This window comes from Chryseobacterium luteum (genome assembly GCF_000737785.1).
Classification (GTDB): domain Bacteria; phylum Bacteroidota; class Bacteroidia; order Flavobacteriales; family Weeksellaceae; genus Chryseobacterium; species Chryseobacterium luteum.
Genome location: NZ_JPRO01000012.1, coordinates 57,672 through 115,342 on the forward strand (window position 1 = coordinate 57,672; position 57,671 = coordinate 115,342).

Genomic DNA, 57,671 nt, shown 5'->3' on the forward strand with positions numbered 1-57,671 from the left:
GCATTTTGGGAAAATATCACGGAAAGTTCAGTTTTGAAAACTTCAGCCACAGCAGATCTGTATTTCAGTAAAATAATTTATCCTTTTTTAAGCTAAAAGAGCCCCTTCATCTTTATGGACGGTCCTTTTTAGCAAAACACAGCTGCTGTTTTTATCATTTAAATTTGCATTTTTCTTGTAAGGAAAGGCCCTTAACAAACTTTAACCACATATAATTTTTACAATTCATTAATATTTAAGATATTTGCGCATTGTTTTAAAAATAAAGAATGAAAAAAATCTTTGCCGTATCATTCATATCAGTTGGATACTTCCTAAATGCACAGAGTATAAGCAACTCTCCGTATGCAACTTATGGAATTGGAGATGTAAAATATGATAATACGATTGAAACTGCCTCTATGGGTGGTATATCCACTGCTTATATCAGTGATTTCACGAGCAGCTTCAATTTCGCAAACCCTGCGAATAACTCTAATTTCGAGCTTACAAGCATAAGGCTGGAGGCTACCAACGAAAACAATTATTTCAAAACCGATTATAACGATACGAAATCTACCAAGCATTCTACGTATCTTTCTAATATTGCACTGGCATTTCCACTGTCTCCAAAGGTGAAGATGGGACTATCTTACCAGCCTTACAGCTCCAAGAGCTACGACATTGTAAATACTATTGAAAGATACGATCTTATAAATAATGTTCGAACATTAAACGGATATTATACGAACCGTTTTAAAGGAAGCGGAACTCTGAACACGGCACAGGCAGCAATTTCCTATAAAATCGACCAGAATTTTGCTGTAGGTTTGAGAGCTAACCTTTACTTTGGTAATCTTTATGACCTGAATGAGCTTAGATCTTTTGATAAAGACGGAGTTTCCAATGCTGAATACATCAACGGTTACGAAACTAAAAACAATATCAAAAACTTTAACTTCACTCTTGGTGGAAGCTACCAGAGCCTGAATACACGTACAGACAAAAAATTAACCATCGGAGCCACAGCTACGTTCGGAAACACTGGCAATATGACTACTGAGTATACCAACAGTACTTATGTATATTCGGATGTAGGACAAACTGTTAAAGCTATGGAAACCAATATAGAGCAGAAAAGTACAAGCTCTAAAAATCTTCTTCCGCTACAGGCATCCTTAGGGGTGGGTTACGGAAGTGAAAACCACTGGTTCTTTTCAGGACAGCTTGATTATAAAAAAGGAGAAGATATTTCTTATTTCGGAAAAAGCTTTGACTTCCAGGATACATACAGAATTTCTGCCGGAGGATGGTATCTGCCGAATTATAACAACTTCAGAAACTATTTCTCAAGAGTAACTTACCGATACGGGGCGTTCTATGAAAGAGGAAATCTTAAAATAAACGGTACCAGCATCAATAAGTTTGGGATCTCCGGAGGAGTATTGCTTCCATTCAAAACCAGCAGCATCACAAGAATGAGCGGTCTGGAACTGGGTCTGGAACTTGGAAAAAGAGGTACTCTTAAGAATAACCTGATCAACCAGAATTTCATCAACTTAAAAGTCGGCTTCAACTTTGCTGACAGATGGTTCAGAAAGACTCTGTACAACTAAAATGAATTTTTCACAAAAAATATCATATAAAAATATAGCATGCCTTTTTAGTTGTGCTATATTTTTTATACTGACATCCTGTGAAGAAGATCTTACCAAAGCCAACGGAAACAAAAGCAAGAACTTTCCGTCACAGATCATCAATAATGCCAATATTATACAGCGGGATTCAGGATTTATATCTTTAAAAGCCAAGGCTCCGATTATTGAAAAATACGAACTGATCGACAGTCCCTATATAGTAGCCAAAAGAGGTATCAACATAGAGTTTTTCGACAAGAAAAAACCTAAAGTACCCGGTAAGATCACTGCTAAATATGCCCGTATTTTTGAATATAAAAGATTTTACGAAGCAAAAGGCAATGTAAGAATTACCACCAACGAAGGACAGCGGTTCGCAATGCAGAGTGTTTACTGGGATCAGAAAAAAAACAGGATTTACACCAAAGATACGGTATATGTTACCATGGAAGATGGCTCTACCCTGGTTGGTGCCAATGGTATGACCGCTAAAGATGATTTCTCTGAATATACTTTCTTCAACAATTCGGGAGATTTCAGTACAAAAAGACTCGAAGAAAAAAAAACACCGCAGTAATATGAGAGTTCAGGCTATCGGGCTCATGTCCGGAACCAGTCTGGATGGTCTGGATATATGTTTTGCCGCTTTTGAAAAAAAGGAGAGCTGGAGTTTTCAGATCTTAAAGGCTGAAACCCTTCCCTATCCTAAAAACTGGGAGGAAAGGCTTAGAAACTCAATCCATTTATCTTCGGAAGAATTACTCGAACTTCATTCGGAATATGGCTTTTATCTCGGCCGGAAGGTCAGGGAATTTATTGACCGTCATCATCTTGAAAATATTGACCTGATCGCCTCTCATGGCCACACGGTTTTTCACCAGCCTGAAAAGAAATTCACCCTCCAGATCGGAGACGGCAGAGCAGTCAAAATAGAAACAGGATTGCCTGTTATTTACGATTTCAGAAGTCAGGATGTCCTGATGGATGGAAACGGAGCCCCTTTAGTTCCCATAGGTGACGAACTGCTTTTTCCCGAATATGATGCATGCCTGAATCTGGGCGGATTTTCCAATATTTCTTTGAAAAAGAACGGCAGAAGAATAGCTTTTGATATTGCACCCGTGAATATCGTTCTGAACAGGCTTGCACAAAAATTCAATAAAAATTTTGACGAAAACGGTGATCTGGCAAGGAAAGGCAGAATCCACAATGAACTTTTAGCAAAGCTTAATTCTTTAGATTTTTACAGCCGGCCTCATCCTAAATCATTAGGAATTGAATGGTGCAATGAATCTGTTTTTCCACTTTTGGAAGAAATTAAAACAGAAGATGCCATAGCTACTTTTACGGAGCATGTGGCCCAACAGATCTCAAATGTTATTAATCTAAACCATTTACAGAATGTTCTCTGCACCGGCGGCGGCAGTTACAACACTTGTCTTATCGAAAAAATCAGAGAAAAAACAGAATTCGGGATCATAATTCCGGAAAGGGGGATCATTGATTATAAAGAAGCGCTGATCTTTGCTTTTATGGGAGTTTTAAGGATGAATAACGAGATCAATGTTTTGGCCTCTGCAACCGGCAGTACAGCTGATCACAGCTCCGGAATTATTGCCTGAGAACTTATTTACCACTGTTTTTTGATGCTGAAATAATAAGATCTGAGACTTCTTTGGGATGTGTCATAAAAACACAATGGCTTGCACCTGCAACTTCTATCGTCGTACTTTTTGCTCGTTTGGCATACATTCTTTCAAGATCCGGATTGATAATTTTGTCAGATTTGGCTACTACATACCAGCTTGGTTTCGTTTTCCATGCCGGATTTTTGATTACAGCATGAAATGCTGCATCGGCCGTCGGCGTTTGGGAAACAGCCATAAAATGAGCTTTTTCCTTTTCTACCCCTCCGGCAAAATCATCTGCAAAATTATTTACATTAATATAGTCGAACCCGTCATCTCCTTTTATAAGAGATTGATAAGCCGGCGGAAATTTTTTACCGTTATCTGCTTCCGATTCACCTTCATCCGGCGCGTGGGCAGCTACATACACTAAGCCTGCAACTTTTGGATTGTTCCCGGCAGTGGTAATAATGGCGCCTCCGTAGCTGTGCCCTACCAATATGCAGGGACCATCCTGCTGATCAATAATGCGGCTGACAGCCTTTACATCATCATCAAAAGATAATAACGGATGCTGCGTTACAGAAACATGATACCCCTTTTTCACTAAAGCATTATATACCCCTTCCCAGCCGGAACCGTCTACAAATGCACCGTGCACAAGCACAACATTTTTTACGGTCTTACTTTCCTGAGAATAAAAGTTGGAAGTCAAAAACAGAGACAGCAGCAGTAATACTGCATTAATTTTTTTAAAAATCAATATTTTTTTCATAGCAATCAGTTTAAAGTAAATAAACATAGTTTACTATGAAGTTAATAAATATTTGAAGACAAAAGTGAAAGAACTGAAAAAAAATACTGCCCTTTTGAGGCAGTATCTTTATTTGTAAGCTTCGATTTTATCGGTTAAGGTATTGATAAAGTTCTGCAGTGGTTTTTCTACCATCATTTTGATAAAAGGATTAAATTTCCCTTCAAAAAGCATCTGAACTTCAGTTTGGGTATCGTTAACAGCGTTTAAGGCAGCTGTTAATGTAAAATCCAGACTTGAGCTCGCAGACTTCAAAACTGCTTTCTCCTCATTCACTTCATCTATTTTCAAAGCAATTTCAGGCATTCCCTGAAGACCAAATTTGAACCCGTTATCTCTGGTTTCAAATTTCTGAAGACCGTCCGGCATAAAATCTTTATAGTTTTCAGGCGATTTCAATATTTCAGACAAGTCTTTAGATGATTTATTGACAATAATCTTTCGTCCTTCTAAATTCATTTTTTATTTTTGTATTTAAATTCTTAATTCTTACAAATATATGTATAAAGTTTTTGTGAACGAAAAAAAATTATTAGTGTCTCAGCATCCCGAGCATCTTGAAAAAGAGCTTAGGTACGAAAGTTTCACAACTTTAGAGATTGCATTGGATATTTTGGAAAATACTTCTGTGAAAGAACTCAATGTTTTCGGTGAGAATATTGAAGAAATCTGGGGCGAATTCCAGAAGCTTTTCAGAATCATAGAAGCTGCGGGCGGCCTTGTCAACAACCCTGAGGGAGATCTGCTTTTTATTAAAAGATTGGGCAAATGGGATCTTCCCAAGGGAAAGATGGAAAAAGGAGAATCCCGTGAGGAATCTGCGGTAAGGGAAATTGAAGAAGAAACCGGGCTGAGAGACGTGGAACTGGTAAAATTCATCAATACGACATACCATATCTATATTGAAAGAAACGGTGAAAAAATCCTAAAATGCACGCACTGGTTTGAAATGGACTTCAATGGTGAGGACACTTCAAAACCACAGATAGAAGAAGGGATTACGGAAGTTGCCTGGAAAAACACCACTCAGATTGAAGATGAAGTTTTCCCAAGCACTTTTCAAAATATTAAACTAATTGTGAAAGAATTCTGGAAATCAAAGCTTAAATAAATTCGATAGACTTTTCAAGCGCAATGCCGCGTGAACCTTTTAACAGGATATTTTCAGAATGAATCTTATTCTGTCTGAGGTATTCTATCAGTTCAGCGGTATTTTCAAAAGATAATGATGAAGGATTGACAGCTTTAAAATACTTTCCTACAGTAATGATCTGGTCAAAAGCCAATTCACGGGCAAGCTTTAAGATATTCTGATGTTCTTTTTCACTTTCCTCTCCCAATTCAAGCATATCACCGATAATAACGGTTTTACTGCCCTCAAAAGTCACAAAATTATGCAGTGAGGCCGTCATGGAGCTTGGATTGGCATTGTAGGTATCCAGAACCAATGTTGTATTTTCTTTTTTCACGACCTGCGAGCGCATATTGGTTGGAGTATAGTGTTCAACAGCATGCTTTATTTTTTCAAAGCCGATTCCGAAGTAAAGACCAAGGCTGGCTGCTGCGCATAAATTAGTAAAGTTATATTCTCCCGTCAGCTTAGAAACGGCTTTTATCCCATGATATTCTAATCCTACAAAGTGTTCTTCGGAAAACAGTCCGAACTGATAATCGGAAGTATCTTTTCCAAAGGTAATTTTTGGGGTATAGTTTTCTGTTTTTTCTGTCTGTACAGGATCATTCTCATTCACAACAATCGTTTGATGGTGGCTTTTCAGATAATCATAAAGTTCAGATTTTCCTTTGATCACGCCTTCAAATCCACCAAAACCTTCCAGATGCGCTTTTCCAAAGTTGGTAATATATCCAAAATCCGGCTGAGAAATGGTGCATAAAAGCTCAATCTCCTTCTGATGATTGGCCCCCATTTCTACCACAGCCATTTCATGCTCCGGTTTAATGGAAAGAATAGTTAACGGAACTCCGATATGGTTATTTAAATTTCCCGAGGTATACTGCACATTGAATTTCTCCGAAAGGACTGCATGTATGATTTCTTTGGTAGTTGTTTTCCCGTTACTTCCGGTAAGCCCGATAACAGGGATCTTAAGCTGATTTCTGTGGTAAACTGCAAGCTGCTGAAGAAATTCCAGCGTGGAAGGAACATAGAAGATATTTCTGTCCTTATTTTCAAATTCCTGCTCCTCCACAATTACGGCCAAAGCTCCGTTATCAGCAGCTTTTTCTGCCAGGGTTGCAGCGTTGAAATTTTCGCCGGAAAAGGCAAAGAAAATATCATTTCTTCCGACTTTTCTGCTGTCAATCGTTACTTTATCTGACTGTAAAAACAAAGGATAAAACTGTTCTATATTCATAGTTCAAAAATAAAAAAACCTTCCGGAAATCCGGAAGGTTTTTTATAAGTATTTTTTGATAAATATTATCTTCTAGTTCTGCCTTTATCGCTAGCTCTAGCATCTTGTGCAACACGGAAGCCAATCCATCCGAAAGCTTTGCCTTCGTTTTTGTATCTTCTTTGTCCCGGATCCAACCAATAGGCTGTATCCTGCCAAGATCCTCCTTTTACAACTCTTACATCATTGGATACTGCAGATGTTCTGTCTCTGGTATCTTTCTGAAGTTTCAATCTTCCTGCCGCATCTACTACAAACCTTCTCTGAGGAGCGTTGTACATGTCAAATGAAGAAGCTGAATCTGAAGCTCTGTAATATTCTAAAGAAGACTGTCTGTCACCATCTCTGTAGTTTCTGTGATCTGCAATGGTTTCTCTTTCAAACTGTCCCGGAAGACCTTTGTAAACTAATCTTCCGTCTGCTAAAGTATCATATTTAATAGTCCCCTCATCGATCATTTTGTAAGTTCCGTCACCGTTTCTTACAATAGCCTGAGGCATATTTCCTCTGTAGTAGTTGAAGTCGTTAAAATCTTCATCAATGATGGGTCTGTATACGTCAGCGGTCCATTCAGAAACGTTTCCGTACATACCGTAAATTCCAAGGTCATTAGATGGATATTGTCTTACGTCAGCTGTTTGTGCAGCTCCGTCGTTTTTCCATCCTGCAATACCGGAATAGTCACCTCTTCCCATTTTGAAGTTTTCAAGGAACATTCCTTTATCTCTTCCTTTGGTACCTCTTAATCTTTCGATTTCAGGTTTCTTACCTAAGTATTGGTTATACTCTCTGTTTTTGGCCATACCAAGAGCTGCATATTCCCATTCAACTTCGGTAGGAAGTCTGAACTTCTGAACCATTGAAGCATTTGGAGCTCTGTTTGCAGCAAGAAGTCTCTGGTTGGTTGTTTTCATACCAGCTTTCTGTTGCATTCTTTTCTCGTTGATATATCCCTGCATTTCCGGATCATTCGATTTGAATTTATCCATGTTAAATGCCGTTCCGCCCTGGTTATTGGATTCGTTGATATACAAATCTTTAGCAATAACTCCGGCCTGCATCAAAGCTTTTTCATTCGCTCTGTCTGTAAGCCATTCACAATATCTGTTCGCCTGAGTCCAGGAAACTCCTACTACCGGGTAGTAATCGAATTCCGGAGAACGAAGATACGTTTCATTATAATCGTTTCTAGCTAGTTTGTTGTCCCATAAAAGAGTATCTGGCAAAGCGCCGTTATAGATCTCCTTGAAACTAGGGTCACTTGGTGGAAATACATACTTCAACCATGTAAGGTATTCGCGGTATTCGTAGTTAGTAATTTCTGTTTCTCCGATAAAGAATGAACTTACCTGCATCCTGCGCGGTGTGTTATTCCAATCGTGCATAACATCATCTTTCACTAATCCCATTGTAAAAGTTCCACCTTCTACATATACCATTCCTGGCCACCCCTTCTGTTTTTGTTGCTTTCCTGCAAAAAACCAACCTTGTTTTTCGTTTGGTTTCCAACCTGTCTTGCTGACAAACTTTTTAGTACCGCCCCCTTTGCTGGTCCCGGATCCGCCACAGCTGGTTAATGCAAGTGTAGAACTTAATGCTATTAATGAAAACAACTTTAGTTTTTTCATAGTCGATATAAATATTTTCAAAGTACAAAGAAAAAATAAATTATTCAATAAATCAAGTAAACATTTGATTTTTTTGAAAAACGTTAACAAATTAATTTTATTGTATCACAATTTAATTCTAAAATTTTCATTTTATTTGTAATTCAGAAATTTCAATAATAAACATGAAACAAAAAATCGCCTTTTTATTACTATTCTCTTTTGTATCAACACTTTGGGCCCAGAGAAAAGCCATAGAATGGGATGGCTCTAAAATTCAGGATTTTGGTGACACAAAATTAAATCTTCCAAATTTCAAAAATGAAGGTTTTTCGTTCAGCCAAAATAATGTTTTTATCATAACTAAACAAAAAATAGGGGAAAAGCAGCTGAAAGTTTCGGATCTTGCCTGGGAAAGTGTTTCCGGTAAGGATCTGTATGATCTTGACAAGGGCAGGCTCCCGGACTACGACATTGCAGATGTTGCCTATTATACGCTGGAGGGAGAAAGGTATGCCAGCATCAGTGTGTCTTTATTTAAGAATGTAAAAGGACGTGTCCAAAGACTTTCTTCTTTTACTATTTCTGAAACGGCAACTCCCAACAATTTCAGCTCCGGCAATGCCAACAAAGTGGGAAGTACCGGAAACCCTCTTGGGAGCGGTGGTTTTTATAAGATTAAGGTAGACAGATCCGGGGTCTTCAAGATTACATCACAATTTTTAAAAGATAACGGTATTAACCCGGCCTCTGTAAATCCGAAAAATTTCAGAATTTATGGAAATGGCGGCGTAATGCTTCCTGAGTACAATCAGGATACGAAATACAGTGCCCTTCAGGAAAATGCCATTCAGGTAGTGGGTGAAGAAGACGGCGTATGGAATGACGGGGATTATGCCCTGTTCTATGCTCAGGGGCCGAACGGATACAATCTGTATGATGCTTCCAACGGAAATGGCTTCAAAAGGATGGACACAAGAATGGACAGAAGCAATAATGTCAAAAATATATACGAAGATTTTTCTTACTACTTCATTAATTTTGACAAGGGTGCCGGAAAAAGAGTGCAGCCGGTTGACATTAATCTTCCGGCAGGTAATCTGATAACAAGGTATGATAATTATCAGGTGATCAACAATGATCAGAAGAATCTCTTAAAAGTGGGAAGAATTTGGGTAGAAGAAGCTCCGTTCACTACAGATAAAGCAGTTACCTTCACTACCAATTCACCTATACAGGCCGGTGATGTTATCCGATACAGAACACAGGTAGTAGGTTACAGATCACAGCAGAATACTGTTGAATTCAAGATCAACAACCAAAACCCGATCATGCAGAGTGTTCCTGCAAATACCAATAGTTATGTATTTGATTTTTACCAGATGAGGTATGACGGAACGATATCCAACCTGAGCGGAAACCAGATCACCCTTAATTACGCTCCCAATATTTCTGTAAATCCCAACGGAGTTTTCCATTTTGATTATGCTGAAGTACAGTATAAGGAAAATCTTGCTTTCAACGGAGCACAGATGAGTTTCAGGGATTTTTCCCTTACCAGCGGAACCAATACCAGTTATGGGTTCAGTATTTCCAATGCTGCCAATCTTGAGCAGGTATGGGATGTAACTGATATTACCAATGCCAACAGAAGAGTCAACAAAGCAGGTGCGGGCAGTTTTAATTTCGGTTATCTTACTTCCGATCCAAATTTCAATAATGAATTTGTGGCTTTCCGTGCTGATGCAGCCTATAACCCGCAGTTTGTGGAAAGGGTTGCCAACCAGGATCTTTCCGGACTGCAGAATTTGGATTACCTGATTATCACAGTTCCTGAAATGATGGGACAGGCACAGAGACTGGCCACCTATCACCAGACTAAAAACAATTATACCGTAGAGATCGTGGATGCTTCTAAAATTTATAATGAATTCGGAAGCGGAAGCAGGGATCTTACTGCAATAAGGGATTTTGTGACAAAACTTAATAACAGTGGAAGACTTAAGTATGTGTTCATTCTTGGAGATGCTTCTTATGATTATAAAAACAGAATCTCCGGCAATTCCAATATCGTTTCCAGCTACCAGGGCGAAAATTCAGCAGACTTTGTGGGCTCTTTTGTAACGGATGACTATATTGTAATGACGCAGCCGCAGACTGCATCTACGATTGAAAATAACCTGCCGGACCTTCCTGTAGGCAGAATTCCTGCGGCCAATGTGACTGAAGCAGGAAATATGATAAGTAAAACCCTTGCATATTATAATGCCCTTCCCGGGCAGTCCACTCCTTTTGGAGAATGGCGAATGAAGCTTGACTTTGTGGTGGATGATGATAAGGACGGCGGAAGCCCTTTCCATGAGGTAATGAATAATACATTATCCAGTATTTTTGAACAGCCGGGACAGCAGGACCTGAAAGAGTATAATGTACGAAAATTGTATCTGGATGCTTTCCAGGCCCAGAGCACCGCAGCAGGACAAAGATTTCCTCAGGTAACCCAAGCCATTTCAAATGATATAGGAAACAGCCTTTATCTGTTCTATTTCGGGCATGGAGGTATCAATGGATGGGCTCAGGAAAGAGTACTGACGAGCACTGAGATTCAGAATTCCAATAATTTCTCCAATGTGTACAGCAGATTTCCGTTTGTCTCTACCATTACCTGCGAATTTACATTATGGGATGAACCGGGTACTTCTTCTGCGGGTGAACAGTTCATTAAACTTAAGCAAGGAGGTGCTGCGGCTATGATCACCTCAAGCCGTGCCATTGGGGTAGATTACGGGCGTAACTTTACTGATCTTTATACCAAAAATATTTTCAAGCTGGTCAGCGATGATTTTGAAACTTTAGGATATGCCCATTTAAATGCTAAAAAACAAAAAGGAGCCAATATTGACCACCTGAAAGTAAATTTACTTGGAGATCCGGCCATGAAACTGAGCAGACCTCAAAGACAGCTTGTGATAGACAATATTGAATCACCGGTTCCGGGACTGATCAGAGGACTGGACTTTATTAAAGTGAAAGGCCATATCAACAATCCTAACGGAACAGTTAACACAACATTCAACGGTAGAGTTTCTATCAATATTTTTGATAAAAGATTAAACAAAAAGACTTTGAATAATGACGGAGTGCTGTCACCTGTTATGGATTATACAGAAGAAGGAAGCGCTATTGTTAAAGCTTCAGGGATGGCAGTAAACGGGGTATTCAATGTAGAATTCTATGTTCCGAAAGACATCAACTATGCTGTGGGACAAGGAAGAATACTGGGATATGCAGACAATAAATCAATAGATGTATTCAATAACCAGGCTGTACAGGTGGGAGATATCAACCCGAACGGGATCAATGATAATGAACCTCCAAAAATAAAGCTGTATATGAATAATACGAACTTTGCTAACGGGGGAATCACTAATCAGAACCCTATGCTTCTGGCTTGTGTTACGGATGACACGGGAATCAACTCTACCGGATCCGGTGTAGGCCATGACATTACAGTTTATCTTGACGGCCAGATCATCAATACCATTGTTCTGAACGACTTTTTTGCTTCCGGTGAAGGAAACGGATGTCTGAACCCGGGTCTTGCCGACTACCAGAAAGGAAATGTAACCTACCCTTTCAGAAACCTTGCCATAGGACAGCATCAATTAACATTTAAAGTTTGGGATATAAACAATAATTCCACAACTGCTACGTTAAACTTTGAAGTTAAGGATGAATCCGACCAACATCTGGTGATCAACAGACCGCTGAACTGGCCGAATCCGTTTACGAATAAAACCTACATCCAGTTTGAGCATAACTGCGATGATATTTTAGATGTAAATGTTCAGATTTATACCATAACAGGAAAATTAGTAAGAACATTATCTCAGCCGGTAGTTGCAGAACCTTTCCTACAGGGCTTTAGAACGCCACGTCAGGCAATAGAATGGGACGGAAGAGATGATTTTGGGGCAACTGTTGCAAAAGGTACGTATATTTTTAAGATATTTGCAAAAAGTCAAAATCAAGAAAAATGCAAAGGAAGTGCTACAGCTGTAGAAAAAATGGTACTTTTGAAATAAATTAGATAATACATAGATAATAATTATTATAAAAAACTGATAATATATAAAAGACAACATATGAATTTAACTACTAAACTGCTTTTGGGATTTGGTTTAAGTGCTGGTTTTTTAGGCTATTCGCAAGATTTAAGTAAAATAAATCCAGTATTGACCGGAGCTCCTTTTCTAAGAATTGCACCTGATGCAAGAGCTGGAGGTATGGGAGATCAAGGGGTGGTAACTTCACCGGATGCATTTTCACAATTCTGGAATGCGGCAAAATATCCTTTTAGCAGAACAAGTTCTTCCATAGGTCTTAACTACACACCTTATATGGGAAAACTTACCAATGATGTATTTTTACTATATGGTGCATTCCATAAATTTTTAGGACAGGAAGAAAGATCTACGATCTCTGCAAGTATCTATTATTTTAACATGGGTGAAGTAGACCTTACTCAATTGGTAGGTTCAGAAGTAACTTCTATGGGTACATCAAAGCCTAATGAATTTTCCATCGACGTTGCTTACGGTCTGAAACTTTCTGATTCTTACTCAATGGCCGTTACCGGTAGATTCATCCGTTCAGATTTAGCCGGAGGTTTCAACACAGACACTACCCTTAAAGCTGCCAACAGTTTTGCAGTAGATGTTTCAGGATACTATACCTCTCCAAAATTCTCAAGCTTTGGAGGTTATGATGGTAAGCTTAATGCAGGTTTAGCCATTCAGAACTTAGGTCCGAAATTAGACTATACAGGAAATGAAGAATCCAGATCTTATCTGCCAACTATGGCAAGATTGGGACTTGGATATGATATGTATCTGGATGATATGAACAAGATCGGACTTAGCGTAGAAGGTTCAAAGATTCTGGTTCCTGGATCCGAATATGTAGGAATAGATCCCAATACAAGACAGCCCAGATACGAAATTCCGAACGTAGGCCCTATCGCCGGAATCGGAAAATCGTTCAAAAATAAAAACAGTATCATGTACAGTGGTGCTTTGGAATATTCTTATGACAATGCATTTGCAGTAAGAACAGGTTATTTCCACGAAAGTGAAGAGCAGGGAGCAAGACAGTTCGCCACAGCAGGTATCGGATTGAAGTACCGTTCTTTCGGACTTGATATTTCTTACCTGATCAATATGTCAAAAATCAATTCTGCTTTGGATAACACGCTTCGTTTCGGTCTTACCTGGAACATCGGTGATGAAACATCTAATGTAGATTATTAAGATATTTAATTCCTCAATACACAAGCCTCATTTTTATGGGGCTTTTTTTGTGAACAGGAATTATGGTGAATTATTGTGAATAGTGAATAAGCTGCGCTGTCAATTTGCTTCGCAGTGAATTTTTTTTATCTTCTCTTCAAAATCATCATTCAAAATTCACTGTGAAGCAAAATTCATCATTCACCCTCCAAAGGCAAATAATAAATCAAGTGGAATAAAATTTCCCCAAGGTACTATTTCAAATTCACCTTTCACTTGCGAAGCAAAATTCACCATTCACTCTCTAACGGCAAATAATAAATCAAGTGGAGTAAAATTTCCATAAAATTTCCCCAAGGCACTATTTCAAATTCACCTTTCACTTGCGAAGCAAAATTCACCATTCACCTCCAACGGCAAATAATAAAATCTTCACACTATATTAGTTCCAACCCCCATCACCCAAATGATTACAGAAATATAATATATAAGTTTACAAAAGTCTCAATTTTATGAGGCTTTTGTTGTTTCCAATAATTAATTTTGCAGTATGAACTATTCAGCAGAACTTAAAAAATTCGTTACCAGCCAATATGTATATTCTGCGATCAGAATTACGCTGGCAACAGTTCTGCCCTGTTTGGTCCTCGCCCACTTCGGAATCCTGAAAGAGTATTTCCTTTTTCCCCTCGGAACCAGCTTTGTTGCACTTTGTGATCAGCCCGGTCCGTTTATCCGAAGAAGAAATGCGTTGACATTTGCTATTTTCTGTTTTGCTGTCGTTGCGCTCATCGCCAGCCTGGTCATGAATTTTAAGGTTCTGGTCATCCTGGAGATCATCATATTCGGAATGTTTTTCTCCCTCATTGGAGTCTACGGACAGAGACTGGCAGCTGTAGGTTCATTATCCCTTGTTGTCATGGCTATCTTTATCGATGGACATCTTACGGGAGGTAATATTTTTAAAAGCCTTATGATCTTCTCATCCGGCTGTATCTGGTTCCTGATGATATTCCTTGTGGTCACCACCATTCAGCCTTACAAGCTGGCGGGACAGATGATCGGGGAAAATTATCTTCAGCTCGCAGAATTTTTAAAAATAAAAGCCAATTATTATCAGAAAAATCCTGATTTCGACAGGCTGACGACCCAGGTTATTGCCAAGCAGGTCGGTATCAAAAACCTTCAGGAAGAAACCAGGGAAACCGTTTTCAAGACAAGAACCATCGTTAACGAATCAACGACAACCAGCCGCCTTCTGATGCTGATGTTTTTGAATTCTATGGATCTTCATGAAAAACTGATGACCTCTGAAAGTGACTATCAAAAGCTTCAGCAGAGTTTTGAAGACAGTATGATTCTGGTCAATATTCATGATTACCTCAACCTGCTCGCCGAAGAAATCACCAATATCGGGATATCGCTGCAAATCGGAACACGGGCTAAGCCTATATTTGATCTGGAACTTGAGCTGAAAAACCTTAATCACCATTACTATGAATTGCGTAATAAGCAGATGACACCCGGTAATCTGGAAAACTTCATGGTTCTCCGCCAGATCCTGATGCGCATCAACGAGATCACAAAAGAGATCAATGAAATCTACAAAGTATTTTCCCAGGATGTAAAGCTGGCAAAAAGCCTTTCTACCGGACTGGATTTAAAAAAATTCATGCCCAATGAAGAGAAACTTAACTTCAAAGTTTTAAGAAACAATATTTCACTTTCATCGTCGCATTTCAGACATGCGATAAGGATTACGACGGCCTTGCTTGTGGGATATCTTTTTTCTATGTTCGATTTCTTAGGGCTCGGGCATACGTACTGGATACTGATTACCATCACGGCAATCCTGAAACCGGCCTACTCTATTACAAAAAAAAGGAATCTTCTGCGGTTATACGGAACCATTGCAGGAGCGGTTATTGCCTATGCGATTTTACATTTTGTGCATTTCAATGGACTTTTATTTACAATTCTTCTTCTGAGCATGATCATGTGTTTCAGTTTTCTGAAGGGCCGTTATTTCTGGGCCGTCCTGTTTATGACGATCTATGTTTTTCTCAGCTTTAATTTTTTAAATCCCGGAAATGTAGATGTTATTTTTAAAGACAGAATCCTGGATACCATTATAGCAGGAGTGATAGCCTTTGCCGTTTCCTATATTGTTCTTCCCGTTTGGGAGCATACTCAGAACCTTGATCTGATGAAAAAGTCTGCGGCAGACAACCTGATCTATTTTGAGAGTGTCATTTCCAAATTTTTACACGGAGATTTCGACATTGAAGACTATAAAGTAAAACGGAAAAATGCCATCATTTCGCTGGCCAACCTTTCCGATAACTTCCAGAGAATGATTTCTGAACCGAAAAACCAGCAGAAAAAGCTGGAAGTCGTGCACCAGTTTGTAGCTACCTCACACCTCATCACGGCATATACCGCTTCCCTTTCCCAATACTCTAAAAACAATGAAAAGTATCCTGAAGTAGATGCCGAAAGCTGGAGCAGAAAGATAGAAGCAGAAATGCAGCAGACCTCTGTTTTACTCAACGGGAATGAGATCACTGAGGCTTTAAAAATGGAAAGCCGGCTGGAACCCGAAGATTCTTCCATTGAAGATATGCTGATGAAAAGAAAAACGGAAATCGGGGAAAATGACCTTGTTGACAGAAGAGATCCTGATAAAATTTCACATTTAACAGAGCTTAAAAATATCCACGATATTCTGGAACTGATCTATGATGTTACTAAAGAACAGAGAAAAGTGATTGAGAAATACAGAAGCGAGGCAGAGCCTACTCCTCCACAATCGTAAAGCAGTAATCATCAAAAAATTCCACTCTTGCTTTGAACTCATCTGAAAACTGCTCGTCATAAACCCTGCAGCTTATCTTATAAAGGTGCTTAAGCTCAAACGGCTTTACTTCATAATTCTTTTTCAGGGACCAGTATTTGGAATGATGGATCTTGTACATGCTTTCCTTTACACTCCATATAATTGTATAGAAGGCAGGTGCATTATCCTCAGGAATGAATCCCCTTTCATTTTCGTAGGTGAATTTATCAATAACCCTTAAGATCTTTGGGTTGAATTTTTCGATGTCGATGCCTATTTTGTTCTTAGAAACTGCTATGGCTGCAAACGGAAAGGAATGGGTAATGGAAATTTCCGCATCTTTAGGGGACAGAAACGGTTCCCTTTCTTTATATAATATTTTGGAATGAGGCTTTAAGCTTTTCAGAAGCTTACGGACCATCAACACTTCCAGGAGTTTTTTCGGATGGTAGTCTTTTACCTTTTCGGCATTTTCCGGTTCCAGAAGCTCGTTGATATCAAGTTCTTCACTTTCGTCATATTTCCATACAAGGATCGTGGCGTTGTCATCTGAAAAATCTCGGTAAAGGGGCATCGTTTTTTTATTCGATAAAAGTAGTGAAAAGATGTGGAAGATGAAAGATAGAAGCAGGAAGATAGAAGTTGCTGCTCGTTGCCCGTTGACTTTTAAAGTTTTGATGACAAAGAATCTGTTAAATAAAAAAATCTTCTTTATTTAACCATTATAAACTTCCATCTTCCCGCTCCCATCTTCCTTTCTTTATTGATTTATTTCGGCTGATGATTCACATCATTTCTATGTTCAAGAATGTCAAGGTTTTCATCTACAAAATAAGCACTTCCGAATCCGTTCACATAAGAACCTTTCACAGGGTGCAGACCGATTAAGATAAAATCTTTCATTTCAGAAATTACCTCTACCACTTTTCCGTGAGTTTCTTTTAATTGGGAAACAACTGTATTCCAGGTTTCAGAATCTCTTTCAACCTGAGAAGCTGATGCTTCGATTGTTAACCTTTCACGGGCGTAGATCTGTTTTGTAGCAGATTCATCTTCAATAAACATTACTGAAGTTTTTCTTCCGTCCGCAAGATTCTTAGTATGTTTTGCCATGAAAGAAACCAGGATATAAAATGTATTTTCTATCTGTACAAACGGTGCATAGCTTGAAGTAGGTGTTCCCTCTGCATCTACCGTTGCCAGAATTATACTTTGAGTTCTTTCAATTAATTCCTTTACTTTCGGAGTCAATGGTTTTGCTGCTTTTTTAGCTTCTTCCTGAGTACTTGTATGATTCATAATAAAGATTTATTTCTACAAAAATAGTTTATTTAGAATAAAGAAAAATAATTTTCTGTTATGTATAATTTCATATAATTGAAACTGAAGCCGCGTTTTTTTATCTTAATTATTAATTGTAATTTTGCATCTTATTATAATTTGAATTTAAATTTATTCATTGCATATGAGTACTACAACACAATACGTTCCTTATAAAGTTAAGGACATATCCCTTGCAGAATGGGGAAGAAAAGAAATTACCCTTGCCGAAGCAGAAATGCCCGGTCTGATGTCTATCCGTGAAGAATACGGACCATCTCAACCCTTAAAAGGCGCAAGAATTGCCGGATGTCTTCACATGACGATCCAGACAGCTGTGCTTATCGAGACACTGGTGGCTTTAGGAGCTGAAGTTACCTGGTCTTCTTGTAATATTTTCTCTACACAGGATCACGCTGCTGCTGCTATTGCTGCCGCAGGAATTCCCGTTTATGCGTGGAAAGGCCTGAACGAAGAAGAATTTGACTGGTGTATTGAGCAGACTTTATTCTTCGGTGAAGACAGAAAACCATTAAACATGATTCTGGATGATGGTGGAGATTTAACGAACATGGTTTTCGACAGATACCCGGAATTCACAAAAGATATCAAAGGACTTTCTGAAGAAACTACAACCGGAGTTCACAGACTGTACGAAAGAATGAAGAACGGAACTTTGGTAATGCCTGCCATCAACGTAAACGATTCAGTTACTAAGTCTAAATTCGACAACAAATACGGATGTAAAGAATCTGCAGTAGATGCTGTAAGAAGAGCTACAGACCTTATGCTTGCTGGAAAAAGAGTGGTAGTTTGCGGATACGGAGACGTAGGTAAAGGTACTGCTGCTTCATTCAGAGGAGCCGGTTCTATCGTTACTGTAACTGAAATTGATCCAATTTGTGCGCTTCAGGCTGCAATGGACGGTTACGAAGTAAAAAGATTGGATACTGTTGTTGATAACGCAGATATCATCATCACAACTACAGGTAACTTCAACATCGTAAGAAGAGAACATTTCCTTAAGATGAAAGATAAAGCTGTGGTTTGTAACATCGGTCACTTTGATAATGAAATAGATATGGCCTGGCTGAACGAAAACTACGGTTCTACAAAATCTGAAGTTAAGCCACAGGTAGACATCTATACCATTGAAGGTAAGGAAGTTATCATCCTTGCAGAAGGAAGACTGGTCAACTTAGGCTGTGCAACAGGACACCCAAGTTTTGTAATGTCTAACTCTTTCTCTAACCAGACTTTGGCTCAGATCGAATTATGGACCAACTCTGCTGCTTATAAAAATGAAGTCTATATGCTTCCAAAGCATTTGGATGAAAAAGTAGCTGCTTTACACCTTAAAAAATTAAGCGTTGAACTGGAAACTCTTTCTCCGGAGCAGGCTGAATATATCGGTGTAGATGTAAAAGGGCCATTCAAACCTGAGTACTACAGATACTAAAATTGTCATCCTTAGCTAGCCGAAGGATCTCAAAATATAGAAACTCTCCAATTTTTTTTGGGGAGTTTTTGTTTTTTTAGAAGCTTAATCCCGCTATCCGCTCATACTCCTCGCTCCTGGCTTTTGCCGGCCCCTGCTGTGGGGTAACCGCTGCTATCGGGGCTAGAAAGTCACTGTTACGTCTTTCTCAGTATTTTACCCATATTTTCCAGCTTTTACCACTAAGTTTAGAAAAAATGAATATATTTAGCCCCTCAAACAAAACATATAATTAATGAAAAAACAAAGAGTATCGAATGCGTTCGTAGCCGCATCATGGGTAGCATTGGGAGCAGGAATGATCGGCTTTATCGTAGGCCTTGCCAGAGCTGAAATGCAGCTGAATGAAAAGGGATATTATTTCACCATCCTTCTTTATGGCCTTTTTGCCGTAGTTTCTCTGCAGAAAGCAGTTCGTGACAGATTGGAAAATATCCCGGTAACGGATATCTATTATGGCATCTGCTGGTTTGCGACCCTTTCATCCATCGTGCTGCTGGCCGTGGGACTCTGGAATGCGACCATCCTTCCGAGTGAAAAAGGATTTTATGCATTTGCATTTCTCCTTGCCCTTTTCGGAGCGATTTCTGTACAGAAAAATACAAGGGACAATATGACCCAGGAATAAAATAACAGAAACGCTCCGATACCGGAGCGTTTTTTTATTAAAAGCAATATAATGAGAATACAGGAATAGATTTTTCACCATTTGCAGATTTTTATTAATTTACATATATTTATTTCCAAAAAACTAATATATGATATAAAAGGTGATGGTATCAATGTAGAATCTTTACTGCCGGGAAATTATATGCTACAGCTTATTTCAAAAGAAAACGTCCGGTCTTTTAAATTCATCAGGAAACAAAACAAAAATCGCCTTATCTTCTGATATGGCGATTTTTTAATGGTGTATGTGTTATTTAAACATCAAAATGATTCGGGTGCATGGCTTTGATATCATCCACCGTTCCCAATACTTTATCTTTAAGGGAGTCCTGGTATTTCTGCAGGTTTTCAGCGATTGCTTCATCTGCGCTTCCCAGAATTTTCACAGCTAAAATTCCAGCGTTTAAGGCTCCATTCAAAGCGACCGTTGCTACAGGAATTCCGCCTGGCATCTGAAGGATAGACAGTACAGAATCCCAACCATCAATAGAATTGCTGGACAGAATGGGAACTCCAATTACAGGTAAAGTTGTACAACTCGCTACCATTCCCGGGAGATGTGCTGCTCCACCAGCGCCTGCGATGATCACTTTAAGCCCTCTTTCTTTTGCCGTTTTTGCGTAGTCAAACATTCTTTCCGGTGTTCTGTGCGCCGAAACTACTGTCAGTTCGTATGGAATATCGAGGCTTTTCAAAAAATTTGCAGCCTGTTCCATGATCGGCAGATCGCTCTGGCTGCCCATAATAATTCCTACCATCTTCAATTTTATTAGATCGTCAAAGATAAAAAAATATAACCTTTTTTAACATATACAATTCCTGCTGAAATTTTACAAAATAAGATATACAATAAATAGTTCATTAATCAATAGAATAAGAGAAGTTAAACTCTGTTAATTTCGATCTGTACTAATTATTTTTTTCCAATATTTGTTTTACCAACAACATAAAATTTATTGAAATGAAAAATTTAAAAAAACTTAAAAAAGAAGAACTCAAAAAAGTTTTAGGAGGTATCGATGCCTGTTCATTCCAACTTTGCTTCAGGAACGGCAAATGGTTGTGTGTTCCTTTTGACACATGCGGAGGGTTCCAACCTTAAAAAGCCAAAGGAGTACATTAAAAAATGTACTCTTTTTTATTATTATCTATTTGATCAGTTCTTCTGTATCTTCAAAAAACACAGCAACTGTAGCCATCCGTTCTATTTCATAACAGGTATATTTGTACCTGTTATACCTATTATTCACATTGAAAGATTATAAACTTATTTTTGCTGTTCTCACCGTTGCTGTTGTCTGGGGAACTACATTTCTCGCTATCCGTATCGCCGTGGAAACGATCCCCGCATGGTTTGTAGCCGGGATCCGTCAGCTTCTGGCCGCCATAATTATGCTTTTAATTCTTCTTTCAAGAAAGGAATTCAAATGGATAGGATGGAAAAATCTGCGGTATCAGCTTATTTTCGCTTCACTTATGTTAGTTGTGGCAAACGGGATGACCACTGTTGCCGAAGAAACCGTATCCAGCAGCCTTGCGTCATTAATCAGTGCCTGCTCCCCTATTTTAGTATTCCTGGGAAGTGTTGCTGTTGGTCTGCAAAAATTCAGTTTCCGGGCTCTTGCAGGTGTTCTTTTGTGTTTCAGCGGAATCCTTTTTGTTTTCTGGGATGGTATACAGGATCTTGCGAATCCACAGTACAGAACGGGAATGATTTTTCTTTTCTGCGCGATTGCCGGATGGGCTTCTGGAACCATTTTCACAAAAAAACTCAATATCCAAAGCGGTCATATTACCCTGAACCTGTTTTATCAGTTCCTTTTTGCAGGAATTATACAGGTTATTTTTGCGTTTATATTTTCAGACCATTATAATTTCGGAAACTGGTCCTTAAAAAGTATTTCAGCAATGCTTTATCTGGCTGTATTGGGTTCCGTTGCTGCATTTTTTGCCTTTCATTATGCTTTGACCAAGATTTCTCCGGTACAGGTTTCAATCCTTGCCTATGTGAATACGGTAATTGCTATATTTTTGGGCTGGCTGATTATGGATGAAAAAGTTTCCTTTAAATTTATCCTGGCAGCTGTTCTGATTATCTGCGGGGTTTTTATTATTAATTATAAACCGGAAATGTTTAGAAAACAAAAGACAGTATAGTTGCTTTAAAATTGACGGCAAAACGGCATAAGGATGCTTAGTCTTCCTAAAATAGGAGATTTTTTACATTGAAATTTCCCCTTGTCTCAATTTTCCTTATCTTGGCTGCACCAAAAACAATCACATGTTAAATCGCAAATTACTTGCCCTTCCTTTGTTACTGACTTCTGCATTTTATTTTGCACAGCAGATTGAACTGAGAGAAAATATAAAACTTAAAAATTTTGATTACCCGATTTATATTAAAAATAAAAAAGATCAGTCGGCCATTAAAGAATTATACCAGATTCCGAATAAAGCGGATACCATTACAGAAAATGCATTGGTTAAAAATACTTCCAATGAGGAAACCCACAGAGGATTTTATAGAATCAATGATTCAGAGATTCATTTTGTAGATATTGACCTTCAATCTCAAAAGATCAACCGCAGGATATACAGTCCGAATAAAAAGGGAAGTCTTAAGTTAATCAAAGAAGATGTCAACCTAAGTGCATATCCCAATGATCTCCCGCCCAAATTTAAAGACAACAAGCCTCCTCACCCGGAATTTGCCGGAGGAGAAAAGGCATTATATCAGTGGATTGAAAAGAACATCTATCCTGTTCTCGATCAAAAGTACAAAAGGAAAGAAAACGGAAATTCGGTACTCGTCTTAGATATAGATCCTAAAGGTTCTGCTTCTTTTGTAGAAATCAAAAACCTCAAGGTTGCAGAAAATATAAGAACCGAACTCACAGACAAGGTGAAAAAATCACCTGTATGGAAAACCAATATACAGGGTTTTGAGGTTTCAGGAATTGTGCTGATCCCTATTGAATATTGATTCCAGCAATGTAATTTTTCCTGTATTTAAGCCAAAATGAGCGGGGAAATTTCATATTTTCCTTATTTTTTCATATATTGTTTTCACCAACACTGACAATATGCTTAAAAATACATTTTTCATTTTTTTTGCCGCCTCGCTTCTCCTGATCAGCTGTGACTATAAGGAAAAAGAAAAAAACCTGACGGAAAGAGAAAAACAGTTACTCGAAAAAGAAAAAACATTCGCAAAAAAAGAATCTGAATACCAGTCTCTTTTAAAAATGAGAGACAGCATTTTTGCAAAAAAAGATTCCGTTAAGATCGCCTTGTGGCCGGATGAAATTTCCGGCCCGTGGACCGGAAAAGTAATCTGTACAGAATCCAACTGCAGTGATTATGTGGTGGGAGACCAGCGTACAGATACCTGGGAATTCGACAGTGATTCTATTCATCTGACTGCTAAAATCATCAATAACAATAATCTGGTAAGGGTTTATTCGGGCAGGTTCGAGCATAATGAAATCAAGCTTAATTTCAGGACAGATTCCACTTCTCAAAAAAAAGTGGAGATGAATGTTCTGCTTAATGATATTTCTGACAGCAAGCTTAAAGGAACCAGAACCATTACTGCCGAGAACGGTTGTACAGCCAAGTTCTCCGTTGAATTAGTACGTTCCACCAAATAAAACACTTATGATTTTACTGAGTATACACAATCTGAGTTTTCCAATAGAAGATCCGGTCCTGAAATTCCTGTTGGTACTGGTTATCATCCTTGCCGCTCCCCTGCTTCTGAACAAGATTAAAGTTCCGCATCTGCTGGGCCTTATCATTGCCGGAGCCGTAATAGGACCCAACGGTTTTAATGTGCTCGCAAGGGACAGCAGTATTGTTGTAACGGGAACTACAGGTCTTCTTTACATCATGTTCCTTGCAGGACTGGAGATCGATATGGGCGATTTTAAAAAGAATAAATGGAAAAGCCTAACGTTCGGGATCTACACCTTTACAGTTCCTTTTGTCCTGGGCTACCTGGGCGGTTATTATCTGCTTCATTTCTCTATATTGACATCCATACTTTTTGCCAGCCTTTTTTCTTCCCATACACTGATTGCCTATCCGTTGGTCAGTAAACTGGGAATTGCAAAAAATAAAGCGGTCAATATTACTGTGGGAGGAACGATGATTACGGATATCCTGGCACTTTTGGTACTTGCTGTCATCGTAGGAATGTCGCAGGGTGATGTAGGTACGGAATTTTGGGTTAAACTTTCTGTTTCCTTTATTGTTTTTGCCCTTATTGTTCTGATTGTATTTCCGATTATAGGACGCTGGTTTTTCAAAAAGGTGGATGATAAGATTTCACAGTATATTTTTGTCCTTGTGATGATCTATCTGGCAGCGATGCTTGCCGAACTTGCCGGAGTAGAAGCTATTATCGGAGCATTCTTTGCAGGATTGGCATTAAACAGGCTTATTCCCCATACCTCATCACTGATGAACCGCGTGGAGTTTGTAGGAAATGCCATCTTTATCCCGTTCTTCCTGATCAGCGTGGGAATGCTTATTGACTTTAAAGTTTTCTTTAAAAGCTGGGAAACACTGGAAGTTGCAGGAATCATGCTGGCTGCATCCATCGGAGGGAAGTATATTTCAGCAGTGATGACGCAGAAGACCTTCAGACTGTCCAAGGAGGAGGGAAAGCTCATTTTCGGACTGAGTTCGGCTTCTGCAGCAGCAACATTGGCCTCTGTAATGGTAGGATACAATATCATCCTTTCTGAAACCGAGACCGGCGAACCGGTAAGATTACTGAATGAGCATGTACTGAACGGAAGTATTCTTCTGATCCTTATTTCCTGTACGGTATCATCCTTTATTTCAATGGCCAGCGCCCAGAAAATCGCGGAAAGCGACAATGAAGATACGGTTTCCGGCAACAGCCATGAAGAGGAAAATATCCTTCTGGCCATCAACCACGAGGAGACCGTGGAAAGAATGGTTAACCTGGGTATTTTGATTAAAGCCCACTCCAATACGGAAAACCTGTTCGCCCTGAACATCATTAATGAAGATAAAAATGAATCTTCAGTAAAAAATGCTGAAAAACTCCTCCACCAGGCTACAGACGCCGCGGCTGCAGCTGATGTTAAAATGCAGGCTCTGAAAAGGTATGACAATGATGTGATCAATGGGGTTAAAAATGTCATTAAGGAACAGAATATTACGGATCTCATCATCGGTCTGGAAGATGAGAAAGGCTTCTCCCCTTCTTTTGTTTATAATCTTTACAGCGGATATCTTCAGAATGATGACGTGAATGTATTGGTGTATCATGCCGCACAGCCACTGTCCACCATCAAAAAATACGCCGTGATGATCCCGGAAAATGCGCATAAGGAAGCCGGATTCTTCCATGCGATTCTGAGGGTATGGAATATTGCCAGAAACTCCGGTGCCACAGTAGTTTTTTATGCTCCGGAAAACATCCTGGATATTCTCCAGAAGATCGTTAAGAAAGCCAATATAGAAGCAGAGTTCATTATTATGAGTACCTGGCAGGACGGTGAAAAAACAGCTGCAAAACTGAAAGAAGATGAAGCACTGATCGTCCTGATGGCCAAACGCGGTATGCGGTCCTACATTCCACGAATGAGACTTATCCCGGAATTACTGAATAAGTATTTAAGTGATAATAATTACCTGCTGATCTTCCCGTTCTCGGAATTTGATGAAAACAGTCCGGAGATACGTTCTGTGGGAAATCATGGGGATTTTGTGGAGATTGGAAATGTGATTCAGAAGATTTTTAAATAACAGGAGTTAATTTAAGAGCTTGTTTAAATTTTACTCAATAAGATTATGATGCAGAAATAATTACTAAAGAAACAGATTTCTCACGCAGATTTCACGGATGACGCAGATTTATTTCAGTTATAAAAATATGCGTAATCTGCCCAATCAGCGAGATTTTAAAAATTTAAACAGGCTCTAAAAAAATTGTAGAGAACAAATAAATAGCTTTGCTGGCTGATACTTTAAGCTTTCAGTTATCTGAAAAATATATCAAATATTCATACAAGTTTGCTAATCTGTGAAAGGGTGTTTTTCACGCGAAGGTTTAATATTATACCGCGTGATTGGAGGGAGGCAAAGAGGGGAATCAACAAGTTGATCCGATGAAGCGTATGGATAGACAATGCATGTAAATTCTTGGATTGCGGGATGGAAAATGTGCTTCTTGAATTTCAAAAAGTAAGACATAAAAAAAGAGCTGCAGGATGATTACAGCTCTTTTGTCTTTATTTTAAGCTTTATTCGGCAATTACTTTTATCATGCTTTTCACCTTTATGAGTTTTTCCATAAGCTCTTCACGGGAATCAGCAAGTACATTGATGTGTCCCATCTTTCTTCCGGGTTTGGTTTCGGTTTTTCCGTATAAGTGGATATAAGTTTTGGGCAGTTTGAGCACATCATCCATTCCTTCATAGATCACTTTTCCGGCATGTCCTTCTGCTCCTACAAGGTTCAGCATTCCGCTGTAAGTAAAGGCGTCCGTGTCTGCCAAAGGCAGGTTTTTCACCACACGGTACATCTGTTCAAACTGGGAGTTGGCATTCCCTTCCTGGCTCTGGTGGCCGGAGTTGTGAAGTCTCGGAGCGGTTTCATTTACCCATACCTTTCCTTGTTTATCAAGGAATAATTCGATTGCAAAAAGCCCCGGTGAGTTGACGGCATTGAGAAATTTTTCAGTAATGGAATCAATCTGGTTCCGGATATCATCGCTCAAAAATACGGGACAGATATTGAAATCCAGTAGGTTAAGTTTAGGATCAGCCACCATTTCGGTTACGGGAAAAATTTTTGTTTCACCGTTTTCATTTCTGGCAACGATCACGGAAAGCTCCTTGTCGATATCCACCAGGTTTTCAATTACGGAAGCTTCTTTCCATAAATGCTGGTAATCATCTTCTGTTTTGATCACCTGAACGCCTTTCCCGTCATAACCTCCGGTATTCATTTTCTGCACAAACGGCAGCGGCATCATGATTTTTTCTTCGCTGTCCCAAACGACCTGAAATTCAGGGCTTGGAATATCATATGTTTTATAGAATTCTTTCTGGAGGATCTTCTGCTGGATGGTCTTGATAATAGCCGCATTGGGAACCACTTTTACCCCTTGTTTTTCAAGCTCGGCCAAAGCATCGGCGTTGACGTGTTCTATTTCGATGGTTACTACATCTTTATCTTTTCCGAAATTCAGCACTGTATCGTAATCGTTAAAATTTCCCTGCGTAAAATGGGAAATACTGCTGCACGGTGCATCAGAAGCGGGGTCCAGTGTATAAAATTGGTCGTCGTATTTCAGTGCGCTCTGTATCAGCATTCTTCCCAGCTGTCCGCCTCCTAAAATTCCTATTTTCATTCTTACTTTTATTTTTTCTATTAGATTTTTATGGAAAGTTCTATTGAATTTTGTCAATCTTTAAATACCCTAGCCCCATTGGATTTTCCTGGTTCTCTTCATCAGATTTTGTCAGGACGATGGAATACTTTTCTTTCATTTTTTCCGGCAGGATATCACTGACATTATAAATATCATCAATATCAACACCATGTTTATCATCAATATGACTTACTGCTCCTTCAAAACCCATTGTTGCATAAAATTCTGTTGTTTTTGCCCTTTTGACAATTTCTCCCATTGATTGTCCTGCCATCAGGTGCTGTTCATGGAATTCTTCAAAAAAACCTTTCTTATAACCTCCTAAATTAAGGAAATACAGCTGGGTTTCAGACGGCTGATCTGTTTTCTCAACGATCTTCACTTCATATCCGTCTGCAAATCTCACTTCCTGGTAACAGTCCAGGTGGATCTTTCCCTGCGCTTCTTTCCAGAAATCCTTTATATCGGGGACGAGATCTTTAAGATTTTCCGCTATCCCGAAAAACACGTCATGCTGCTCAATATTCCTGCCCTTGGGCGTTGCACCGAGAATGATATAAAATAATTTCATGTCACTTTTCATACCTGCAAAAATACATCAAATTTATCTTTTTTAAACGTTTGGCAGAGTACTACAATAGTTTTATATTTGTAGCATGTCAGAAATCATTATTCTGTTCCTCGGCGCGGTTTCAGCCGGTCTTTTAGGTTCACTTACGGGTTTGGGAGGAGGTGTTATCATTATTCCTTTATTGACGCTGGGTTTCGGCGTTCCTATGCATTATGCCATTGGTGCTTCTTTAATTTCTGTAATCGGTACTTCTTCGGGTGCTGCGGTAGCTTTTGTGAAAGAAGGCTTCACCAATATGCGGATAGGCATGTTCCTGGAGATCGGTACTACAGCAGGAGCTATTATCGGAGCATTGGTTTCCGGAATGCTTAATCCGAATACGATCGGGATTATTTTCGCCAGTATCCTTTTGCTAACGGTTATTTTAAATCTTAAGGGAAAACCCGATCACCAGGAGCCTTTAATAAAGGGAAGCCTTGAAGAAAAGCTGAAGCTGTACGGCACTTTTCCTGATAAAGGGGTTTTAAAAAGCTATTCCGCAAGAAATACGGTTCCTGGGTTCCTGATGATGCTTTTTGCAGGGGCAATGTCCGGGCTTTTGGGGATAGGTTCCGGTGCGCTTAAGGTTCTGGCAATGGACAATATGATGAAACTGCCGTTTAAGGTTTCTACAACAACCAGCAACTTTATGATCGGTGTAACGGCTGTGGCGAGTGCCCTGATCTATTTCCAGAGAGGTGAGATTATTCCTGTGATTGTGGCTCCGGTACTGATTGGTGTTGTGGTAGGAAGTTTCATTGGCTCAAAAACACTGATGGTATCCAAAACGAAGAAACTGAAAGTGTTCTTTGCTATTGTGATCACCATCTTATCAGTTTATATGATGTATAACGGTATCAATAAGAGTTTCAGGTAATGAGAAAGAATTTTACAGACGTGGATCTGAACCGTTCGGTAGGAAATCTTCTGAGATTGGGCGTTATTTTGTCTGTGATAACATCACTGATCGGTTTTATTAAACTTTTTACGGAAGGTTTTAAAATGCCTAAAAAATATACTTCCTTGGACATGGGTTCGTCTTCGGAAAAGGTGTGGGGAATGTTTTGGAATTCTTTATGCAAGGGAGAAGGTATGGCGATTATCCAGCTGGGAATTCTGCTTCTGATCTTTACACCTCTGGTTAGGATTATTTTTGCGTTGATAGGCTATTTAAAAGAGAAAGACTACGTGTATGTAGTCATTTCATCCATTGTTCTGGCAATTATGGCCGTCAGTTTCTTTACGGGTTATGCCCACTAACATTTACATTTCATAAAACTCCAGCGGAAGCTGATCGGGATCCTGGGTGAAGAAAAATTCTTTTCCCGTGTATTCATCTATGCGGATGTCTTCACAGGTAAGGCCTTTTGCTATAAGTTCATCTCTTTTATTTCCTACATTTTCCACAGAGAATGCCAGATGCCTTAAACCGCAGGATTCAGGGCGGGACGGCCTTGGCGGCGGATCAGGAAATGAAAACAGTTCAATCACGTAATGGTCTCCGATAGCGAGATCAAGCTTGTACGATTGTCTTTCTTCACGGTAAACTTCACGGATAATATTAAGGCCTAAAACTTCTGTATAAAATTTCCTGGAAACTTTATAATCTGAGCATATAATGGCAATGTGATGGATCTTCATTTTACAATGTTTTTAATTGTTTTGTTGAGAGCTTCCTGAGATTTTGCGGAAAGCTAAACCAGATTTCAGTTCTTTATTATTTTATTTCCCTGCAGTTTTCTTTTCTTCTGGTATCTATGATGTACTGGATTTTCCAGCCATCCTGCTGTCTGACCAATTGAAAGCTGTTTGCCCCGCAATGAGAGAATGTCCCTTTAAAATAGAAAGAATAGGGTGTAAAAACACTGGCAAGTGCTCCATCGGTATGAACAGCATCAATGATAATTCTTTCGTCAAGGTCATCTTTTGAAAACCTGGAAACGGAAGTGACAAACTCCTGTACATTTTCATTTTTAACGGTCCCGTCTTTGGCAATACTCTGTAAAACGGCATTCTCTGCAAAAGCGGATTTCATAAGCTCAGGATCGGCATTTTTCATTCCCAGAAACAGATCACGGATCGGTTTTTCTATTTCCGTGTTCTGCTGTCCGAAAGAGAAAGCTGAGAATAGTAAAGCAGCAGCAACAAGCTTATTCATATTGGTTTTAATTAATCTGACACGATAAAAGTAGGAAAAAATATGATAAACCATTAAATTAACATATCTTAAAAGGGAATTGATTTGAATTGTATAAAAAATAAACTATTTTTATCCGTTGATTAGATTATATGTGGGATATTTATTTATCGTTAACCGGTTTGCTGCTGCTGCTGACATTACTGCCTAAAATTCAGAATTCCCATTGGATATTCAGGGTTCCGGAGTTTGGTAAAATCCAGATCACTTATGCAGTTCTTTTTACCTTTATTCTGGGCTTCTTTATCGGTCATACTGAGCATATGCTGTATTCACAGGGGCTTCTGGCTTTGCTGTTCGTTCATCATGGAGTTACCCTTGTAAAATACACTCCGCTTTACCCGGTAAAAAAACACCGGCAGCAAAACGAATCTTCTCAAAAGCTGCATTTTATTTCTGCCAATGTCTACCAGTTTAATAAGGAATATGACAAGTTCATCAAACTGATAGAGAAATACAGCCCCGAAATATTCCTTACCATGGAAAGCAACGGAAACTGGGAACAGGCCATGAAAGTTCTTGAAAAAGATTATCCGTTTCAGCATAAGGTAACACTTGAAAATACTTACGGTATGCATTTCTATTCTAAAATTGAGATTGAAAGTGCAAATACCCATTATTTTGTGGCTGACGATATTCCAAGTATTGAGGTTCACTTAAAGACTGAGGACGGATTTTCGTTTGTGTTTTTCGGAGTACATCCCCCACCGCCGAGCCCTACTGAGGAGGAAACATCAAAAGAAAGGGACGGTGATCTTTTAAGCACGGCAAAACGGGTAAAGGATATCCATGAACCGGTTATTGTGGTAGGGGATTTTAATAATGTGGCATGGTCGAAATCCTCCATAAAAAAAAAAAACGAGTCATTTAATAGATCCCAGGATCGGGCGTTCGTTTGTGTCTACGTTTCACGCCAGATACCGTCTTCTGAGGTTTCCGATCGACCTGATGTTCCACAGCGAAGATATTTTTATCAAAGAGCTTAAAACGCTGGAAAATTTTGGTTCAGACCATCTTCCCGTGTATTGTGAGTTTTTCATCGACCATCACAATGATGAACAGGAAGAAAAGGTAGAAGAAGCTACCGCCGGGGAAAAAACCGAAGCTGAAGAAATGATAGAGGAAGGGAAAGAGGAAAATGGAGAGCGTGATGCAGTGGTTGCTGAAGGCTAGATCAATCTGAAAATTTTCAGTTCAGAATGCCTGAAGGTGATCTTCAATTTTTATATCATCGTACTGAAAAATAATAACTTTAAATATAAGTCTTATAGAAAATTTAGTACTGGGCCTGTACAGTATTTTAACATTCATTTTCTCCCAAAGATATCAGGAAAAACATAAAAACGGCCGTTTCACAAGTTATGAAACGGCCGTTTTTTATTTATGAAATTCTTCTTAGAATAATTCTTTTCTGATGATGTTCTGGCTTCTTTCAGGGCCTACAGAAACTAAGTATACGTTGATTCCAAGGTATTTCTCGATGAATTCAATATATTTCTGAGCATTGTCAGGAAGTTCGTCGTAGCTTCTTACTTTGGTAAGATCTTCGTTCCAACCCGGCAGATCCTGGTAGATCGGTTCGTAATTGTATAATTTTTCCGTTGAAGAAGTGAAATAATCAATGATTTTTCCGTCTTCAGTTTTGTAATGAGTTACGATTTTCAAATTTTCAATTCCTGTAAGAACGTCTAATTTCGTAATTACTAAGTTATTGATACCGTTGATCATACAAGCATGCTTCAAAGAAACAAGGTCTAACCAACCTGTTCTTCTCGGTCTTCCTGTTGTAGCTCCGAATTCACCACCGATCTGTCTGATGCTTTCTCCCAATTCATTGTCCAGTTCGGAAGGGAAAGGTCCGTTTCCTACTCTTGTGCAATATGCTTTGGCAACACCAATCAGGTTTTGAAGGGATGTTGGCGGAACACCAGCTCCCGTACAAACCCCTCCGGTTGACGGAGAAGATGAAGTAACATACGGATATGTTCCGAAGTCGATATCCAGCATTAACGCCTGAGCTCCTTCAAATAAAACGTTTTTACCGTCTCTGATGGCTTCGTTCAGTTCCAGTTCAGTATCAACGATTCTGTCCTGAAGCTGTTTTCCGATCTCTAAAAATTCGTTGTAAATTTCTTCAACGTCTAATGTCGGTTTTCCGTAATATTTTTCGAAAAGAGAGTTTTTAACCTTTAAGTTTTTCTCAATTTTATCTCTTAAAATTTCAGGATTCAAAAGGTCTACCATTCTGATACCAATTCTTGCGATCTTATCTTCATAACATGGCCCGATTCCTTTTTTGGTGGTTCCTATCTGCGTTCCTCCATGTTCTTCTTCACGGTAAGTATCCAAAAGAATGTGGTAAGGCATGATCACATGTGCTCTTCTGCTGATAAAAATATGGTCTGTTCTCAAGCCTTTGCTCTCGATCTGACCTACTTCTCTAATAAAAGATTTAGGATTTACCACTACTCCATTCGCAATGATACACTTCCCTTTGCACTGCAGAACTCCTGAAGGAAGAAGGTGCAAAACAAATTTCTCTTCACCCACATAAACCGTGTGACCAGCGTTGTCTCCGCCCTGGAAACGAACAACATAATCCGATTTTGCTGATAAAACATCCGTGATTTTTCCTTTACCTTCATCTCCATACTGAAGACCTACAACTACGTAAGTTGACATATTTTACTTTTGTTTTTAGATTCATGCAAAATTACTTTTAAAAAATTGGGTGGGCAAATTTGAGGGGGAATTTATTTTTGGGTGGTGGAAATCATTACGGTTTTCCGCAATTATGATTATTTGGTATTATGTATATTTGAACATTAATAAGGAAACAACCATGATAAAAGAAATTGTAATTAAAAACTTGTATGGGGTATTTACCCATAAAATAAAAACCAAAAAAAATAATATTACTCTAATTTTAGGTGAAAATGGTATTGGTAAGACAGTAATATTGAAACTAATAAAATCATTATTTGACAATAATTTTTATGAATTAGGGAAACACGATTTCGAAATATTCTCTGTATATCTTGAAAACAATTCACTAATAGAAGTTAAAAAGAAATCTTCTAATAAGGCCTTAAATCATTTTAGACCGGAAAACTATTCCCTTGAAATTACATATTACGAAAATTCAAAGTCAAAGAAAACTGGGAACTCTCATTTCAAACTAAGTTCCGATACGATTTATGAATTTTATAAATCTGGTAATGAACCAAGAAATAGGAGATTTTTAAATCCTGACTTATTTTATACACTTAAAAATTATTTACCTATTCCAATTGATCGAGTTAGTTCTAACCGTATAATTGATTTAAACTCTGGTAGAATATATGGCATACATGAATTAATTGATAGATTCGCCGAATATTTACCGAATGATATAAAAGAAGTATTTTCAAATGAATCTATTCCTGAATGGTTCACCTTAAAAATAAAATCTTACAAGGTTAAGCTAATTGAAACACAAAGATTATTGACTAAAATAAAATCAGATGATCAAGAATACAAAAATGCTGTTACTCAATCAACCGAAGAATTAAAAAGCATTCTTAGAACTAAAACTCTTGAAGCAACAAACCTTTCAACCAAACTTGATAGAACATACACAAACAGATTGATTGAGAAAGTAAGATTAAGAAATAATTCTTCTATAAATGACATTGAAGACTCTCTAATTAAACTTGAAGATAGAAGAAATTTTCTAATTAATGTAGGACTTTTGGAAAATGACAACGAGGCAATTAATTCGATTTCTGACATTAATAATAATACTGACGATATTGAGTTACTTAAAGATGTTTTAGAAGTTTATATTGATGATAGCAATGCTAAGCTAAAAACCTATGACGACTTAAGTGAAAAGCTAAACTCTTTAATTGAAATCATTAATAAAAGATTCAACTATAAAAACTTTTCGATTAATAAAAATGAAGGCTTTTTATTTAAATCAGATATAACAGGTAAGAGAATTCCTTTAACAAATCTTTCATCAGGTGAGCAACATGAATTAGTTCTTTTTTATGAACTTCTTTTTAATACGCCTTCAAACTCAACAATATTAATAGATGAGCCTGAAATTTCCCTACATATTTCTTGGCAAAATGAATTTATTAATGATTTAAAAGAAATAATAAGTATAAATAATATTAGTGCTATTGTAGCAACACATTCACCTGATATTATTAATGGTAATTGGGATTTAACTGTTGAGCTATCAAGATGAAAGAATATATTACACCCGAAAGAGTTGCTACTTCAATTCTTATAAAAAGAAAAAAACAAAAAAAATGCTTTATAGTTGAGGGCAATCATGATAGACTATTCTTCCTAAAATTTAAAGATTCAGATGTTAATGTAGAGATAGCATTTGGATGGGAAAATGTTATTGAAGTATTAAAGATTCTTAAAAAAGAGAATTTTTTAGATGTAATCGGAATAATAGATTCTGATTTTAAATTAATGGTTCCTGAGAAATTTGAGAAATTAGAAAATTTAATTCTGACAGATTATCATGATGTAAATACTTTAACTTTAGACAAATCTTTTGATGTTGTTATAAAAACTCATGAATCGGAAGAGAAAATCAATTCATTCTTAGAAGAAAAAAAGAAACCATTAAAAGAATACATTTATTCTTTGGCAAGACCTCTGGCAATGCTAAAACTGCTTAATAAAAGAGAAAATTACAATATTTCTTTTAAAGGTAAGAAAAACGATTCTCCTTCATTAGATTTTTCAAAATTTATTAATAAAGATAAATTTGAATATATTTCAAATGAAAAATTAATTGAAACAATAATAAATTATTGTAATGGAAAAACTAAAATGCCACTTCCAACCAAAGATATTTTAATTGATAAACTCAATGAATTAATAAAATTAGAAAGTAAAAATTATACAGATGTTAGTTTAATTTGTGGTCATGATTTTGGAGAGATAGCTGTACTAGGATTAAAAAAAAGACTTGGCTCTAAAAGTATTAAAGGAGATGATTTTTTAAATGAATGTGTCTTAAATTATGATAGTATGGATTTCAAAAAAACAAAATTATATCAGTCCATAAAAGATATTGAAACTAAAACATTTCAAACGTATTTAAAAGTATAATTAAATAAAACAGGAAATTATTTTTATTAATTTCCTGTTTTTAAAATCATATTTCCGATATAAAGAACTGTTTTTTGACCCCAATCTCCCTCAAAAAAAATTCATCATGCGAAATCACCACCAAAGTTCCATGATAATCTTTAATAGAATTTGTGAGAATTTCCACATTTTGAAGATCTAAATTATTCGTCGGTTCATCGAGAATAATCATATCGGGAGCTTTGTTACTGATGGAAAGTCCGCAAAGAAGAATTCGCAGACGTTCTCCGCCACTCAGAACATCGCATTTTTTGTCCCAGCTTTCCTTTCCGAATAAAAATCTTGACAGTAAGGTTTTCACTTCAGATTCCGGCATGGAATTGTCGTTGAACTGCTGGGCAAAATCATAAACCGTCGCATCTTTATCAATCAAAGAATATTCCTGATCAATATAAATCGTTTGAAAATCCGACTTCGAAATTTTCCCGACAGAAGGGTGCAAATCACCCAATAATAGCTTGATCAAAGTGGTTTTTCCTGAACCGTTAGAACCTTTGATGGAAATCCTGTCACCACTCCGGATTTCAAGACTGAGATTGTCTTTCCAGAGATTTTCTTCATCATATTTAAAATTAATGTCTTCCGCCGAAAATAGAATTTTCCCCGAATGCAGATTTGAATCATTAAAATTCACTTTCATCTGGTCAGAATTCCTCACAGACGAACGCAAATCCCGCAAATCATCCGAAATATCATTAATTTTCTCGGCATGAATACTTTTCAATTTCGAAGAATTTTTCTCGGCATTATTCCGTAATGTGTTCATCATAATTCTCGCCACACCCGATTTTTCCTGCTTTCCTTTTCCTCGTGCATCGAGTTTTTGCTTTCGTTCAAGGGTTTCGCGTTCCTTTTCTTTTGCTTTTTTCAGCGCGCGTTCTTTGGAATGAATATCGTTTTGCAACGCCTCATTTTCGATTTCTTTCTGTCCGGCATAAAAATCAAAATTTCCGCCATAGGTTGAAATTCCCTGATTGCTCAATTCAAAAATAGTATCGACCAAATTCAATAAAGTTCGATCGTGACTTACGATCACAACAGTCGAATTTGTCTTTTCAATGAGATCGTACAACAAATTTCGGCCTTCCAAATCAAGATGATTCGTCGGTTCATCGAGTAAAATAATTTCAGGTTGATTGATTTGAATTCCTGCCAGAAAAATTTTCGTTTTTTGTCCGCCACTCAGACTTTCTAAGGTTTGATTTAGAGCTAAGTTTTCAAGTTTCCAGTGTTGCAAAGCGATTTGACATCGTTCTTCAATGTCCCAATCGTCATTTAAAGTTTCAAAATACATTTCATCCACTTCCCCATTCGTAATTTTTTCAAGCGCATCTAATTTTTTGTCAATTTTTAAACATTCCGCCACCGTCAGATGATTAAAATTCCCGAACATCTGCGGAACATAGAAAATATCCCCCCGGATATTGACGTTTCCTTCCAAAGGCTCGATTTCATTCGCAATGATTTTCAGCAACGTAGATTTTCCCGTGCCGTTACTCCCGACCAGAGCAGATTTTGTGTGAGTAGGTATCGTTAAGTTGATAGAATTAAAAAGCAGACTCCCCGCAGGAAACCCAAAGGATATATTTTGTAGAAAAAGCATGATTTCTTTCTTAATACAGTTAAACATCGACAAACGAAAAGGTCATCACTTTATTAAATCCGAAAGAAACTCTATCCTACATCGCTGTTGTTTTGGGTTTTGTGAACTGCAAAGATAATATTTTTTTAAATATTCTTCATTTTGAAAAATTTACAACATCATTTAGCTAAACCTTCAAGGTTTTAAAACCTTGAAGGTTTGATCCTGCAAAAAAACCTTACATTAAAACAGATTCTTCACTCCATTGTGTTCCGTTCCGGATGATATAAGATCATAAAATGATAAGCGCTAAAACTCTAAAACATTCTTACAATCAAACCTTAAAAAACTTTCATCAAAAATCCGTAACTTTGCCGCCTACTAAAAATTTTATGGAAAGTATTAAAGTTCACGACAAAACTTTTGTTCCTTATTTGGAGGACGCCGAGATTCAGGAGATCGTAAAAGCTACGGCTTTAAAAATTTATGAAGATTACAAGGATGAAGTTCCTGTTTTCATTGGTGTTTTAAACGGAGTGATCATGTTCTTCTCCGATCTTTTGAAACATTATCCGGGACCATGCGAAATCGCATTTATCCAGATGAGCTCTTACGCAGGAACAGAATCTACAGGAATCGTTTACCAGAAAATGGAATTAACGAAAGATGTGAAAGACCGTCACATCATTCTTGTTGAAGACATCGTAGATACCGGAAATACTGTTGAAAGTCTTTTCAAATACTTTAACGAAACCCAGCGTCCGAAATCTGTAAAAATAGCTTCATTCTTATTGAAACCTGAAGTGTACAAGAAAGATTTCAAGCTGGATTATATCGGAAAAGAAATCCCGAATAAATTTGTTTTGGGTTACGGATTGGATTATGATGAATTAGGAAGAAACTTACCGAATTTATATCAATTATCTGACGGACAAATCAACCATTAAAATTGCTGCAAGCTTTTAGCTTCCGGCTATTGGCTTTTAAAAATTATATCTAAGTAAAAAGTAAATATTAACTAAAAAAGCTGACAGCTTAAAGCGTATTGCCTGAAGCCTGAAGCGAATTAAAATTATGATAAACATTGTTCTGTTCGGTCCTCCAGGAAGTGGAAAAGGAACTCAGGCTCAGAATCTGATCGAAAAATTCAACCTAAAGCAGATTTCAACAGGTGACCTTTTCAGATACAACATGAAAAATGATACCGAGCTTGGAAAACTGGCTAAATCTTACATCGATAAAGGAGAACTGGTTCCGGATCAGGTAACAACGGATATGCTGATCGATGAACTCAGAAAACCTACCGATACCAACGGATTTATCTTTGACGGCTACCCAAGAACCACTGCCCAGACGCAGGCTTTGGAAACCATCGTAAAAGAAGAGCTGAACGACAAGATTGATATCTGCCTGTCATTAGTGGTAGAAGACAAAATCCTGGTAGAAAGACTTCTGAAAAGAGGCGAGACCAGCGGAAGATCAGATGACAGCAATGTAGAGATCATTGAAAACAGAATTAAAGAATATTATACTAAAACAGCAGAAGTAGCCGAACTTTACAAGCAGCAGGGGAAATATGTTGAAGTAAACGGCGTAGGAGAAATTAACGAAATTTCCCAAAAGCTTTTCGCTGAAGTAGAAAAAATTAAATAATCGGGATTCGGGGATTCTATTTTTGATCCTGAACCCGCAACACAAACTATATGTCTAACTTTGTAGATTACGTAAAGATCCATTGTAAAAGCGGACACGGAGGCGCAGGTTCTGCCCACCTCCGCCGTGAAAAATATATTCCTAAAGGAGGTCCGGACGGAGGTGACGGAGGCCGTGGCGGACACGTCATTATGAGAGGAAATGCTCAGGAATGGACTTTACTTCCACTTCGGTACACCCGTCACGTAAAAGCGGAACGTGGTGAAAACGGAGCGAAAAACCAGCTGACCGGTGCTGACGGTTCTGATATTTATATCGATGTTCCGATCGGGACTATCGCTAAAAATGAAGAAGGGGAAATTATCGGCGAAATCCTTGACGACAAACAGGAAATTATTTTGATGCTGGGAGGAAAAGGAGGAAAAGGAAACGAACATTTCAAATCTTCCACCAATCAGACTCCAAGATATGCACAGCCAGGAATGGACGGTGAGGAAGGCTTTGTTGTTTTCGAACTAAAAATTCTGGCAGATGTAGGTTTGGTAGGTTTCCCGAATGCCGGAAAATCTACACTTCTAGCCTCTGTTTCGGCAGCAAAACCTAAGATCGCCAACTACGCATTTACCACTTTGACTCCCAATCTCGGTATTGTGGATTACAGAAATTACAAATCATTTGTAATGGCTGATATTCCCGGGATCATTGAAGGAGCAGCGGAAGGAAAAGGTTTGGGACACCGGTTTTTAAGACATATCGAAAGAAATTCCATTCTTTTATTCTTAATTCCGGCTGATTCTGAAAGTCATTTCCAGGAGTTTAAAATTCTGGAAAATGAACTGAAGGAATACAACCCTGAACTTCTGGATAAAGATTTCATCGTTTCTATCTCAAAATCCGATCTGCTGGATGATGAGCTGAAAAAAGAAATCGCTGCTGAATTCCCAGAGAACAGAAAGCCTTTGTTTTTCTCCGGCGTCACGGGAGAAGGCCTTGTAGAACTGAAAGATGAAATCTGGAAAAAACTTCACGGATAAAAGATGATACACTCATTAAAGAAAATAGCAGCACCCGCTGTTATTTTTGTTTTATTTCTTCTGCCTGCCTCAGCTCATGCTCAGGACAGTGATTCATTCGTGGAAACACCTAAGCAGGAGGAGCCGTCGCCTTTTAATGACAAGGCATTTTTCAAATTTGAATTCAATAACAGGTTAAAATATAAATTTACACAGGATAAGACTGAAAGCTACGGTACAGCTCATGAAGTGAGTGATATTATTGAATATTACACGAATGAAAATGATCTTTCCGTCCTGTATTTCAACAACAGCAGAAATGGGGTTATTTATAATTTAAAAAAAGACACCAATCCTGTGCTGCCTGTTTTGATCAAGGATGAGAATAAAGATGTCAAACCCGGCAATTTTGATTATTTTAAAGGAGATATTGCCCTTGAGACCGAAATTGCGGAAATCAAAAAAAGAAAGAGAGCAAAAACAGATCAGATTCTGCAGCTTGTCGAAAAGAGGGCAGAAAAAGATCTTATTCACTATACCTATCATCTTATCAGTAATGGTAAAGGCAAAACGGATTTGGCGGTCATTGAACTGGATATCACCAACAATGATAAAGATTTCAACAACAACATCCTGTATGATATGGAGCCTCTGTTCTTCAAAAATAAAATAATGTTTGACAAAGGTGAAATAAAAAGCTATTCCTATTACTCGACCTCAAAAAAGAGGACAAAATACTATGAATCAATGGATAATAACCCTATACTTTTAAGATTATCATTCACCAAGGGCTGCTGCGTTTCATCTCTGGAGTAACTTAATGCCGAAACCGGCTGTATTTGGAATAATTATTGGAACAACCCAGAGAAACCATCCCCTATGAGATATATATTAAGTCTTTGTGCATTTATATTTTTATTTTCCTGCACGACACAGAAAACCGATTCAAAATATGCTAAAATAGAATATGAAGCAGGTGCATGCTTTGGATCATGCCCTATTTTTAAATTAACGATCAGCCCGGACAGGACAGCCATACTGGAAGCCGAGCACTTCAATTTCTCCAAAGATTTTTCGAAAGGTGAATTTTCAAAACCCCGTGAAGGAACTTTTAAGGGCGTAATCAAAGAAGCAGATTATAACAAACTGGTTTCATTGCTGGACGGTCTTGATGTAAAAAACCTGAAAGACAATTATGGAACAAGAAATATCACGGATCTTTCAACCTCTTATCTGAGAATTAATTTTACAGACGGAACTTCCAAAAACGTAGAAGACTACGGCAAAAAAGGAACCGAAAAGCTGAGAGAAGTTTACCTCTTCATCGAAGAGCTGAGACATAACCAGCAGTGGGCAAAAGTAAAATGATCCGCTTAAAAATATTTAAACTACCTTTGCATGATATAATTCCTTCACATTGAGGGAATTTTATTTTAAATTTAAAAAACAGTTCATTTGAATTTTACAGACCTAAACTTAATAGAACCTATTGCAAAAGCAATTCAGGAACAGGGTTATACGAACCCAACGCCCATTCAGGAGAGATCTATCCCTGAAATCTTAAAAGGCAGCGACTTTTTAGGATGCGCACAGACTGGAACAGGAAAAACAGCGGCGTTTGCTATTCCTATTCTTCAGAATTTATCAAAAAACAAGACCAAAAATAATCATATAAAAGCCCTGATCTTAACGCCGACAAGAGAACTTGCCATACAGATCGAGGAAAACATTAATGCTTACGGAAAGTATCTTCCGCTAAAACAGCTCGTGGTTTTCGGAGGTGTAAAGCAGGGAAATCAGGAGGCCGCTTTGAGAAAAGGCATCGACATCCTGGTGGCAACCCCCGGCAGACTTCTGGATTTTATCGCTCAGGGAATCATCAGCCTGAAGAACATAGAGATCTTTGTTCTTGATGAAGCAGACAGAATGCTTGATATGGGTTTTGTACACGACGTAAAAAGAGTCATCAAACTTCTTCCGCAGAGAAGACAGACTTTATTCTTTTCAGCGACAATGCCTTCTGAAATCCAGAAGCTGGCTGATTCTATCCTGAATAATCCTGTGAAAGTAGAAGTTACTCCTGTCTCTTCCACCGCAGAAACGATCAAGCAGTCGGTTTATTTTGTGGAAAAAGACGACAAACTGGATCTTCTTTCCCATATCCTGGTGAACGATATCGCAGATTCCGTACTGGTATTTTCCAGAACGAAACACGGTGCCGACAAAATTGCAAGGAAACTTCAGAAAGACAATATTTCAGCAGAAGCCATCCACGGGAACAAATCCCAAAATGCAAGACAGAATGCCCTGAATAATTTTAAGGCCGGAAAAACAAGGATTCTGGTCGCTACAGACATCGCTGCAAGAGGTATTGATATTGATGAGCTGAAATATGTGATCAATTTCGAACTTTCGGATGTTTCCGAAACGTATGTACACAGAATCGGAAGAACGGGAAGAGCAGGTGCTGAAGGATCTTCAATCTCTTTTGTAGACAGTCTTGATCTTTTAAACTTAAGAAATACAGAGAAACTGATCGGGAAGAAAATTCCTGTGGTAAAGGATCACCCTTTCCATACTGACAACCTGATAGCCCAGAAAAGGGACTCCAATAACAAGCCTATGGCAGGAGGCGGCGAAAGAAGATCTTCGCCAAGAGGTCCAAAGCCTCAGAATAACAACAATAAGCCTGCAGGCAGCACACCAACGGGACTCAAGAAACCTAAGAATAAAAATTTCACCAGAAAAAAATAATAAAAAAGCTTCTCAATACATGAGAAGCTTTTTTTAGGTCTAAAAAAAGACAATTTATTTATACTTTGTTTATTTTACTCCTTTCCCGAATTCAGGTTATATCAGTATGTACGTACCTATATTTCTTTTTCCAATTCTTTCCGAACCGAAAAGCAGTAAGCAATGATACTAAAAGGCAGGCATGCTGCCAGATAAGTAGTGGGAAAAAGATTATCATAAAAGCCCAATCCGAAAAGCAGATACTTTTCCAGCACAAAATTGAGCATTGCCAGGAAAACAATATACGCTGAAAAATAAAATACATCGCTTATTTTTTTGACATAAAATGATAAAAAAATGGCTATTACCAGGAAAAACAGCATAACAAATTTATTACTCTGTCCCTGAAGAGCCAGAGGATTATGCTGTATAATATAATCTACATTTTTCGCAGGAAAAAAAACGGTCAGCATTAATACAGCTATGGTCAGCAGAAAAGCTCCTGATACTTTTATCTTACGGCCTGTGTCAATGGCTAAAAAGGGCTTTAATAAAAAAATAATCAGTGGAATAACAGCTACACTTCGTGTCAGGAATAAAATGCCAAGACCTATGCCTAACATTACCGGTTTTTGAAAATAATTATCTTTAAATTTATTGTGCCAGAAAAGAATAAATGCGGCAACAAACATAAAAGAAGAAATAAAATCACTCTTACAGACTGCTTCATAAATATAAGACAGAGATATTCCAAGCATCAATATGGCAGTGAACCTGATCATATTGTTTTTAAATTCGCGCAGAATGGTATAGGAAAACAGTAAAAATGCCATCACCTGAAGATAACCTACATTTCCTAAAAGATAGGACGGAAGAGCTAACAAAAGCTGTCCCGGAAGGTATGAGGACAAATTCCCCATAAAGTTATATGTATCATAAATATACTTACCGTGAATCCAGTACTCTAACGAAAAGTTCAGTGTCTGCCACCTGTCTATATTCAATTGGTAAGGATCTTTTAGAACATGGCAAAAAACTATGTATATAAGCGCAAAAACACCGGTCAGCAGATAAACAAGTTTTGCATTTATTTTTTTTGTCAACAATTGATTTTTTCTGAGGAAAAAAATTGAAATATGGACAGCTATAAATACTACAATTAAAATATTGAAGGGAACAACCGACTGTCGGATCCCGTATTTGATCAGGAATAAAAAGTTAATTATAAAATAGACTGCAAACAGTAACAAGCTGTTTGTTCTGCTATTTTTTACATTGTTCAATATTTTATTCATCGCTAAAGATTATCACTAAAAATTCTCTTTGCATTTTCCGTAGTTATCTTATCAATTTCAGAAAAATCTTTCCCATAGATATTCACCAGCTTTCCGGCTACCAGATCGAGATATGAGCTTTCATTTCTTTTCCCCCTGTGCGGAACCGGAGCCAGATAAGGTGAATCCGTTTCCAGAACGATCTTATCCAGAGGAATTTCATTCAGGAACTGATCTATTTTTCCGTTTTTAAAAGTCACAACTCCACCTATTCCCAGTATGAAATTGAGATCAATGGCGTGCCTGGCCTGCTCCAGATCTCCTGAAAAACAATGGAAAATACCTCGAAGTTTAGGATGCTTTTTTCTTTCCAGCACCTCGAATGTTTCATCAAAGCTTTCTCTTGTATGGATCACGATAGGAAGATCTTTTTCTATGGCCCAGTCGATTTGCTGTTCAAAAGCTTTTACCTGAATATCCAGCGTCGTCTTATCCCAGTAAAGATCGATCCCGATCTCTCCTATCGCAGGAAAATGCCTCTCATCCAAGTAATTTTTAACAATTTCAAGCTCCTTTTCCCAGGATTCAGGCTTTACGTAGCACGGGTGAAGTCCCATCATGGAAATAACCTGTCCGGGATATTCAACTTCCAGATGAAGCATCTTTTCATGAAATTCAGAATCAATGGCAGGAAGATAAAACTTGGTAATTCCTTTATCTAAAGCTCTCTGAATTGCTTCTTTTCTGTCTTCATCAAATTCCTCCGCGTATAAATGGGTATGTGTATCAATCATTTTCTTAAAATTTTAACAGATCTTCGTAAGGGTTTTCCAACTTCATCAGCAAACCGAAAGCTGGTTCAGTCTTGATTCCCTGTTTCTTAAGTTCTATTATTTTATGTTTAAAATCTTCTCCTTTTTCTTTTAATATTTTATATTCAGCAATCATGTGCTGATAAGCATCCTGTTCAGCTGAGGGTTTGTTCTGCCCGAAAATCTCTATTGGAAATTCTTCCAGCATAAAGTTCAGGACGATGCTTTTTTCACCATTTACGATACTATTTTCAGCATTTACAGGAATTAACCGGCTAAACATGATATCATCCAGAAAGTGTTTCTCCAATCTAAGATCTACCTCACAGATAATATCCAGATCGCTGCCTTCAACATCAATTTCAATAGGAATGGTTCCGGCAAGAATCGGAGAATAGGGTTTTAATTTCTCAAAGACCTGATATTTTTTAAGAACTTCATAAGCTCTCTTCTGTCTTTCGTTGCCCGATTTGAGATAATCAAGGTTCGTGAAATCAATCATTCAAAAATATTTTATGCCTTACTTTTTCCCTCTGGGCTTCAATTCTCTGACTTAATTTTTCTCTAAATTCAATATACTTTGGATCCTTTTCGTCCTCCGTTCTGTGTTCCAGAGCCTTATTAATTTTAAAATTTTCCCTGATAAAACTTTTCGTCTCATCTGAAAAATAAGCTTCCCCGAATTTATCGAAGATATAACTGACAGCCTGTGGTGTCGGATGGATCATATCTTCCTTATAGAAACGGTAATCACGCAGATCATCCATCAATATTTCATAAACAGGCAGGTAACGGCAGTTTTCCAGCTGCGAAACAGCTTCATGAACCGCTGTGATCAGTTTGGATTTGCTCAGCTGATTTTCTATCATACCGTCTTTTGTATGCCGGACCGGTGAAACAGTAAACAGGATCTGAACATCATCCCTGCAGATATCTTTCAGGTTTAAAACCGTATTATAGATTGAATCGGCAAGTTCCTGATGGGAAAGCAGCCTTTTTTCAAAAAATTTCTGTGGGATCTTGTGACAGTTGGCAACCAGTTTGTTCTTTGGAATAAATTCATAAATAAATGAGGTTCCGTAAGTAATGATCACCCAGCCTGCATCCTGTAAAAACCTGTTTCCCACCTCTATCCCGGCATTGATCCTGTCCAGGGTCTGGTGGACATACCTTCTGTCGAAGCTGCTGTGATGATCCAGGGAGATAAATTCTTCATTGAAAGCGATCAGTTCATCTTCCGTATAGAACTCCGAATCATGGAGCCTTTTAACGGCATTACTGATCGAAAACGGGTTAAAAATGGTTCCAAAAGGATTATTGACCGTCTGTAGCTGCCCCTGCTCCAGCAAATCTGTCATTTCCGAGGCAAAACAGGATCCTATTGAAAATATTTTATCTTCAACATCAATCTTTTTTTCTGACTCAGGAATGTCAACTTCAGTTCTGAATTTCATTTTTTAGGTAGCAGGTGGCAGATAACAGGTGGCAGGCATCTGTGAAACCCACAGCCTGCTACCTGTTACCGTCAATCTTATTAGCTTTCTCTTCTCAACAGATAATTAGCCAGTTCTATGAAAGGTTTTTTCTTTTCTTCAGGAATATTGATCTTCTCCAGGTAGCTCTGCCCTATTTCGTTATGTTTTTCGATCAGACGCAGGGCCTTTTCATCCACTTTGGTTCTTCTGAATATTTTTTCAACACCATATACTTTATCGATATTATCGGTCTTTTTGCCATACCAGTGATCCAGCTCTTTTCTTTCTTCTTCCGTGGCATGTTCCCTTGCCAAAAGATAGAGAACGGTTTTTTTATTTTCATAAATATCTCCGGCATGTTTTTTCCCAAACTGAGCCTGGTCTCCAAACACATCAAGATAATCGTCCATGATCTGGAATGCGATCCCGATATGTTTTCCGAAATTGAAAATAGCTTTGGCATCTTTGAAATTGGCTTTTGCAATAAGCGCTCCTATTTCAAAGGAAGATGCACTTAAAACTCCTGTCTTATAGGTAATCATCCGGATGTAATCATCATATGTCACATTTTCCTGGGTTTCAAAATTGATGTCATACTGCTGCCCTTCACACAGAAGAAGTCCGGTATGGGTAAAAATCCTGATGCAGGCCTTAAAAATTTCGGGTTCAAGATCTTCAAAAAACTTATAAGCTTTCAGCATCAGCCCGTCTCCTGAAAGAATTCCAACATTGATCCCATGAAGGGTATGGATGGTAGGCTTGTTTCTTCTCAGGGGAGCTTCATCCATAATATCATCATGGATAAGAGTGAAATTATGGAAAAATTCTATGGCCAGCGCCGGTTTTATAGCCTGTTTAAGGTCTCCACCGAATAAATCGCACGCCATCAGTACCATAATAGGACGAAGACGCTTTCCTCCGTGGGAAATGATGTAGTTCATCGGATCATAAAGTTCTGCAGGCTTGTCTTTAAAGGTATACTTGGTGATGGCTTCAGCAACGATCTGTTGGTATCTGTCTAAAAATTCCATAAAAATCTTTTAAGTTTAAACAAAAATACAATTTTTCAGGGCTTATAAAACAAAAAACTTTGCCCCGGGGGACAAAGTTTATATTATGATTTCAACTTTTAAAATTAAGTCAGAAATGTTACTGCAAGATAAGTAATTGCCGCAACAATTGCTGAAATAGGAATCGTTAATACCCAAGCCCAAAGAAGGCTTACTGTGATTCCCCATCTTACGGCAGAGATTCTCTTCGTCAATCCAACCCCGATGATAGATCCTGTGATTGTATGGGTGGTAGAAACAGGAATACTAAGCTGATCTGTAATAAAAAGTGTGATTGCTCCTGCAGTTTCAGCACTTACCCCTTCTAATGGAGTTACTTTTGTAATCTTAGTCCCCATTGTTTTGATGATCTTCCAGCCACCACTCATTGTTCCTAAACCAATCGCAAGGAATGATACCAAAGGAACCCAAAGGTAATGCTGGGCAAAGTAATCAAAACGGCCCGCAGACGGTATATTAAGATAAACAGGGTCATGAAGCATCTGCACGTGATAATAGATGAGGGCTGCCCCAATGATTCCCATTACTTTCTGAGCATCGTTCAGACCGTGTCCTACACTGAAAAGTGCTGAGGAAACAAGCTGTAATCTCTTGAAAGACTGATCTGCTTTGTATGGGTTTGATTTTTTATAAAGGTGAACGATGATTAATGTAATGATGATCGATATCACCATCCCTATTATCGGAGCCATAAAAATGAACAGGAAAATAGGAATTACTTTATCAAATTTCACGACATTCTGAGTCGTTAACTGGAGAAAGGCTTGTTTGAATGTGGCAAATACCCCTAAATCCGGTTGTGCTGCAACAACATCATGATAATCCAGCATAAAAGCATGCATCAGAGCAGCTCCTAAAAATCCTCCAATAAGGGTATGTGAAGATGAAGACGGGATACCAAACCACCACGTTAAAAGGTTCCAGGCGATTGCTGCCAAAAGACCTGAAAATATCACCTCCAGAGTGATAAAATTCTCATTAACTGTTTTAGCAATTGTATTTCCTATCCTGAATTCACCTATGACGTAGGCTGCTAAAAAGAATGCGGCAAAATTCCAGAGTGCTGCCCAAAGTACAGCCTGGAAAGGACTTAAAACCTTTGTAGAGACAATGGTTGCGATTGAATTGGCCGCGTCATGAAAACCATTAATATAATCGAAAATTAAAGCCAAAGCAATAATAACCGTAAGTAAAATCGGAAATTCCATTTCTGTGAGTTATAATTGTTTAAGCGTATTTAATCATGATGTTCTCAATCGTGTTGGCAACATCTTCTGCTTTGTCAGTTACTATTTCAAGATAATTAAGTACAGATGAAACTTTAATAATGTTAATCGCATCATTGGTTTCAAACAAATCTACCATTGAATTGGAAAGCAGATCGTCTGCAATATTTTCAATAGAGTTTACTTTGATACAAGCTTCTTTCACCTGGTCCATGTTTTTGAATCCTTTCAGGTTCTTCATGGCATTCTGGATTTCAAGACAAGCTTTGTGGATTAACAATGAAAAGTCTGAATAAGCCTTCATTTCCGGCGACTTGTACAGGAAGATGTATTTTGTGGAGGCGTAGATGTAATCAGCGATATCATCAAGGCCTGTAGCCAGTGTGTGGATATCTTCACGGTCGAACGGTGTAATGAAGTTTTTCCCCAATTCAATGAAGATCTCATGTGTAAGTTCATCATTTTTGTGTTCGTAGTCGCTCATTCTTTTTAACATCGTATCGTCGTTAAGATCGAAATCTTTGATACCGTTGTTAAAGTCTTCAGACATTGCAACCAGGTTTTCAGTTACTTTTTCAAAAAGTACAAAGAAGATTTTATCTTTGGGTTGAAAAGCGTGGAAAATATTACCAATTCCCATTGTTATGTATTTATAATTTGAGTGCAAATTTCCTAAAAAAGGATTTGCCCTGAAACAATATGACGTTAAGTTTTGTTAACATACCATTACCCTCTGATTATCAAATAAAAAAACCGGCCAGAAGCCGGTTTGTAGTATATATTGAGATGCTTTAGTTTGCTACTTCAGCTCTCATTTCTTTTCCTTTAAATTTCATTGAAGGAATATTGCTCATTACATTTTCTGAGAAAGATTTTTCCACTTCAAAGAAAGAGAATTTTTCTAAGATTTCAATGTCACCGATTTCCGCTCTTTTCTTACTTTTCCCGGCTGTCGCTTTATTGATGATCTCTAAAACATCCAGCTTTTTCAGCTGATCTTTTTTCCCTAAGTTGAAGAAGAATCTTACCATGTTTTCATCTTTTCTTCTAGGTTTTCCGCCACGGTCTCTGCTGTCTCTGCTTGCTGCCCTTGGTTCACGGTCTCCACGATCTCTTCCTCTGTCTCTGTCACGGTCTCTATCGCGTCCTTTGTCTCTTCTTGAATAATCATCGTCTCTGCTGCTCAGTTTCTGCTCAACAAGGTCATGCTTATCTTTGTAGTACATCGCAAGATCTTTCAACTGGAACTGTAATAACTTATGTACCAGCTCTTCTTTTGTGAATGCGCTCAGATCAGGAATTAAGCTGTCATTAAATTCAAATATATCTTCTGCGTGTTCCGTAAATAACTTTTCAAAAACGCCTCCAACCTGAGCTTTGATAACATCATCACCTGTTGGAATAGTTTTCTCCACGATATCAATTTTCGTTGAAGATTTGATTTGTTTTAATTTTCTGCTTTCTTCAGGCTTGATTAACGACATTGAAATACCGTCTTTTCCTGCTCTACCTGTTCTTCCGCTTCTGTGAACGAATACTTCAGGATCATCAGGTAAAGAGTAGTGGATAACGTGCGTTAGAGAGTCTACATCCAAACCTCTTGCTGCAACGTCAGTCGCTACAAGAATATCAATGTTTTTCAGTCTGAATTTCTTCATTACCGTATCTCTCTGTGCCTGGGAAAGATCACCATGAAGTGCATCTGCCGCATAGCCATTCTGCATCAGGAAATCTGCCACCTCCTGGGTTTCCATTCTTGTTCTGCAGAAAAGAATAGAATACTGGTTCGGGTTGGCATCAATCAATCTCTTAAGAGCTTCTTTTTTCTGACGGTACCCCACTACGTAATATTCGTGCTTAATGTTCTTCTTAACCTCGTTAATAGAACCTACAGAAATACGGTGCGGATTGGTAAGATAATTTTTAGAAATTCTTTCCACCTCTTTATTCATCGTTGCCGAGAATAAGAAAGTCTGCTTTGTATCCGGTGTTTCACTCAGAATTGTTTCCAACTCGTCTTTGAAACCCATAGAAAGCATTTCATCAGCTTCGTCCAACACTAACCAATGAATAGCAGAAAAATCAAGTGCTTTTCTGTTGATTAGGTCGATTACTCTTCCCGGAGTTCCCACAATAATTTGCGGTTTGTCCTTTAAAGAACGAATCTGATCCATAATACTGCTTCCACCGTAAACCGCTGTGGTTTTGATGTCTTTCATGTACTTGGAGTAGTTTTTTATGTCTTTAGAAATCTGAAGACATAATTCCCGTGTCGGACAAAGCACCAAAAATTGGATTTTGCGACTCGTTTCGTCAATCATATCCAAAATCGGAAGCGAAAACGCTGCTGTTTTGCCTGTCCCTGTCTGCGCAAGTGCGATCAAATCGCGAATATCTGAAAGAATGAAAGGGATAGTCTGTTTTTGGATTTCTGTCGGGCTTTCGTAACCCAGTTCGCCAACGGCCTTAAGGATGTCAGGACTTAAATTGGTCTCCGTAAATAAATTCATTAAATATTTTAAAATTTTTGCAAAGATACAACAAATATTTGATTTGTTTTTGAATAAAGTTCTAAATATGTAATCTTTAATTCAGAATACTCTAATATATTTTTATTTTTTTTAAAATTAAATCCAAAAAAACAGCCCTGACATTAGAAACATGTTAAACATTGTTTTTTTTCATTAAATTGGATTGATTTTTTCGGTAATATTTATGAATTTTTAAAAATACCATCATCCTGTGTAAAATTTTCGTTTGAAATCCTTTCTCTTCAGACATGGTTATTTCCTACTATCCACCGCTGTTATTAAAGATTTACAAATCAGTTAACTATTTTATTTTTACACTTAATTCCAGATTATTTAAAATTATAATTAATTTTTTTGGACTGTAGTAAATATATGTGTTTTTTTGTTAAAGTATGGGCAATTCTCTATAATTTTGGTCATCATAATTTTATTTTTTAACTTGTTTAAATAAACTGACATTACATCCTATTAAACTTTAAAACATGAACAGTATAAAGCCAGAGACTCTTACTTTTTTAAAAAATCTTACCGTCAACAACAACCGTGAATGGTTCAATGAGAACAAAGCTACCTATACGGAATCCCAGGAAAATGTTATTGCTTTCCTTGACGGATTGATCAAAGAAATGTCCGGTTTTGATGAAGAACTTGGTAAAATTGACGGTAAAAAATCACTCTTTAGAATTTACAGAGATACGAGGTTTTCAAAAGACAAATCACCTTATAAAACCAATTTCGGAGCATCCCTCGGAATGGGTAAAGGAAGCCAGAAAGGCGGTTACTATCTTCATCTGGAGCCCGGGAAATCTTTCCTGGCCGGTGGAATCTATATGCCGGAATCTTCTGTCCTGAAAGAAGTGAGGAAAGAAATTTCGCTGTATGGAGAGGATTTTCTTAAAATAATCAACAATAAAGAATTCAAAAAATATTTCCCGGAACTGGATCAGGATGATAAACTTAAAAAAATTCCACAAGGGTTTGAAAAGGAAGATCCAATGGGAGAATATCTGAAACTAAAGAGTTTCATTGTGGTTTACAATCTGAAAGACGAAGAAATCCTGGACAAGAATGCCATAAAAAATTTCACCAAGGTTTTTAAGCTGATGAAACCTTTCAATGATTTCCTGAATGCACCTTTTCTTTAATTGTCACTAAAATTTTACATTAAATCCAAAACCTTTTTGAAGCGAAACTTGATCATTAGACTTTATATTTCAACCTGAATTCGGGCTAAAGCTTAAAATAAAAAGCAATGATAAACAGGGATTTTATAAATCATTCCGCTGATTTTTAAGTTAGACAAAGTTGTTTCACTTAGAAAAGCAAACCACCGGAACTATTCTGTATTCCTTTTCACGTCACAAGCTTTCTATTGAAAAAGAATCTGCTTGATCTGCTAAATCTGCGAGAGAAAAAAAACTCTCACAGATTTAGCAGATGTTTATGTTTTATTTTTTATTGTTAGAATGTCATTACATCTTTCACTACTCCATTCTTTTGGGTGTGCTGCAGTAATTCTGTTTCAATAAATGCTTTGATTATTTCTTCTGATCCGCTGTTCGGGAATAGAAGATGAACATTGGCTCCTGCATCCAGTGTAAAGAATAACGGAAGTCCCGTTTCCCGTCTAAAATCCCAGATTTTATTGATTACTTCCAGCGTTCCGGTTTTCATCAGGATAAAAGCAGGATCGCTCATCATCATCATGGCATGAAGGGTAAGCGCCTCATGTTCCACAAGCGTGATAAAACGTTCCATGTCCCCGTTTTTAAGGATTTCTTTCATTGGAACAAAGTTTTCTCTTGCTTCCTGGAATCTTCTTTCAGCATACGGATTGGTGTTCATCAAGCCATGACCCACGGTTGAGGAAACACTTTTCTGGCCTTCATGGATCAACAGAACCCAATCATTAAAGCTTTTGAAAATATCATGAATTTCAGCGTCCGGATATTTTACTGCAAACAGGTCTGAACTTCCTTCTACCTCATCAGATATTCCCCAGACTACCAGCCCGTTGTACAAACTTCTGCATGCGCTTCCGCTTCCCAGTCTCGCTAAAAAAGAGGCCTTTCTTAGTAACTCTTCTTCAGACCGGCCTCCTGAAAATTCCATATCCAGTTTCATCAGGCATTTAGCTATAGCTCCAAATCCGGAAGCCGAACTTGCAATCCCGGAGCTGTGGGGGAAAGTGTTTTCTGTTCTGATTACATATTTCCCTTTCAGAATCCATGGAAGGTACTGCTCTATATTTTTAAAATATTTTTCTATTTTTTCAGCAAATTTCACCTCTTCATTTCCTGCCAGGAAAGTCTGAACAGAAAAGGTTTCACCTGCCAGAAACTCCATAGAAGTATTGGTTTTACAATAATTCAAGGTATAACTGATACTCGGGTTCGCAGGGATCTGCTGATCATATTTGCCCCAGTATTTGATCAGGGCGATATTGGACGGACAGCTTTCTGAAACGGTCCGGGTATGGATGGTAAAGTCTTGTTTTCCTAAAAAATCTTGTGTCGTCATAGTCTGATTTTAAATGATAAAAACTCTTTATTTAACCGTAAAAGGCAAAAAAAAATCTTAACACTTTAATTATTTTAAAGTTAAAAATAAAACTGCATATTTAATACTGTTTAAGCCTTCCAAAAATATGATTTCATTTTATGAACTTCTTATTAAACTTTTTTAATTTAATAGTCTGAAAAACTGCCTTTTTTACGGTTTAAAGCGCTTTATTTTTAATACATTTTTTCAATAATATCTGCATATTTTTTAAGAACTACATTTCTTTTGACTTTCAATGTAGGGGTGATTTCCCCGGTATTGATGTCGAATTCAGCAGGCATTAATGTGAATTTTTTTACTTTTTCATACTCTGGCAGATGAACCTGCAGTTCTTTAATTTTTTCTTTGTATAAAGCAATGATCTTATCATCTTTTACAGCTTCTTCCCAACTGGTAAAAGGAATCGTATTTTTCTTCATAAAATCCCGCAGAAACTCAAAATTAGGAACAATAAGGGCTGAAACAAACTGCCTACCCTCCGCTACAAGCATGATCTGCTGGATAAAATTATTATTGGTAAGAAGATTCTCGATCTGCTGCGGGGCCACATATTTACCGTTGGAGGTTTTCATCAGATCTTTGATCCTGTCTGTGATGATCAGGTTTCCTTTATCGTCAAATTTTCCGGCATCACCGGTTTTGAACCATCCGTCTTCCGTGAAAACTTTCTGTGTTTCTTCAGGTTTATTGTAGTACCCTTTCATGATACCGCTTCCTTTGGCCTGGATCTCATCGCCTTCTCCGATACGGATTTCTACACCCGGCAAAGGTTTTCCGCTGGTTCCATGCTCAAAATGGGTTAACGGGAAAAGCGTAAGTGTAGCCGTTGTTTCGGTGAGTCCATAACCTACTGTTACGTGAATTCCCACCGAATCAAAGAATTTTGTGACTTCCGGTGACAGGGAAGCCCCTCCACAAGGCAGGAACCATAATCTTCCGCCCATTTTTTCTTTAATTTTGCTGAAAACCAGCATATCTGCCACAGATTCTTTCAGTTTTAATCCAAAAGGAACAGGCATTTCGTTTCTTCTCAGTTCTGCCGTCTGCCATCCTATTGCCAATGCCCAGTCGAAGATCTTTTTCTTTACCGACGAGCTTTCTTCTGCCTTTTCTAAAACTCCGGCATATACTTTCTGGAAAAACCTCGGCACCGCACACATCATGGTGGGTTTTACCTCTTCCAGAGCTTTGGCGATATTCTTTGGATCTTCCAGGAAATACACTCTTGCCCCGCCATATAAACAAAGCAGGCTCCAGCTTCTCTCAAAAACATGGGTCAGGGGCAGGAATGCGAGTGATAGTTCTTCTTCAAAGTTTTTAAATTTAAAAAACTCAAAATGGGAATCGAAAGCCCTGATAAAATTCCCGTGGGTAAGCATGACACCTTTCGGGGTTCCTGTAGTACCGGAAGTGTAGATCAGTGTAGCAGTATCGTCATATTCTTTTTTGCAGATCTCCGGTTTAGGGGAGGATTTTGCAATGAAATCTTCAAGATAAAAACTGTTGAATTCTTTCTTGATCCAGACTGATTTTTTGGAAACAATAATAGTTTTCAGCTGGCTTTCTTCTTTCTGCAAAAGTTCCAGGCATATATCATACTGCTCCTGGTTTCCCACAAGGACAGCCTTCGCCGACGAATCATTGAAGATATATTCTGCCTGTTCCGCATTGTTTGTAGCGTAAACAGGAACAGTGATTGCTCCTACAGCCATAGAAGCGAGATCGAAGATCATCCATTCAGAGGAATTATCCGAATAAATGGCAACTTTATCATTTTCCTGAATCCCTGCATTTTTCAGTGCATTGGCTGTTTTAAAAACAATTTCACCGAATTTTTTCCAGCTCAGTTCTTTCCACGCCTCGTCTTTCTTTTTAAAGCCTATCGCTGATTTTACCGGATGCTTTTCTACATTTTTAAGGATAATTGCTGCTGCAAGATTCATGAATTCAGCTTTTTGTCGTTAATATAATTTTTAAGATGGAAATCAATACTCTCTTTTACAGGAATAAGCTGATAATCAATCTTTTCTTTAATCTTCTGGTTGGAAATGGTATTGAGTGATGATATGGATTCAATATTTGATTTTGTAATGATTCTCAGTTTGGGAATCAGCCAGCCAAAAAGAATGTTGGCCAGTCTTCCGATGTTTAACTGGGGTTTTGTAAGAATCCTCGCTTCTTTAAGACCAAGCTGTGACCTGATCTGTTTTCCAAGCTCTGCATATTTTTTATTTTCAGAAATAAGAATAAAGCGTTCTCCGAAAACATTTTTCTCCATCAGGTCAATGGAGATTGCAGCGGCATCTCTAACGTCGATATAACTAGTTCCACCGGAAAATGTAAATCCGTTTTTTTCAAAAGTCGGGAAAATATCTCCGCTGCTCTGTCCCCAGTTTCCACTTCCGATGATCATTCCAGGATTCACGATGATGGTATTCAGCCCTTCTGCAGAAGCTCTCCAGACTTCCATCTCAGCCAGGTGTTTAGAAACAGCATAAGCAGAATGTTCTTCTTTGGGATTAAATTCTGAATTTTCATCCAGCTCACCAGCGTCATTAAAAATATCCAAAACGGCGATCGTACTTACGTGCAGGAATTTTTTCACTTCCGAAACTTCACAGGCAAACAACAGGTTTTCCGTACCTTTTACATTGGTATGGTACATTTCTTTTTTATCGTGAGGATGGAAACTTACTTTTGCGGCACAGTGATAGACTTCATCTACGCCTTTTAATGCATCCTGAAGAGAATTGAGATCATCAAAATCTACGTCTGTCCATTCGATCCTGTTAAAAAAATCATCAGGATTTTCCGTATAGAAGCTGTAAGAATGCCTTACATCGTTTAAATTGCTGCCCGGTCTTTTGGAAGCACGCACGCTTTTCCCTTTTTTCAGAAGTTCCAAAACGATTACCCTTCCCAGGATTCCGGTTGCACCCGTTACAAAAATCATTAATTATTTTCTTGATTGCTGACTAAAATATAACAATATTTCCTATCCGGCAATTCTTCATTTTTCTGTAAAGATTTCATGAAAAACCGCTTATGCAAATTTGCGATTTTTAAAGCAGAATTCCGCTTAATTTAATCAATATTATCACTATGAAGGTCTTTATATGCAGCAATTTTTAAGTTAACAAAATAACGGATACATGATTTTAACCATAAAAGCAACAAAAGTTTTTTTACCCTTTAGTTATTTTAAGTTTAAAAGATTTGAAAAAAAGAAGGTCACATAAGCTTTTGAAGATTTCCATAATGACAGAAAATTTGTCGGATCAAAATTCCCCTCATGTGGAGGGGTGGCGAAAATTCAAAGAATTTTTGACGGGGTAGTTCCATATACCAGCTTATTTTTGCACTTTAATAAACAAAAAAAAGTCCTTTAGATTTACAAAAGGACTTTTTTTGTTTAAAATAGTTGATATTTTTTAAGCCATAACCATGTTGTTTCTTCTTGGAGCTTTGTCGCAGAGAACGTCTGCAATACTCTTAGAAATCAGGTTGTCTTCCGTTAAGTTATCTAACCAGAAAAATTCGCCCGCCGCATTGATCTCGATGAAATAATACTCATCTTCAGGGGAAACAATGATGTCTATAGCACCATAATCTACATTGTAAACATCCAGAAGTTCCAGAAGTTTCGCTTCAACATCCGCAGGAAGTTCAGTTTTGACCCATTTAGTGAGTAAATTCACTCCGTCTTTTCTCCAGTCTACTTTGGCATCTTCCGACTGTTGGGAATCTATTTCAAAAGCGTAAACGTCCCGCCCCACAATAGTAACACGCAGTTCTTTTTTCTTTTCTATCTTTTTCTGGAACTGCATCGGGCAATACACCAGTGAATCCAGTTCTTCAAGCTTATCTTCACTCACAACATTGGTAAAAACAACACTTTCCACCCCATCCTCGTAGATTGCAAATCCAGTCTGCATTTTAGCCACAACATTCTGATGTTTAAGGATGAATTGTCTGGCTTCCTCAGGGTTATTCGTCAGGCAGGTTTCCGGTATTTTAAGTCCTAATTTAACGGCAATTTTAAGCTGCTCTTCCTTACTGTCAAGCCTTCTGTAAACTCCCGGTTTCCCTAATGCATAAGCATCTACAGATTCTATGAATCCGAAAAGCGTATTGCGGATTTCTCCCATTGCAGCACCGTAGAATTTTTTATCCATTTCCTCTTTCACCCCGTTTCCGATATTGTAAGCTCTTCTGTACCAGACGGCAGCAATATCATCAAGACGGTGCTTTGCATTTTCAGTTTCAAGGATACTTACCCATTCTCCGTCCTGGAAGATGGTTGACAGCTTATTTTTTATAGGGTACAGATCGACATCGAAACGGATGACCTCGCAGCCGTTTTTTTCTATGTATTCTGTCACTTTTTCAATTGAAAAATTATCTAAGGTATGCGTAATGATTAGTATTTTATTCATGGATATTGATTCTTTTTATAAGGTTATCAGCGATTCTTTCTGCGATAGGAAATTCCAGCTCTTTCTGGAGCATTCCCCATTCTCCCTGGGGATTTACTTCAAGGAAGTAATATTTTCCGTCTTTTCCTTTGATCATGTCAATGGCCCCGATATAAAGTCCCATTTCTTCCATCATAGAAGTAAGACCGGTTTTGATATTTTCCGGAAGCTCGTAGGCCGACCACATGTAATTTCCCTG

Annotated in this window: 53 protein-coding genes (1 of these 53 only partly in view); 27 read left to right on the top strand and 26 right to left on the bottom strand. The window is 38.0% G+C overall.

The genetic code is table 11. The features are described 5' to 3' along the window. Positions 1–269 precede the first annotated feature (269 nt). Genes IX38_RS13070 through IX38_RS13080 form a run of 3 tightly spaced genes read left to right on the top strand, consistent with a single transcriptional unit; the run spans position 270 to position 3,238 of the window. A complete protein-coding gene (locus IX38_RS13070; protein WP_034705713.1) occupies positions 270–1,595 on the top strand; it encodes a membrane protein in 1,326 nt (441 codons plus the stop codon). 1 nt (position 1,596) lies between these two features. Then, positions 1,597–2,193 carry an LPS export ABC transporter periplasmic protein LptC gene (gene lptC / locus IX38_RS13075; RefSeq protein WP_034705715.1) on the top strand — a complete coding sequence of 199 codons (597 nt, stop codon included), beginning with the start codon at positions 1,597–1,599 and terminating at the stop codon, positions 2,191–2,193. 1 nt (position 2,194) lies between these two features. After that, complete coding sequence (locus IX38_RS13080; protein WP_034705718.1) at positions 2,195–3,238, top strand: anhydro-N-acetylmuramic acid kinase; 1,044 nt, start codon at positions 2,195–2,197, stop codon at positions 3,236–3,238. Positions 3,239–3,242: 4 nt separating this feature from the next. Here the strand turns inward: IX38_RS13080 and IX38_RS13085 are convergent, their stop codons facing one another. Both IX38_RS13085 and IX38_RS13090 read right to left on the bottom strand, forming a co-directional pair. Next, positions 3,243–4,019 (bottom strand): alpha/beta hydrolase, encoded by a 777-nt coding sequence (locus tag IX38_RS13085; RefSeq protein WP_084680273.1) that lies wholly within the window; start codon positions 4,017–4,019, stop codon positions 3,243–3,245. A gap of 108 nt (positions 4,020–4,127) precedes the next feature. Continuing rightward, positions 4,128–4,517, bottom strand: coding sequence for a hypothetical protein (locus tag IX38_RS13090; protein WP_034705719.1), 390 nt, complete (start codon positions 4,515–4,517; stop codon positions 4,128–4,130). A gap of 40 nt (positions 4,518–4,557) precedes the next feature. Between IX38_RS13090 and IX38_RS13095 the strand changes: the two genes are divergently transcribed. Further along, positions 4,558–5,169, top strand: a complete 612-nt coding sequence (locus IX38_RS13095; protein WP_034705721.1) for an NUDIX hydrolase — start codon at positions 4,558–4,560, stop codon at positions 5,167–5,169. Here IX38_RS13095 and IX38_RS13100 read toward each other — a convergent pair. Both IX38_RS13100 and gldJ read right to left on the bottom strand, forming a co-directional pair. Beyond that, the gene (locus IX38_RS13100) at positions 5,162–6,433 is read right to left on the bottom strand and encodes a UDP-N-acetylmuramoyl-tripeptide--D-alanyl-D-alanine ligase (protein WP_034705722.1); all 1,272 of its coding nucleotides are present in this window, start codon (positions 6,431–6,433) and stop codon (positions 5,162–5,164) included. The two genes, IX38_RS13095 and IX38_RS13100, sit on opposite strands and share 8 nt — an antisense overlap. Positions 6,434–6,498: 65 nt before the next feature. Beyond that, positions 6,499–8,100 carry a gliding motility lipoprotein GldJ gene (gene gldJ / locus IX38_RS13105; protein ID WP_034705723.1) on the bottom strand — a complete coding sequence of 534 codons (1,602 nt, stop codon included), beginning with the start codon at positions 8,098–8,100 and terminating at the stop codon, positions 6,499–6,501. 164 nt (positions 8,101–8,264) lie between these two features. On the opposite strand from gldJ, the gene porU reads away from it, so the two are divergent. The 3 genes from porU to IX38_RS13120 all read left to right on the top strand — a co-directional run bounded on the left by porU (position 8,265) and on the right by IX38_RS13120 (position 16,182). Beyond that, on the top strand, positions 8,265–12,164 hold the full coding sequence (porU, locus tag IX38_RS13110; protein WP_034705725.1) for a type IX secretion system sortase PorU: 3,900 nt from the start codon (positions 8,265–8,267) through the stop codon (positions 12,162–12,164). 60 nt (positions 12,165–12,224) lie between these two features. Beyond that, the gene (porV, locus tag IX38_RS13115) at positions 12,225–13,388 is read left to right on the top strand and encodes a type IX secretion system outer membrane channel protein PorV (protein ID WP_034705727.1); all 1,164 of its coding nucleotides are present in this window, start codon (positions 12,225–12,227) and stop codon (positions 13,386–13,388) included. Between the two features lie 529 nt (positions 13,389–13,917). Continuing rightward, complete coding sequence (locus tag IX38_RS13120; RefSeq protein ID WP_034705730.1) at positions 13,918–16,182, top strand: FUSC family protein; 2,265 nt, start codon at positions 13,918–13,920, stop codon at positions 16,180–16,182. Here the strand turns inward: IX38_RS13120 and IX38_RS13125 are convergent. Next, positions 16,163–16,777 carry a 4'-phosphopantetheinyl transferase family protein gene (locus IX38_RS13125; protein ID WP_034705732.1) on the bottom strand — a complete coding sequence of 205 codons (615 nt, stop codon included), beginning with the start codon at positions 16,775–16,777 and terminating at the stop codon, positions 16,163–16,165. The genes IX38_RS13120 and IX38_RS13125 overlap by 20 nt on opposite strands. A gap of 194 nt (positions 16,778–16,971) precedes the next feature. After that, on the bottom strand, positions 16,972–17,502 hold the full coding sequence (locus IX38_RS13130; protein WP_034705734.1) for a HugZ family pyridoxamine 5'-phosphate oxidase: 531 nt from the start codon (positions 17,500–17,502) through the stop codon (positions 16,972–16,974). Between the two features lie 166 nt (positions 17,503–17,668). Between IX38_RS13130 and ahcY the strand changes: the two genes are divergently transcribed. Both ahcY and yiaA read left to right on the top strand, forming a co-directional pair. Further along, positions 17,669–18,982: an adenosylhomocysteinase gene (gene ahcY / locus IX38_RS13135; protein WP_034705735.1), complete on the top strand. Its 1,314-nt coding sequence runs from the start codon at positions 17,669–17,671 to the stop codon at positions 18,980–18,982. 274 nt (positions 18,983–19,256) lie between these two features. After that, a complete protein-coding gene (gene yiaA, locus IX38_RS13140; RefSeq protein ID WP_034705736.1) occupies positions 19,257–19,649 on the top strand; it encodes an inner membrane protein YiaA in 393 nt (130 codons plus the stop codon). A 295-nt stretch (positions 19,650–19,944) separates the two neighbouring features. Here the strand turns inward: yiaA and purE are convergent, their stop codons facing one another. Continuing rightward, positions 19,945–20,448 (bottom strand): 5-(carboxyamino)imidazole ribonucleotide mutase, encoded by a 504-nt coding sequence (gene purE, locus IX38_RS13150; protein WP_034705738.1) that lies wholly within the window; start codon positions 20,446–20,448, stop codon positions 19,945–19,947. Between the two features lie 203 nt (positions 20,449–20,651). Here purE and IX38_RS23035 point away from each other — a divergent pair, with 203 nt between their 5' ends. The 5 genes from IX38_RS23035 (at position 20,652) to IX38_RS13170 (ending at position 25,471) form a co-directional block, all read left to right on the top strand. After that, positions 20,652–20,792 carry a bacteriocin-like protein gene (locus IX38_RS23035; RefSeq protein ID WP_165570739.1) on the top strand — a complete coding sequence of 47 codons (141 nt, stop codon included), beginning with the start codon at positions 20,652–20,654 and terminating at the stop codon, positions 20,790–20,792. Positions 20,793–20,941: 149 nt separating this feature from the next. After that, positions 20,942–21,847, top strand: coding sequence for a DMT family transporter (locus IX38_RS13155; protein ID WP_034705740.1), 906 nt, complete (start codon positions 20,942–20,944; stop codon positions 21,845–21,847). A 124-nt stretch (positions 21,848–21,971) separates the two neighbouring features. Then, positions 21,972–22,673, top strand: a complete 702-nt coding sequence (locus IX38_RS13160) for a hypothetical protein (RefSeq protein ID WP_034705742.1) — start codon at positions 21,972–21,974, stop codon at positions 22,671–22,673. Positions 22,674–22,773: 100 nt separating this feature from the next. Continuing rightward, positions 22,774–23,340 carry a hypothetical protein gene (locus IX38_RS13165; RefSeq protein ID WP_034705744.1) on the top strand — a complete coding sequence of 189 codons (567 nt, stop codon included), beginning with the start codon at positions 22,774–22,776 and terminating at the stop codon, positions 23,338–23,340. A gap of 7 nt (positions 23,341–23,347) precedes the next feature. After that, a complete protein-coding gene (locus IX38_RS13170) occupies positions 23,348–25,471 on the top strand; it encodes a cation:proton antiporter (RefSeq protein WP_034705745.1) in 2,124 nt (707 codons plus the stop codon). Between the two features lie 497 nt (positions 25,472–25,968). Here IX38_RS13170 and IX38_RS13175 read toward each other — a convergent pair whose 3' ends face one another. Beyond that, the gene (locus IX38_RS13175; RefSeq protein ID WP_034705834.1) at positions 25,969–27,081 is read right to left on the bottom strand and encodes a 5-(carboxyamino)imidazole ribonucleotide synthase; all 1,113 of its coding nucleotides are present in this window, start codon (positions 27,079–27,081) and stop codon (positions 25,969–25,971) included. A gap of 40 nt (positions 27,082–27,121) precedes the next feature. Continuing rightward, positions 27,122–27,673, bottom strand: a complete 552-nt coding sequence (locus IX38_RS13180; protein ID WP_034705836.1) for a DUF1543 domain-containing protein — start codon at positions 27,671–27,673, stop codon at positions 27,122–27,124. An 85-nt stretch (positions 27,674–27,758) separates the two neighbouring features. Between IX38_RS13180 and IX38_RS13185 the strand changes: the two genes are divergently transcribed. Together IX38_RS13185 and IX38_RS13190 are read left to right on the top strand one after the other, a co-directional pair. After that, positions 27,759–28,589 (top strand): sulfite exporter TauE/SafE family protein, encoded by an 831-nt coding sequence (locus IX38_RS13185; protein ID WP_034705747.1) that lies wholly within the window; start codon positions 27,759–27,761, stop codon positions 28,587–28,589. After that, entirely contained in the window at positions 28,589–28,972 is a 384-nt protein-coding gene (locus IX38_RS13190) for a DUF1634 domain-containing protein (protein WP_034705749.1), read from the top strand. The genes IX38_RS13185 and IX38_RS13190 overlap by 1 nt, the downstream gene beginning before the upstream one ends. 3 nt (positions 28,973–28,975) lie before the next feature. Here the strand turns inward: IX38_RS13190 and gloA2 are convergent, their stop codons facing one another. Further along, positions 28,976–29,353 (bottom strand): SMU1112c/YaeR family gloxylase I-like metalloprotein, encoded by a 378-nt coding sequence (gene gloA2 / locus IX38_RS13195; RefSeq protein WP_034705751.1) that lies wholly within the window; start codon positions 29,351–29,353, stop codon positions 28,976–28,978. A gap of 76 nt (positions 29,354–29,429) precedes the next feature. Further along, on the bottom strand, positions 29,430–29,870 hold the full coding sequence (locus IX38_RS13200; protein ID WP_034705753.1) for a nuclear transport factor 2 family protein: 441 nt from the start codon (positions 29,868–29,870) through the stop codon (positions 29,430–29,432). 131 nt (positions 29,871–30,001) lie between these two features. On the opposite strand from IX38_RS13200, the gene IX38_RS13205 reads away from it, so the two are divergent. Both IX38_RS13205 and IX38_RS23225 read left to right on the top strand, forming a co-directional pair. After that, positions 30,002–30,895 carry an endonuclease/exonuclease/phosphatase family protein gene (locus tag IX38_RS13205; protein ID WP_228377959.1) on the top strand — a complete coding sequence of 298 codons (894 nt, stop codon included), beginning with the start codon at positions 30,002–30,004 and terminating at the stop codon, positions 30,893–30,895. Continuing rightward, complete coding sequence (locus IX38_RS23225) at positions 30,858–31,082, top strand: hypothetical protein (RefSeq protein ID WP_228377960.1); 225 nt, start codon at positions 30,858–30,860, stop codon at positions 31,080–31,082. Before IX38_RS13205 ends, IX38_RS23225 begins: the two co-directional genes overlap by 38 nt. Positions 31,083–31,304: 222 nt before the next feature. Here the strand turns inward: IX38_RS23225 and IX38_RS13210 are convergent, their stop codons facing one another. Next, positions 31,305–32,591 (bottom strand): adenylosuccinate synthase, encoded by a 1,287-nt coding sequence (locus tag IX38_RS13210; RefSeq protein WP_034705754.1) that lies wholly within the window; start codon positions 32,589–32,591, stop codon positions 31,305–31,307. Between the two features lie 160 nt (positions 32,592–32,751). On the opposite strand from IX38_RS13210, the gene IX38_RS13215 reads away from it, so the two are divergent. Both IX38_RS13215 and IX38_RS13220 read left to right on the top strand, forming a co-directional pair. Next, the gene (locus IX38_RS13215) at positions 32,752–34,143 is read left to right on the top strand and encodes an AAA family ATPase (protein WP_165570740.1); all 1,392 of its coding nucleotides are present in this window, start codon (positions 32,752–32,754) and stop codon (positions 34,141–34,143) included. After that, the gene (locus IX38_RS13220; protein ID WP_034705756.1) at positions 34,140–35,027 is read left to right on the top strand and encodes a DUF4435 domain-containing protein; all 888 of its coding nucleotides are present in this window, start codon (positions 34,140–34,142) and stop codon (positions 35,025–35,027) included. Before IX38_RS13215 ends, IX38_RS13220 begins: the two co-directional genes overlap by 4 nt. 46 nt (positions 35,028–35,073) lie before the next feature. On the opposite strand, the gene IX38_RS13225 is transcribed toward IX38_RS13220, so the two are convergent. Beyond that, complete coding sequence (locus IX38_RS13225; protein ID WP_034705837.1) at positions 35,074–36,669, bottom strand: ABC-F family ATP-binding cassette domain-containing protein; 1,596 nt, start codon at positions 36,667–36,669, stop codon at positions 35,074–35,076. A 371-nt stretch (positions 36,670–37,040) separates the two neighbouring features. Here IX38_RS13225 and hpt point away from each other — a divergent pair, with 371 nt between their 5' ends. From hpt to IX38_RS13255, 6 genes are all read left to right on the top strand, one after another. Next, positions 37,041–37,595, top strand: coding sequence for a hypoxanthine phosphoribosyltransferase (gene hpt, locus IX38_RS13230; protein WP_034705757.1), 555 nt, complete (start codon positions 37,041–37,043; stop codon positions 37,593–37,595). A gap of 127 nt (positions 37,596–37,722) precedes the next feature. Further along, on the top strand, positions 37,723–38,301 hold the full coding sequence (locus IX38_RS13235) for an adenylate kinase (RefSeq protein ID WP_034705758.1): 579 nt from the start codon (positions 37,723–37,725) through the stop codon (positions 38,299–38,301). A gap of 50 nt (positions 38,302–38,351) precedes the next feature. Next, positions 38,352–39,335: a GTPase ObgE gene (gene obgE / locus IX38_RS13240; RefSeq protein ID WP_034705759.1), complete on the top strand. Its 984-nt coding sequence runs from the start codon at positions 38,352–38,354 to the stop codon at positions 39,333–39,335. 3 nt (positions 39,336–39,338) lie between these two features. Then, the gene (locus IX38_RS13245; protein ID WP_034705762.1) at positions 39,339–40,130 is read left to right on the top strand and encodes a TrbC/VirB2 family protein; all 792 of its coding nucleotides are present in this window, start codon (positions 39,339–39,341) and stop codon (positions 40,128–40,130) included. Positions 40,131–40,193: 63 nt separating this feature from the next. Then, positions 40,194–40,682, top strand: a complete 489-nt coding sequence (locus IX38_RS13250) for a DUF6438 domain-containing protein (protein ID WP_034705763.1) — start codon at positions 40,194–40,196, stop codon at positions 40,680–40,682. An 87-nt stretch (positions 40,683–40,769) separates the two neighbouring features. Further along, positions 40,770–42,068, top strand: coding sequence for a DEAD/DEAH box helicase (locus tag IX38_RS13255; protein ID WP_034705765.1), 1,299 nt, complete (start codon positions 40,770–40,772; stop codon positions 42,066–42,068). Between the two features lie 116 nt (positions 42,069–42,184). Here the strand turns inward: IX38_RS13255 and IX38_RS13260 are convergent, their stop codons facing one another. From IX38_RS13260 to IX38_RS13295, 8 genes are all read right to left on the bottom strand, one after another. Beyond that, entirely contained in the window at positions 42,185–43,150 is a 966-nt protein-coding gene (locus IX38_RS13260) for a glycosyltransferase family 39 protein (RefSeq protein ID WP_165570741.1), read from the bottom strand. Positions 43,151–43,344: 194 nt separating this feature from the next. Then, positions 43,345–44,115 (bottom strand): TatD family hydrolase, encoded by a 771-nt coding sequence (locus IX38_RS13265; protein WP_034705769.1) that lies wholly within the window; start codon positions 44,113–44,115, stop codon positions 43,345–43,347. 4 nt (positions 44,116–44,119) lie between these two features. After that, positions 44,120–44,635, bottom strand: coding sequence for a DUF4269 domain-containing protein (locus IX38_RS13270; RefSeq protein ID WP_034705770.1), 516 nt, complete (start codon positions 44,633–44,635; stop codon positions 44,120–44,122). Continuing rightward, the gene (locus IX38_RS13275) at positions 44,628–45,587 is read right to left on the bottom strand and encodes a GSCFA domain-containing protein (protein WP_034705772.1); all 960 of its coding nucleotides are present in this window, start codon (positions 45,585–45,587) and stop codon (positions 44,628–44,630) included. Before IX38_RS13275 ends, IX38_RS13270 begins: the two co-directional genes overlap by 8 nt. A gap of 80 nt (positions 45,588–45,667) precedes the next feature. Further along, complete coding sequence (locus tag IX38_RS13280) at positions 45,668–46,639, bottom strand: polyprenyl synthetase family protein (protein WP_034705773.1); 972 nt, start codon at positions 46,637–46,639, stop codon at positions 45,668–45,670. A gap of 104 nt (positions 46,640–46,743) precedes the next feature. Further along, positions 46,744–47,886, bottom strand: a complete 1,143-nt coding sequence (locus tag IX38_RS13285; RefSeq protein WP_034705774.1) for an inorganic phosphate transporter — start codon at positions 47,884–47,886, stop codon at positions 46,744–46,746. A 19-nt stretch (positions 47,887–47,905) separates the two neighbouring features. Continuing rightward, entirely contained in the window at positions 47,906–48,544 is a 639-nt protein-coding gene (locus IX38_RS13290; protein ID WP_034705775.1) for a DUF47 domain-containing protein, read from the bottom strand. A gap of 151 nt (positions 48,545–48,695) precedes the next feature. Further along, positions 48,696–50,414 (bottom strand): DEAD/DEAH box helicase, encoded by a 1,719-nt coding sequence (locus tag IX38_RS13295; protein ID WP_034705777.1) that lies wholly within the window; start codon positions 50,412–50,414, stop codon positions 48,696–48,698. Positions 50,415–50,917: 503 nt separating this feature from the next. Here IX38_RS13295 and IX38_RS13300 point away from each other — a divergent pair. Beyond that, a complete protein-coding gene (locus IX38_RS13300) occupies positions 50,918–51,580 on the top strand; it encodes a DUF2461 domain-containing protein (protein WP_034705778.1) in 663 nt (220 codons plus the stop codon). A 316-nt stretch (positions 51,581–51,896) separates the two neighbouring features. On the opposite strand, the gene IX38_RS13305 is transcribed toward IX38_RS13300, so the two are convergent. The 5 genes from IX38_RS13305 to IX38_RS13325 all read right to left on the bottom strand — a co-directional run. Next, positions 51,897–52,955 (bottom strand): diphosphomevalonate/mevalonate 3,5-bisphosphate decarboxylase family protein, encoded by a 1,059-nt coding sequence (locus IX38_RS13305; protein WP_034705780.1) that lies wholly within the window; start codon positions 52,953–52,955, stop codon positions 51,897–51,899. A gap of 215 nt (positions 52,956–53,170) precedes the next feature. Further along, on the bottom strand, positions 53,171–54,940 hold the full coding sequence (locus tag IX38_RS13310; RefSeq protein ID WP_034705782.1) for an AMP-dependent synthetase/ligase: 1,770 nt from the start codon (positions 54,938–54,940) through the stop codon (positions 53,171–53,173). Further along, a complete protein-coding gene (locus IX38_RS13315) occupies positions 54,937–55,950 on the bottom strand; it encodes an NAD-dependent epimerase/dehydratase family protein (RefSeq protein ID WP_034705784.1) in 1,014 nt (337 codons plus the stop codon). Before IX38_RS13315 ends, IX38_RS13310 begins: the two co-directional genes overlap by 4 nt. 478 nt (positions 55,951–56,428) lie before the next feature. Then, complete coding sequence (locus tag IX38_RS13320; protein WP_034705786.1) at positions 56,429–57,433, bottom strand: MvdD family ATP-grasp ribosomal peptide maturase; 1,005 nt, start codon at positions 57,431–57,433, stop codon at positions 56,429–56,431. Beyond that, positions 57,426–57,671, bottom strand: partial view of an MvdC/MvdD family ATP grasp protein gene (locus IX38_RS13325; protein WP_034705788.1) — the 3' portion only. The gene runs 711 nt beyond the window's last position; only the last 246 of its 957 coding nucleotides appear in the window; the start codon falls outside the window, past its right edge; its stop codon occupies positions 57,426–57,428. The genes IX38_RS13320 and IX38_RS13325 overlap by 8 nt, the downstream gene beginning before the upstream one ends.

Bases quoted from the DNA above. Each gene is read 5' to 3' on its own strand.
- IX38_RS13070 (WP_034705713.1), top strand. From the start codon at position 270: ATGAAAAAAATCTTTGCCGTATCATTCATATCAGTTGGATACTTCCTA.
- lptC (WP_034705715.1), top strand. From the start codon at position 1,597: ATGAATTTTTCACAAAAAATATCATATAAAAATATAGCATGCCTTTTT.
- IX38_RS13080 (WP_034705718.1), top strand. From the start codon at position 2,195: ATGAGAGTTCAGGCTATCGGGCTCATGTCCGGAACCAGTCTGGATGGT.
- IX38_RS13085 (WP_084680273.1), bottom strand. From the start codon at position 4,019: ATGAAAAAAATATTGATTTTTAAAAAAATTAATGCAGTATTACTGCTG.
- IX38_RS13090 (WP_034705719.1), bottom strand. From the start codon at position 4,517: ATGAATTTAGAAGGACGAAAGATTATTGTCAATAAATCATCTAAAGAC.
- IX38_RS13095 (WP_034705721.1), top strand. From the start codon at position 4,558: ATGTATAAAGTTTTTGTGAACGAAAAAAAATTATTAGTGTCTCAGCAT.
- IX38_RS13100 (WP_034705722.1), bottom strand. From the start codon at position 6,433: ATGAATATAGAACAGTTTTATCCTTTGTTTTTACAGTCAGATAAAGTA.
- gldJ (WP_034705723.1), bottom strand. From the start codon at position 8,100: ATGAAAAAACTAAAGTTGTTTTCATTAATAGCATTAAGTTCTACACTT.
- porU (WP_034705725.1), top strand. From the start codon at position 8,265: ATGAAACAAAAAATCGCCTTTTTATTACTATTCTCTTTTGTATCAACA.
- porV (WP_034705727.1), top strand. From the start codon at position 12,225: ATGAATTTAACTACTAAACTGCTTTTGGGATTTGGTTTAAGTGCTGGT.
- IX38_RS13120 (WP_034705730.1), top strand. From the start codon at position 13,918: ATGAACTATTCAGCAGAACTTAAAAAATTCGTTACCAGCCAATATGTA.
- IX38_RS13125 (WP_034705732.1), bottom strand. From the start codon at position 16,777: ATGCCCCTTTACCGAGATTTTTCAGATGACAACGCCACGATCCTTGTA.
- IX38_RS13130 (WP_034705734.1), bottom strand. From the start codon at position 17,502: ATGAATCATACAAGTACTCAGGAAGAAGCTAAAAAAGCAGCAAAACCA.
- ahcY (WP_034705735.1), top strand. From the start codon at position 17,669: ATGAGTACTACAACACAATACGTTCCTTATAAAGTTAAGGACATATCC.
- yiaA (WP_034705736.1), top strand. From the start codon at position 19,257: ATGAAAAAACAAAGAGTATCGAATGCGTTCGTAGCCGCATCATGGGTA.
- purE (WP_034705738.1), bottom strand. From the start codon at position 20,448: ATGGTAGGAATTATTATGGGCAGCCAGAGCGATCTGCCGATCATGGAA.
- IX38_RS23035 (WP_165570739.1), top strand. From the start codon at position 20,652: ATGAAAAATTTAAAAAAACTTAAAAAAGAAGAACTCAAAAAAGTTTTA.
- IX38_RS13160 (WP_034705742.1), top strand. From the start codon at position 21,972: ATGTTAAATCGCAAATTACTTGCCCTTCCTTTGTTACTGACTTCTGCA.
- IX38_RS13165 (WP_034705744.1), top strand. From the start codon at position 22,774: ATGCTTAAAAATACATTTTTCATTTTTTTTGCCGCCTCGCTTCTCCTG.
- IX38_RS13170 (WP_034705745.1), top strand. From the start codon at position 23,348: ATGATTTTACTGAGTATACACAATCTGAGTTTTCCAATAGAAGATCCG.
- IX38_RS13175 (WP_034705834.1), bottom strand. From the start codon at position 27,081: ATGAAAATAGGAATTTTAGGAGGCGGACAGCTGGGAAGAATGCTGATA.
- IX38_RS13180 (WP_034705836.1), bottom strand. From the start codon at position 27,673: ATGAAATTATTTTATATCATTCTCGGTGCAACGCCCAAGGGCAGGAAT.
- IX38_RS13185 (WP_034705747.1), top strand. From the start codon at position 27,759: ATGTCAGAAATCATTATTCTGTTCCTCGGCGCGGTTTCAGCCGGTCTT.
- IX38_RS13190 (WP_034705749.1), top strand. From the start codon at position 28,589: ATGAGAAAGAATTTTACAGACGTGGATCTGAACCGTTCGGTAGGAAAT.
- gloA2 (WP_034705751.1), bottom strand. From the start codon at position 29,353: ATGAAGATCCATCACATTGCCATTATATGCTCAGATTATAAAGTTTCC.
- IX38_RS13200 (WP_034705753.1), bottom strand. From the start codon at position 29,870: ATGAATAAGCTTGTTGCTGCTGCTTTACTATTCTCAGCTTTCTCTTTC.
- IX38_RS13205 (WP_228377959.1), top strand. From the start codon at position 30,002: ATGTGGGATATTTATTTATCGTTAACCGGTTTGCTGCTGCTGCTGACA.
- IX38_RS23225 (WP_228377960.1), top strand. From the start codon at position 30,858: ATGTTCCACAGCGAAGATATTTTTATCAAAGAGCTTAAAACGCTGGAA.
- IX38_RS13210 (WP_034705754.1), bottom strand. From the start codon at position 32,591: ATGTCAACTTACGTAGTTGTAGGTCTTCAGTATGGAGATGAAGGTAAA.
- IX38_RS13215 (WP_165570740.1), top strand. From the start codon at position 32,752: ATGATAAAAGAAATTGTAATTAAAAACTTGTATGGGGTATTTACCCAT.
- IX38_RS13220 (WP_034705756.1), top strand. From the start codon at position 34,140: ATGAAAGAATATATTACACCCGAAAGAGTTGCTACTTCAATTCTTATA.
- IX38_RS13225 (WP_034705837.1), bottom strand. From the start codon at position 36,669: ATGCTTTTTCTACAAAATATATCCTTTGGGTTTCCTGCGGGGAGTCTG.
- hpt (WP_034705757.1), top strand. From the start codon at position 37,041: ATGGAAAGTATTAAAGTTCACGACAAAACTTTTGTTCCTTATTTGGAG.
- IX38_RS13235 (WP_034705758.1), top strand. From the start codon at position 37,723: ATGATAAACATTGTTCTGTTCGGTCCTCCAGGAAGTGGAAAAGGAACT.
- obgE (WP_034705759.1), top strand. From the start codon at position 38,352: ATGTCTAACTTTGTAGATTACGTAAAGATCCATTGTAAAAGCGGACAC.
- IX38_RS13245 (WP_034705762.1), top strand. From the start codon at position 39,339: ATGATACACTCATTAAAGAAAATAGCAGCACCCGCTGTTATTTTTGTT.
- IX38_RS13250 (WP_034705763.1), top strand. From the start codon at position 40,194: ATGAGATATATATTAAGTCTTTGTGCATTTATATTTTTATTTTCCTGC.
- IX38_RS13265 (WP_034705769.1), bottom strand. From the start codon at position 44,115: ATGATTGATACACATACCCATTTATACGCGGAGGAATTTGATGAAGAC.
- IX38_RS13270 (WP_034705770.1), bottom strand. From the start codon at position 44,635: ATGATTGATTTCACGAACCTTGATTATCTCAAATCGGGCAACGAAAGA.
- IX38_RS13275 (WP_034705772.1), bottom strand. From the start codon at position 45,587: ATGAAATTCAGAACTGAAGTTGACATTCCTGAGTCAGAAAAAAAGATT.
- IX38_RS13280 (WP_034705773.1), bottom strand. From the start codon at position 46,639: ATGGAATTTTTAGACAGATACCAACAGATCGTTGCTGAAGCCATCACC.
- IX38_RS13285 (WP_034705774.1), bottom strand. From the start codon at position 47,886: ATGGAATTTCCGATTTTACTTACGGTTATTATTGCTTTGGCTTTAATT.
- IX38_RS13290 (WP_034705775.1), bottom strand. From the start codon at position 48,544: ATGGGAATTGGTAATATTTTCCACGCTTTTCAACCCAAAGATAAAATC.
- IX38_RS13295 (WP_034705777.1), bottom strand. From the start codon at position 50,414: ATGAATTTATTTACGGAGACCAATTTAAGTCCTGACATCCTTAAGGCC.
- IX38_RS13300 (WP_034705778.1), top strand. From the start codon at position 50,918: ATGAACAGTATAAAGCCAGAGACTCTTACTTTTTTAAAAAATCTTACC.
- IX38_RS13305 (WP_034705780.1), bottom strand. From the start codon at position 52,955: ATGACGACACAAGATTTTTTAGGAAAACAAGACTTTACCATCCATACC.
- IX38_RS13310 (WP_034705782.1), bottom strand. From the start codon at position 54,940: ATGAATCTTGCAGCAGCAATTATCCTTAAAAATGTAGAAAAGCATCCG.
- IX38_RS13315 (WP_034705784.1), bottom strand. From the start codon at position 55,950: ATGATTTTTGTAACGGGTGCAACCGGAATCCTGGGAAGGGTAATCGTT.
- IX38_RS13320 (WP_034705786.1), bottom strand. From the start codon at position 57,433: ATGAATAAAATACTAATCATTACGCATACCTTAGATAATTTTTCAATT.